General features: G+C 72.5%; 52 protein-coding genes (1 of these 52 cut by a window edge). 23 read left to right on the top strand and 29 right to left on the bottom strand.

Translation table 11 applies throughout. The features are described from left to right. Positions 1–32: 32 nt before the first annotated feature. Together AC5L3C_RS05770 and AC5L3C_RS05775 are read left to right on the top strand one after the other, a co-directional pair. Positions 33–854: a methyltransferase domain-containing protein gene (locus AC5L3C_RS05770; RefSeq protein ID WP_493647355.1), complete on the top strand. Its 822-nt coding sequence runs from the start codon at positions 33–35 to the stop codon at positions 852–854. 42 nt (positions 855–896) lie between these two features. After that, a complete protein-coding gene (locus AC5L3C_RS05775; RefSeq protein WP_493647357.1) occupies positions 897–1067 on the top strand; it encodes a hydrophobic protein in 171 nt (56 codons plus the stop codon). A 53-nt stretch (positions 1068–1120) separates the two neighbouring features. On the opposite strand, the gene AC5L3C_RS05780 is transcribed toward AC5L3C_RS05775, so the two are convergent. The 13 genes from AC5L3C_RS05780 to AC5L3C_RS05840 all read right to left on the bottom strand — a co-directional run bounded on the left by AC5L3C_RS05780 (position 1121) and on the right by AC5L3C_RS05840 (position 11208). After that, positions 1121–1453, bottom strand: coding sequence for a gas vesicle protein K (locus tag AC5L3C_RS05780; RefSeq protein WP_493647359.1), 333 nt, complete (start codon positions 1451–1453; stop codon positions 1121–1123). Next, the gene (locus tag AC5L3C_RS05785; protein WP_493647361.1) at positions 1450–1638 is read right to left on the bottom strand and encodes a gas vesicle protein; all 189 of its coding nucleotides are present in this window, start codon (positions 1636–1638) and stop codon (positions 1450–1452) included. The genes AC5L3C_RS05780 and AC5L3C_RS05785 overlap by 4 nt, the downstream gene beginning before the upstream one ends. Further along, the gene (locus AC5L3C_RS05790) at positions 1635–2432 is read right to left on the bottom strand and encodes a GvpL/GvpF family gas vesicle protein (RefSeq protein WP_493647362.1); all 798 of its coding nucleotides are present in this window, start codon (positions 2430–2432) and stop codon (positions 1635–1637) included. Before AC5L3C_RS05790 ends, AC5L3C_RS05785 begins: the two co-directional genes overlap by 4 nt. Beyond that, positions 2429–2764: a gas vesicle protein gene (locus AC5L3C_RS05795; RefSeq protein ID WP_030219759.1), complete on the bottom strand. Its 336-nt coding sequence runs from the start codon at positions 2762–2764 to the stop codon at positions 2429–2431. The genes AC5L3C_RS05790 and AC5L3C_RS05795 overlap by 4 nt, the downstream gene beginning before the upstream one ends. Next, positions 2761–3945 carry an SRPBCC family protein gene (locus tag AC5L3C_RS05800; RefSeq protein WP_493647364.1) on the bottom strand — a complete coding sequence of 395 codons (1185 nt, stop codon included), beginning with the start codon at positions 3943–3945 and terminating at the stop codon, positions 2761–2763. Before AC5L3C_RS05800 ends, AC5L3C_RS05795 begins: the two co-directional genes overlap by 4 nt. Next, a complete protein-coding gene (locus AC5L3C_RS05805) occupies positions 3942–4577 on the bottom strand; it encodes a DNA primase (protein WP_493647365.1) in 636 nt (211 codons plus the stop codon). Before AC5L3C_RS05805 ends, AC5L3C_RS05800 begins: the two co-directional genes overlap by 4 nt. Then, positions 4574–4840: a gas vesicle protein GvpG gene (locus tag AC5L3C_RS05810; protein WP_493647367.1), complete on the bottom strand. Its 267-nt coding sequence runs from the start codon at positions 4838–4840 to the stop codon at positions 4574–4576. The genes AC5L3C_RS05805 and AC5L3C_RS05810 overlap by 4 nt, the downstream gene beginning before the upstream one ends. A 4-nt stretch (positions 4841–4844) precedes the next feature. Then, positions 4845–5618, bottom strand: a complete 774-nt coding sequence (locus AC5L3C_RS05815; protein ID WP_493647368.1) for a GvpL/GvpF family gas vesicle protein — start codon at positions 5616–5618, stop codon at positions 4845–4847. Further along, complete coding sequence (locus AC5L3C_RS05820) at positions 5615–6052, bottom strand: gas vesicle structural protein GvpA (protein ID WP_493647369.1); 438 nt, start codon at positions 6050–6052, stop codon at positions 5615–5617. Before AC5L3C_RS05820 ends, AC5L3C_RS05815 begins: the two co-directional genes overlap by 4 nt. Positions 6053–6128: 76 nt before the next feature. Continuing rightward, a complete protein-coding gene (locus tag AC5L3C_RS05825; protein WP_493647370.1) occupies positions 6129–6518 on the bottom strand; it encodes a gas vesicle protein GvpO in 390 nt (129 codons plus the stop codon). 84 nt (positions 6519–6602) lie between these two features. Beyond that, positions 6603–7529, bottom strand: a complete 927-nt coding sequence (ligD, locus tag AC5L3C_RS05830; RefSeq protein ID WP_493647372.1) for a non-homologous end-joining DNA ligase — start codon at positions 7527–7529, stop codon at positions 6603–6605. Beyond that, positions 7526–9373 carry a transketolase gene (locus AC5L3C_RS05835; protein ID WP_493647373.1) on the bottom strand — a complete coding sequence of 616 codons (1848 nt, stop codon included), beginning with the start codon at positions 9371–9373 and terminating at the stop codon, positions 7526–7528. Before AC5L3C_RS05835 ends, ligD begins: the two co-directional genes overlap by 4 nt. After that, positions 9370–11208, bottom strand: a complete 1839-nt coding sequence (locus tag AC5L3C_RS05840) for an NAD(P)/FAD-dependent oxidoreductase (RefSeq protein ID WP_493647375.1) — start codon at positions 11206–11208, stop codon at positions 9370–9372. Before AC5L3C_RS05840 ends, AC5L3C_RS05835 begins: the two co-directional genes overlap by 4 nt. Positions 11209–11351: 143 nt before the next feature. Between AC5L3C_RS05840 and AC5L3C_RS05845 the strand changes: the two genes are divergently transcribed. Further along, positions 11352–12314 carry an LLM class F420-dependent oxidoreductase gene (locus AC5L3C_RS05845; protein WP_493647377.1) on the top strand — a complete coding sequence of 321 codons (963 nt, stop codon included), beginning with the start codon at positions 11352–11354 and terminating at the stop codon, positions 12312–12314. Between the two features lie 27 nt (positions 12315–12341). Then, complete coding sequence (locus tag AC5L3C_RS05850) at positions 12342–13433, top strand: enolase C-terminal domain-like protein (protein WP_493647378.1); 1092 nt, start codon at positions 12342–12344, stop codon at positions 13431–13433. Positions 13434–13626: 193 nt separating this feature from the next. On the opposite strand, the gene AC5L3C_RS05855 is transcribed toward AC5L3C_RS05850, so the two are convergent. Further along, on the bottom strand, positions 13627–14049 hold the full coding sequence (locus tag AC5L3C_RS05855) for a phage holin family protein (RefSeq protein WP_493647379.1): 423 nt from the start codon (positions 14047–14049) through the stop codon (positions 13627–13629). A gap of 119 nt (positions 14050–14168) precedes the next feature. Here AC5L3C_RS05855 and AC5L3C_RS05860 point away from each other — a divergent pair, with 119 nt between their 5' ends. Further along, on the top strand, positions 14169–14516 hold the full coding sequence (locus AC5L3C_RS05860) for a VOC family protein (protein WP_125502941.1): 348 nt from the start codon (positions 14169–14171) through the stop codon (positions 14514–14516). A 19-nt stretch (positions 14517–14535) separates the two neighbouring features. Here the strand turns inward: AC5L3C_RS05860 and AC5L3C_RS05865 are convergent, their stop codons facing one another. From AC5L3C_RS05865 to AC5L3C_RS05910, 10 genes are all read right to left on the bottom strand, one after another. Further along, positions 14536–16497 carry a DUF5107 domain-containing protein gene (locus AC5L3C_RS05865; protein WP_493647380.1) on the bottom strand — a complete coding sequence of 654 codons (1962 nt, stop codon included), beginning with the start codon at positions 16495–16497 and terminating at the stop codon, positions 14536–14538. 110 nt (positions 16498–16607) lie between these two features. After that, positions 16608–17159: a GNAT family N-acetyltransferase gene (locus tag AC5L3C_RS05870; RefSeq protein WP_493647381.1), complete on the bottom strand. Its 552-nt coding sequence runs from the start codon at positions 17157–17159 to the stop codon at positions 16608–16610. Between the two features lie 96 nt (positions 17160–17255). After that, entirely contained in the window at positions 17256–18188 is a 933-nt protein-coding gene (locus AC5L3C_RS05875; RefSeq protein ID WP_493647382.1) for a S66 peptidase family protein, read from the bottom strand. After that, positions 18185–20149, bottom strand: a complete 1965-nt coding sequence (locus tag AC5L3C_RS05880) for a S9 family peptidase (RefSeq protein WP_493647383.1) — start codon at positions 20147–20149, stop codon at positions 18185–18187. The genes AC5L3C_RS05875 and AC5L3C_RS05880 overlap by 4 nt, the downstream gene beginning before the upstream one ends. A gap of 4 nt (positions 20150–20153) precedes the next feature. Further along, positions 20154–21458, bottom strand: a complete 1305-nt coding sequence (locus tag AC5L3C_RS05885; protein ID WP_493647386.1) for a M20/M25/M40 family metallo-hydrolase — start codon at positions 21456–21458, stop codon at positions 20154–20156. Beyond that, entirely contained in the window at positions 21451–22284 is an 834-nt protein-coding gene (locus AC5L3C_RS05890; protein ID WP_493647388.1) for a M55 family metallopeptidase, read from the bottom strand. Before AC5L3C_RS05890 ends, AC5L3C_RS05885 begins: the two co-directional genes overlap by 8 nt. A gap of 114 nt (positions 22285–22398) precedes the next feature. Beyond that, entirely contained in the window at positions 22399–23124 is a 726-nt protein-coding gene (locus AC5L3C_RS05895) for a class I SAM-dependent methyltransferase (protein WP_493647390.1), read from the bottom strand. A gap of 148 nt (positions 23125–23272) precedes the next feature. Continuing rightward, complete coding sequence (locus AC5L3C_RS05900; RefSeq protein ID WP_493647392.1) at positions 23273–25753, bottom strand: ATP-binding SpoIIE family protein phosphatase; 2481 nt, start codon at positions 25751–25753, stop codon at positions 23273–23275. A 144-nt stretch (positions 25754–25897) separates the two neighbouring features. Next, positions 25898–28297: an MFS transporter gene (locus AC5L3C_RS05905; RefSeq protein ID WP_493647394.1), complete on the bottom strand. Its 2400-nt coding sequence runs from the start codon at positions 28295–28297 to the stop codon at positions 25898–25900. Between the two features lie 165 nt (positions 28298–28462). Further along, entirely contained in the window at positions 28463–28906 is a 444-nt protein-coding gene (locus AC5L3C_RS05910; protein ID WP_493653749.1) for an SRPBCC family protein, read from the bottom strand. Positions 28907–29066: 160 nt separating this feature from the next. Here AC5L3C_RS05910 and AC5L3C_RS05915 point away from each other — a divergent pair, with 160 nt between their 5' ends. From AC5L3C_RS05915 to AC5L3C_RS05925, 3 genes are all read left to right on the top strand, one after another. Continuing rightward, on the top strand, positions 29067–30104 hold the full coding sequence (locus AC5L3C_RS05915) for an Rv2578c family radical SAM protein (protein ID WP_493647396.1): 1038 nt from the start codon (positions 29067–29069) through the stop codon (positions 30102–30104). 135 nt (positions 30105–30239) lie between these two features. Beyond that, on the top strand, positions 30240–31820 hold the full coding sequence (locus tag AC5L3C_RS05920) for an alpha/beta hydrolase (RefSeq protein WP_493647398.1): 1581 nt from the start codon (positions 30240–30242) through the stop codon (positions 31818–31820). A gap of 56 nt (positions 31821–31876) precedes the next feature. Then, entirely contained in the window at positions 31877–32440 is a 564-nt protein-coding gene (locus AC5L3C_RS05925) for a GNAT family N-acetyltransferase (protein ID WP_493647400.1), read from the top strand. Between the two features lie 6 nt (positions 32441–32446). On the opposite strand, the gene AC5L3C_RS05930 is transcribed toward AC5L3C_RS05925, so the two are convergent. Continuing rightward, positions 32447–33052: an adenylosuccinate lyase gene (locus AC5L3C_RS05930; protein WP_493647402.1), complete on the bottom strand. Its 606-nt coding sequence runs from the start codon at positions 33050–33052 to the stop codon at positions 32447–32449. A gap of 385 nt (positions 33053–33437) precedes the next feature. Between AC5L3C_RS05930 and AC5L3C_RS05935 the strand changes: the two genes are divergently transcribed. From AC5L3C_RS05935 to pssA, 9 genes are all read left to right on the top strand, one after another. Beyond that, on the top strand, positions 33438–35243 hold the full coding sequence (locus AC5L3C_RS05935) for a 3-hydroxyacyl-CoA dehydrogenase family protein (protein ID WP_493647403.1): 1806 nt from the start codon (positions 33438–33440) through the stop codon (positions 35241–35243). Positions 35244–35406: 163 nt separating this feature from the next. Beyond that, the gene (locus tag AC5L3C_RS05940) at positions 35407–36216 is read left to right on the top strand and encodes a TetR family transcriptional regulator (RefSeq protein ID WP_493647405.1); all 810 of its coding nucleotides are present in this window, start codon (positions 35407–35409) and stop codon (positions 36214–36216) included. A gap of 397 nt (positions 36217–36613) precedes the next feature. Next, positions 36614–37951, top strand: a complete 1338-nt coding sequence (gene ccrA / locus AC5L3C_RS05945; protein WP_411573130.1) for a crotonyl-CoA carboxylase/reductase — start codon at positions 36614–36616, stop codon at positions 37949–37951. 12 nt (positions 37952–37963) lie between these two features. Continuing rightward, positions 37964–39991 (top strand): protein meaA, encoded by a 2028-nt coding sequence (locus AC5L3C_RS05950; protein WP_493647407.1) that lies wholly within the window; start codon positions 37964–37966, stop codon positions 39989–39991. Further along, positions 39988–41007, top strand: coding sequence for an HpcH/HpaI aldolase/citrate lyase family protein (locus AC5L3C_RS05955; protein ID WP_493647408.1), 1020 nt, complete (start codon positions 39988–39990; stop codon positions 41005–41007). Before AC5L3C_RS05950 ends, AC5L3C_RS05955 begins: the two co-directional genes overlap by 4 nt. A gap of 5 nt (positions 41008–41012) precedes the next feature. Next, on the top strand, positions 41013–41525 hold the full coding sequence (locus tag AC5L3C_RS05960; RefSeq protein ID WP_493647410.1) for a MaoC family dehydratase: 513 nt from the start codon (positions 41013–41015) through the stop codon (positions 41523–41525). Positions 41526–41528: 3 nt separating this feature from the next. Beyond that, a complete protein-coding gene (locus AC5L3C_RS05965) occupies positions 41529–42734 on the top strand; it encodes an acyl-CoA dehydrogenase family protein (protein WP_493647411.1) in 1206 nt (401 codons plus the stop codon). Positions 42735–42904: 170 nt separating this feature from the next. Continuing rightward, positions 42905–43561 (top strand): phosphatidylserine decarboxylase, encoded by a 657-nt coding sequence (locus AC5L3C_RS05970; RefSeq protein ID WP_125502983.1) that lies wholly within the window; start codon positions 42905–42907, stop codon positions 43559–43561. A gap of 22 nt (positions 43562–43583) precedes the next feature. Further along, on the top strand, positions 43584–44402 hold the full coding sequence (gene pssA / locus AC5L3C_RS05975; protein ID WP_125509950.1) for a CDP-diacylglycerol--serine O-phosphatidyltransferase: 819 nt from the start codon (positions 43584–43586) through the stop codon (positions 44400–44402). 303 nt (positions 44403–44705) lie between these two features. Here pssA and AC5L3C_RS05980 read toward each other — a convergent pair whose 3' ends face one another. Next, positions 44706–45824, bottom strand: coding sequence for a glycerate kinase (locus AC5L3C_RS05980; RefSeq protein WP_493653751.1), 1119 nt, complete (start codon positions 45822–45824; stop codon positions 44706–44708). Between the two features lie 207 nt (positions 45825–46031). Between AC5L3C_RS05980 and AC5L3C_RS05985 the strand changes: the two genes are divergently transcribed. The 4 genes from AC5L3C_RS05985 to AC5L3C_RS06000 all read left to right on the top strand — a co-directional run bounded on the left by AC5L3C_RS05985 (position 46032) and on the right by AC5L3C_RS06000 (position 49295). Beyond that, positions 46032–47105: an ADP-ribosylglycohydrolase family protein gene (locus AC5L3C_RS05985; protein WP_493653752.1), complete on the top strand. Its 1074-nt coding sequence runs from the start codon at positions 46032–46034 to the stop codon at positions 47103–47105. Between the two features lie 96 nt (positions 47106–47201). After that, positions 47202–47852, top strand: a complete 651-nt coding sequence (locus tag AC5L3C_RS05990; RefSeq protein WP_493647413.1) for an NADPH-dependent F420 reductase — start codon at positions 47202–47204, stop codon at positions 47850–47852. A 141-nt stretch (positions 47853–47993) separates the two neighbouring features. Further along, positions 47994–48497: an NUDIX domain-containing protein gene (locus AC5L3C_RS05995; protein WP_493647414.1), complete on the top strand. Its 504-nt coding sequence runs from the start codon at positions 47994–47996 to the stop codon at positions 48495–48497. A gap of 72 nt (positions 48498–48569) precedes the next feature. Beyond that, entirely contained in the window at positions 48570–49295 is a 726-nt protein-coding gene (locus tag AC5L3C_RS06000) for a Sir2 family NAD-dependent protein deacetylase (RefSeq protein WP_493647415.1), read from the top strand. 6 nt (positions 49296–49301) lie between these two features. Here the strand turns inward: AC5L3C_RS06000 and AC5L3C_RS06005 are convergent, their stop codons facing one another. The 3 genes from AC5L3C_RS06005 to AC5L3C_RS06015 all read right to left on the bottom strand — a co-directional run bounded on the left by AC5L3C_RS06005 (position 49302) and on the right by AC5L3C_RS06015 (position 55314). Next, on the bottom strand, positions 49302–49784 hold the full coding sequence (locus AC5L3C_RS06005; protein ID WP_493647416.1) for a methylated-DNA--[protein]-cysteine S-methyltransferase: 483 nt from the start codon (positions 49782–49784) through the stop codon (positions 49302–49304). A gap of 21 nt (positions 49785–49805) precedes the next feature. Further along, positions 49806–51275, bottom strand: a complete 1470-nt coding sequence (locus tag AC5L3C_RS06010; RefSeq protein WP_493653754.1) for an AlkA N-terminal domain-containing protein — start codon at positions 51273–51275, stop codon at positions 49806–49808. A gap of 142 nt (positions 51276–51417) precedes the next feature. Further along, positions 51418–55314, bottom strand: a complete 3897-nt coding sequence (locus tag AC5L3C_RS06015) for a glycoside hydrolase family 2 TIM barrel-domain containing protein (protein ID WP_493647418.1) — start codon at positions 55312–55314, stop codon at positions 51418–51420. 361 nt (positions 55315–55675) lie between these two features. Here AC5L3C_RS06015 and AC5L3C_RS06020 point away from each other — a divergent pair, with 361 nt between their 5' ends. Both AC5L3C_RS06020 and AC5L3C_RS06025 read left to right on the top strand, forming a co-directional pair. Beyond that, complete coding sequence (locus AC5L3C_RS06020) at positions 55676–56107, top strand: NfeD family protein (protein WP_493647419.1); 432 nt, start codon at positions 55676–55678, stop codon at positions 56105–56107. A 4-nt stretch (positions 56108–56111) separates the two neighbouring features. After that, a protein-coding gene (locus AC5L3C_RS06025; RefSeq protein ID WP_125502995.1) for an SPFH domain-containing protein crosses the window boundary here: on the top strand, positions 56112–56280 show its 5' end (the start). Its footprint extends 890 nt past the window's final position; 169 of the gene's 1059 nt are visible here — the first part of the coding sequence; it begins with the start codon at positions 56112–56114; its stop codon lies off the right edge, out of view.

Below are 56280 nucleotides of genomic sequence, written 5' to 3' on the forward strand. Positions count from 1 at the left end.
CCTGCCACGAGAGCGGAAGGGGTGGGTTCGGCATGCCGGAAGCGCGGGAGACCGCCGTCTATACCCATGGGCACCACGAATCGGTGCTGAGGTCGCACACCTGGCGGACCGCCGAGAACTCCGCGGCGTACCTCCTCGGGGCGCTGGAGCCCCACATGCGGATCCTGGACATCGGATGCGGGCCCGGCACGATCACCGCGGACCTCGCGGCGCTGGTACCCGACGGGCAGGTCACCGGGCTCGACCGGGAGCCGGCGATCCTGGAGCGGGCCCGCGCGGTCGCCGAGGGACGGGGACTGACGAACACCGCTTTCACGACGGGGGACGTGCACGCCCTGGACTTCCCGGACGACACCTTCAGCGTGGTGCACGCCCACCAGGTGCTCCAGCACGTGGGCGACCCGGTCCGGGCGCTGCGCGAGATGCGGCGGGTGACCGGGCCGGGCGGCTTCGTCGCCGTACGCGACTCGGACTACGCGGCGATGACCTGGTATCCCGGGTCGTCGGGCATGGACCGCTGGCTGGACCTGTACCGGCGGGTGGCCCGGGCCAACGGGGGTGAGCCGGACGCCGGGCGACGGCTGAAGTCCTGGGCGCTCGCGGCGGGGTTCACCGACATCACGGCGACCTCGGGCACCTGGACCTTCTCGACCGCCGACGAGCGGGCCTGGTGGAGCGGATTGTGGGCGGACCGCACCGTCGCCTCGGCCTACGCGGAGCGTGCCGTCGACGGGGGGCACGCCACCTGGGAGGAGTTGCGGGAGGTGTCCGCGGCATGGCGGGAATGGGGCGCGCGGGAGGACGGCTGGTTCAGCGTGCTGCACGGAGAAATTCTCTGCCGCAAGGAAGCCTGAATCGAGTTTTACGGGCAATCAGAAGGTCAGGAGGTTGACATTATGGTTCCCATTCTTCTCATTCTACTGCTGGCGCTGATCCTTTTCGGTGCCGGGTTTGCGGTAAAGGTTCTCTGGTGGATTGCCCTGGCGGTCCTCGTCGTATGGCTGCTGGGATTCTTCATGCGCGGCACCGCGGCGGGCGGGGGCAGGAGCCGCTGGTACCGGTGGTGAGGTGACGGCACGTCCCCGGGGCCCGGCCCCGGGGAACGCCGGCCCGGGAGGCGTCAGTCCCGGGGAAGCAGCGGTCCGAGCGGCCCGAGGTCCAGATTCAGGTCCTCGGGCCGCAGTCCGTACCGGTCCCGCAGTTCCGCCATCCGGTCCTCGAGCAGCATGAGGGTGAGCCCGACCCGCTCCTCCTGCTCCTCGGTCAGATCCCCCTCGTCGAACCGGCGCAACGCCTGGCGTTCCATGAGCTGGCGCAGCAGTTCCACGACGGTGAGCACCAGTTTGACCAGATCGCGTTCGACCGTGTCGGGCTCCAGGTCCAGCCGCCTGCGCCTGCTTCCGTGCGGCTCGACGTCCCGGTCGTCCCGGCCGTCGTCGGGGGCGGCCGTCACAGCGACTCCTCGAAGGGGGAGGGGACCTGCGCGTTGACCGAGCTGATGAGCGCGTTGAGGTCGACGCGGACCAGATCGACGTCCGCGATGCGCAGCGTGATGTCGCCGGTGATGACCACTCCCCCGGCCAGCAGCCGGTCGAGCAGATCCACCAAGGCTATTTCACGGCGTTCGACGACGGTCACGTTCCCTCCCTCCCGGGCGTTTCGCCCGCCTCGGCCGTTTCCTCACCGGCGAATGAATAGGCCGCCCAGGGGCCGGTGAGTTCGACGCGTATTCCGGGAACTCCGTCCTTGGTCCGGTCCACCCGCTCCACGAATTCCTCGGATTTCGCGCGCGGAACGAGATACGCGGCATTGAGCACATTGCGTCCTGAGGCACCGGAGAGCGCGGGATTCTGCGGTGCGTGCAGCCGTGCGTCCTCGGCACTCGCGGACAGGGTCTCGTGCAGCCGGGTCGCGAAGGACTCGGCGCGCTGCCACAGCTCGTCCTGCGACTTGGTCCGCATGCGCCGCTGCCGCAGGTAGTCCCGGCCGGACGCCGGCCTGGGCACGGGCGGGGCGGAGGGCTCGGGCGCCGGCTCCGCCTCGACGTACACCTTGACGCCCCACTCGACCCGGCCCTCCAGCCGGTCCAGGGTGCGCAGGAAGCCCTCCTCACGCGCCTGCATCATCGTCCGTACGCCGCTGTCGTCGCGGAACACGGTGGCGAGCCGCAGCGGCAGCGGGGTGGTGACGGTGGTGAGCGCGTCGATCACGCCCTGGTGGGCGCGGGCGACCGCGGTCAGCCAGTCGAGGTCCTCCAGATGCGTGCGCAGCGGCTCCTCGCCGAAGTCGGACTCGGGCACATGGCTGACCACGGCCACGAGGCCGTGGTGGGCCAGCAGCCGGGGCGGGTCGCCTCCGACGCCGGTCAGCTGTGCCTGGAGCGGCGTGCCGAAGGGCCGGCAGACCGCGTAGACGTACCGCAGTCCGGTCACGGGCTCTCCTCCTGTGCGCGGCGGGGCTCCAGCTCCTCCAGCCGGGCCAGCCGCTCGCGCAGCTCCGCGTTCTCCCTCGCCAGTTCGTCACGACGGGCGCGCGAGGACAGCGCCGGGTCGGACTCCCACCAGTCGATCCCCATCTCCTTCGCCTTGTCGACGGAGGCGACGACCAGCCGCAGCTTGATCGTGAGCAGCTCGATGTCGAGCAGGTTGATGCGGATGTCGCCCGCGATCACGACGCCCTTGTCCAGCACCCTTTCCAGGATGTCGGCGAGATTGGCGCCGCCGCCCTGGCCGTACGGCTCGGGGAGCCGGCTGGGGGTGGTCATCGGCGGCTCCGGCTGTCGGCGCGTTCGTCCTCGGCGGCGGGCTCATCGGCCTCGGCGCCGTCCTCGTCCTCGTAGGCGTCCTGGTCCTCGTCGTCCTCGTAATCGTCCTCCGGGTACTCGTCGTCCTCGGCGTCCTCGTCGTATTCGTCGTCGGGTTCTTCCTCGTCGTCGTACTCGTCGACGGGTTCGTCCTCGTCGTCGTACTCGTCCTCGGGTTCCTCGTCCTGTTCGTCCTGCTCGTCGTGCTCGCCGGCCGGGGCCTCGTCCTCCCCGGGCTCCTCGGACTCCGCTTCCTCCTCCTCGGCCACGGCGTCCTCGTGGCTGCGGACGACCTCGCCGTCGCGGATCTCGCCCCGCCAGCTGTCCTCGGCCTCGCCCTTGAGGGTGATGAAGCGGGCGAAGTTCTTCAGGTCCAGGCGGGCGCGGCGGCCCTGTGCGCGCCAGATGTTGCCGGTCTTCTCGAAGAAGCCCGACGGGTAGTACTCGATGACCAGCAGGACCCGGGTGAGGTTCTCGCCGAGGCGGTGGAAGGAGACGACGCCCTTCATCGTGCCCTTGGCGCCCTCCGAGGACCAGGAGATGCGGTCGTCGGGGATCTGTTCGTCGGTCGTCGCCTTCCAGCTGCGGCTGGACCACCAGATCTTCGCCTGCCAGTCGGACGTGGTGTCGTCCGACTTGTTGGCGCTCTTGACGCCCTTGGCGAAGGTGCTGAAGTCCTGGTACTGGGTCCACTGGTCGTAGGCCGTGCGCAGCGGGACGCCGACGTCGATGTGCTCGATGATGACGGTGGGCTTGTTGCCGGCGGAACGCTTGCGCTTGCCCTTGCCGCCGCCCAGGCCCTGCAGCGCGCCCTTCACCTTGTCCTTGGCACCCGAGGCACCCACTTCGACGGCGCTGCGCAACGGGCCCTTGCCCTCGGCCAGTTTGCGGCCGCCGTCGGCGGCGAGCTTGGCGAAGCCCGGGCTGTTGCCCTCGGCGATGTCGTTGAGCTTGTTCGTGGTCTCGCCGAGCTTGTGGCCGAGGCCGCTCAGCATCCGGGTGGCCTGCGCCGCGAGGTAGTCCTGCACCTCGGACTTGAGCCGGTCCGCGGCCTCGCTGTGGGCCACGCCGGCGAGGGGGTTCGTCGCCTTCTCCGCCCCGTCACGCGCGGCGGAGGTCGCCTTTCCGAGGGTCTCGGTCATCGCTCACCGCCTCCCTTCGACGTACGGGAGCGGCCGCCCCGGGACGCGGCCGCGGTCTTCTTGGCGGCCGTCTTCTTCGCGGGAGGCGTCCGCTTCGCGGCCTTCTTCGCGGGCGGGGCCTTCTTCGCCGGGGCCTTCTTCGCGGCGGCCTTCTTGGCCGGGCGCTCGGCGCGGCGCTGCTCGCCTTGCTCCTCCCGCGCGGCGTCGGCCTCGTCGTCCGGCTCGGGCTCGCGCTCCTGCTCCGGCTCCTGCTCCTGCTCCTGACGTGCGTCGTCGTCTGTGTCCTCGTCCGGCTGCTCCGCATCCTCCGACGCGCCGCCGGTCAGCTCGTCGCGCATCGCGGCGGTACGGCCGTGCAGCCGGTCGGCGAGCGAGCCGAGCTGCCGCTCCACCAGTGCGCCGGACGCGGCCTTGCCGACCCCGCGCAGATCGCCGCGCAGCTGGTCGCCGAGCTCCTTGAACTGCGGGTTGTCCCGCATCTGCTGCGAGACCAGTTCGGCGACCATGCGCGGGCTGAGGTTCAGCTTCCGGCCCGCCACGAGGCCACCGACGGCGACCGCCATCTTCAGCTTCTTCGTCCGTCCGAGGAGATATCCGGCCCCGATCGCGAGGCCCAGTCCCGTTCGATTCATCGTTGTGCCGTCCCGTCCCCAGTACCCGCGCCGGTGCGCGTTGCGGTCTCCAGTCGGTCCAAGAGCTCGTCCTCCTGACGGTCGAACTCCTCCTCGGTGATTTCTCCGGCCTCCAACTGCTCCTCGAGACGGCCCAGTTCCGCCCGGATGGTGGCGGGGTCGTAGTAGATGCGTTCCGCCTCCTGGAGCACCTGCCGGATGACCCACCCGCTGCCGCGCACCGGTGCGAACGGCAGCAGGAACACCTCCGAGATCAGGCCCATGTCGTCACCCCGCTCCGGTCCATGTCCCACCGGCCGCGGTGCCCGCCGGCTCGGCCGGGCCGGGCTCGACGAAGCTGTAGGGGGGCAGCGGGCCGTTCAGCCGCACTTCGAGGTGGGGCAGCTCCTTGCGGGCCCGCTCCACCGCGGCCAGGAACTCCTCCGCCGTCGCCCGGTTGACCAGGTAGGACACGTTGGCGAGCCAGCCCGTGGACTCGGGGCCCACGCTCACCGCGTCGGCGGCCGGTTCCAGAATGCGTTCCAGTGCGAGCGCGTCCTCGGCCTCCTTGCCCTTGACGGCGCTCGCGACCATCTCGCCGAGCTGGATCTTCTGTTCGTAACTTCCGCCGCCCGACTGCCGGTTGGCCTCCGCGAGGGCGCGGATCTCCGGGTTGCCCGCCATCACGTGGTGCAGTACCGCTTCCTCGACGTGGTTGGCCTTGATGTTGTACTCGACCCGGTCGTCCAGGGCCTGGAGCCGCTCCCGGTAGTGTGCGGCGCGCTCGTCGAGGACGGCGACCACGGCGTCGTCGTCCGGGGCGACGCTGCCGAACCGCATGGGGAGCACACAGCCGGCCGCGCCGGCCTCGCTGAGCACGTTCTGGTGCGCGAGCAGCTCCCGGCGCTTGGGCCGCAGCCCCTCGGGGGCGTCGCTGACCAGCGCCGCCAGTTCGCCCTCGCGCAGGACGCGCACCGGCAGCGGCGGGTCGCCCACGCCGCCCATGCCCTCGGGCAGGCCGGGGTGGGAGGCCGCCGTGATGCCGTAGATGTAGGTGCTCACTCCTGCTCCTCCTTCCGGCGCGCCGAGCTGCTGCTCTTACGGGCGCGCGGGCGCGACTGCGTCTCGCGCTCGGAATCGTCGTCGCGCGCCTGCTTGAAGGCCTCGGAGACGGTCTCGGCGGCGCCGGACAGCGCCCCCTTGGACTTGCCGCGGGCACCGGACTCGGTGACCTGACCGACGATGTCGGGCAGGCCGGGGTCCTTGCGGGGCCCGGCCTCCAGGTCGAGGCGGTTGCAGGCCTCGGCGAAGCGCAGGTAGGTGTCGACGCTGGCGACGACGACCCGCACGTCGATCTTGAGGATCTCGATGCCGACCAGGGACACGCGCACAAATGCGTCGATGACGAGCCCCCTGTCCAGAACAAGCTCAAGCACGTCGTAGAGGCCGCTGCTGCCGCCTCCGCCGCCGGACTGTTGTGCCGGTACGACTGTCATGCCGCCCGTTCCTCCTTCTTGTCGGTGGATGTGGTTCTGGACTTCGCGTCCAGGGGCGCGGGTCCGGTGGGGCGGCCTAGCGGCCGCCGGACCTGTGCGCGTCGGCACGTCCGCGTTCGTAGCGGCGGACACGCCGGTACCCGGTCAGCCGGCCCTCGGGGTCCAGCTCGACGTGGTAACTCGCCATCAGGCTCATCGTGTCGGGCACCCGCTCGAGTTCGAGAACCTCGACCTCGAGGGACCAGCCCTCCTCCGTCTGCTCGAAGGACGACACGGACTCGGCCTCCATACCGGTGAGCTCCGCGAGCTGGCCGCGCGCCTGGCGCAGCAGCTCGATCGGGCTCGGCCGGCGGGTGGTTCTGTTGTTCTTCGCGGGCTTGCTGGATTGCTGGGAGTCACGGGTCTCCTGGGACTCTTGTGCGTCCTGTGAACCCTGTGGCTCTTCGGTGTTCTTCGTGTTCGACATGGCCACCTCCCCCTCCGTGTGGCCGCAAGTCTGTTCGCCAAACCTCCGTACCCTCAGCGGGTGCGGTCCGGCCCCTCCCGGCGCTCAGCCCCGCAGCCCCGCCAGCCGGCGCCGCGCCGGGCCCAGCGCACGTCCACGGCGCAGCAGGTCACCCCAGGGATCGGTGCGGGCGTGACCCACGGCGTCGGCGACCGTCCAGCGGCGGGCGTTCAGGTCCGGGTCGTTCAGCTCGTCCCAGGAGACCGGCACGGCGACGGGGGCGCCGGGCTTGGCGCGGACGGAGTACGGGGCGACCGCGGTCTGCGCGTACGCGTTGCGCTGCACATCGAGGTAGAGCCGGCCGCCGCGGTCCTTCTTGCGCATGGCGGTGGTGAGCCGGTCGGGGTGGGCGTCGGCCAGGGCGTCGGCGACCTCACGGGCGAAGGCACGGGCGTCGTCGAAGTCGTGCTCGCCGTTCAGCGGCACGATGACATGCAGGCCGCGGGATCCCGTGGTCATGACGGCCGAGGGCAGGTTCAGCTCGTCCAGCAGCTCCCCCAGCAGCCGCGCCGCCTCGCGGACCGCCTCGAAGTCGTCGCCGGGCGGGTCGAGGTCGAAGACCAGCCGGTCCGGCCGGTTGATCCGGTCCGTGCGGGACAGCCACCGGTGCAAGGTGATGCTCGCCTGGTCGACGAGGTAGAGGAGGGTGGCGGTGTTGTCGCACACGGTGTGCGTGACGGTGCCGCCCTCCTTGGCGACCTCGGCCCGGGTGATCCACTCCGGGTAGCTGTCCGGGGTGTTCTTCTGCATGAACGTCAGGCCGTCGATGCCGTCCGGGCGCCGGTCCAGCATCAACGGGCGGCCCCGCAGGTGCGGCAGCATGTACGGCGCGACGGCGCGGTGGTAGTCGACGAGGTCGCTCTTGGTGTACTCGGGGGTGTCCCGGCCGCCGGGGAAGAGCACCTTGTCCGGGCGGCGGACCGTCACGGTGCGACGGCCGGCCCGGACGGTGCGCGACCCGTCGTCGCTCACGACACGATCGCCTCCCCCACCAGCAGCCGGCCGGCCGCGGCGATCGACTCGGCGTCGATGCCGGAGGCGTGCAGCTGCTCGTCCGGGGAGGCCGAGCCCGGCATGTTCCGTACGGCCAGCCGCACCAGGCGCGGTACCGGGCGTCCGTCGGCGAAGGCCTCCGCGACGGCGTCACCGAGCCCGCCCTCCGGGTGGTGGTCCTCCACGGTCACCAGGCAGCCGGTCTCCTCGGCGGCCGTGCGCAGGGTCGCGCGGTCCACCGGCTTCACCGAGTACAGGTCGATCACCCGCACGGCGATGCCCTCGGCGGCCAGCGCGTCCGCGGCGGCCAGCGCCTCGGGCACGGTGACGCCCGCGGCGACGAGGGTGAGCCGGTCGCTGCCGGAGGAGCGCAGCACCTTGCTGCCGCCGACCGGGAACTCCTCGTCGGGGCCGTAGATCACCGGGCTCCCGCCGCGCGAGGTGCGCAGATAGCGGATGCCGTCGAGGCCGGCCATGGCGGCGACCAGCCGGGCGGTCTGGTTGGCGTCGCACGGGTACAGCACGGTCGAGCCGTGCACCGCGCGCATCATCGCCAGGTCCTCCAGGCCCATCTGGCTGGGGCCGTCCTGGCCGATGGCGACGCCCGCGTGCGAGCCGACGAGGTTGATGCCGGAGCCGCTGATCGACGCCATGCGGATGAAGTCGTGGGCGCGGGTGAGGAAGGCGGCGAAGGTGGCGGCGTACGGCGTCCAGCCGCGCGCCGCCACGCCGACCGCCGCCGCGACCATCTGCTGTTCGGCGATGTAGCACTCGATGTAGCGCTCGGGGTGCTCCTTGGCGAAGAACTCCGCCCGGGTGGAGTCGCCGACCTCTCCGTCGAGGGCGACGATGTCGCCGCGGGCGGTGCCGAGGGCGGTCAGCGCCTCACCGAAGGCGTTGCGGGTGGCCACCTCCTCGCCCTTGTCCCAGCGGGGCAGGACCAGGTCCTCGCCGCGCCGGGCCGGCCGGGACCCGTCGGGGGACGGCCGGCGCACATGCAGGCGCAGGTCGCGCGGGCCGCCGAGTTCGGCGATGGCCTCCTCGGCCTCCGGCAGCGGCTTGCCGTGCTGACCCTCGCGGTCCTGGACGGAGGCGACGCCCTTGCCCTTGAGGGTGCGGGCGAGGATCGCGGTGGGGGTGCCCTTGGTGGACGCCGCCTCGCCGTACGCGCGGTCCACGGCGTCCACGTCGTGCCCGTCGACCTCGACGGTGTGCCAGCCGAAGGCCTGGAAGCGGCGGGCGTAGGCGTCGAGGTCGTGCCCGTGCCGGGTGGGTCCGCGCTGGCCGAGCCGGTTGACGTCCACGATCAGCGTGAGGTTGTCCAGGTGCTCGTACCCGGCGTGCTCGGCCGCCTCCCACACCGAGCCCTCGGCGAGCTCGCTGTCGCCGCACAGCACCCATACGCGGTAGTCGGCGCGGTCCAGCCGCTTCCCGGCCAGCGCGATGCCGACGCCCACGGGGAGGCCCTGGCCGAGCGAACCGGTGGCGGTCTCGACCCAGGGCAGCCGGCGGGGGGTGGGGTGCCCTTCGAGGCGGCTGCCGTCGTCGCGGAAGGTGAGCAGTTCCTCGTCGTCGATGGCGCCGGCCGCCTTGAACGTGGCGTACATCAGGGGGGAGGCGTGGCCCTTGGAGAGGATGAAACGGTCGTTGGCCGGGGCGTCCGGGTGCTCGAAGTCGTAGGCGAAGTGACGGGCGAAGAGGACGGCCACCAGGTCCGCCGCGGACATCGACGAGGTGGGGTGCCCGGAGCCCGCGGCGGCCGCGGCGCGGACGCTGTCCACGCGCAGCTGCTGTCCGAGCTCGACGAGTTCACCGGTGTTCATGAGTCTCCTTCGGTAAAGCGGTCGGTGCGCTTGACGGGTCCGGGCGCGACATCCGGCCCGGGCGGCGGCTGATCGGACGGCGGCGCGACGGCGGCGTCACCACCGGGTTCGCTCCGGGCGGCCTCGCGGCCGGTGCGGCGCTTCGCGGATCCCCCGGCCGGTTGGTTCCTCGCGGGCTCACCACCCGGTTGGTTCCTCGCGGGCTCACCACCCGGTTGGTTCCTCGCGGGCTCACCACCCGGTTGGTTCCTCGCGGGCTCACCGCCACCCTGGTTCTTCCCGGGCTCACCACCCGGACGGTTCCTCGCGAGCTCACCACCCGGTTGGTTCCTCGCGGGCTCACCACCCGGACGGTTCCTCCCGGGCTCACCACCCGGACGGTTCCTCGCGGGCTCACCGCCACCCTGGTTCTTCCCGGGCTCACCGCCGCCTCGGTGCTCCGCCTGTCCGCCGGACCGGCGCTTCGTGGGCTCGCTGCCCTGGCCGCTCTTCGCCGGCGCCCCGGCGTCCCCGTCCTCCGTCCGCCCCGGCCTGCCCGGCACCCGGGCCAGTTCCGGGGAGGCCGTGTCCAGGGGGACCGACCAGGAGCGTACGAGGCCCAGTTGGACGGCCTGGCGCGGCAGAACCGCGTCGAGCAGCCAGTCGGCGGCCACCCGGACCCGGTTGCCCGGCATCGCGGCGAGGTGGTAGCCGCGGGCGACCAGGCCCGCGAGCGGCCCGGAGAGGTTCACCCCGAGCGGGTTGGCGGCGGCCTTCACACCCCCCAGGTCCACCACGAACCCCATGTCCTTGTGGCGGTAGGCACGCCGCTCACCGTCACCGAACGACGCGGCGATGTTGTGGCCGCACACCTTGCCCTGGCGCCAGGCGTGCTGCGCGGTCATCGGGGTGTACGACCCCGGGTTCTCCAGATCGGGCACCGCCGCCGCGTCACCGCAGGCGAAGACCTCCGGGTGGCCCGGCACCTGAAGGTGCGGGTCGACCAGCAGCCGTCCGCGTTCCATCGGCAGCCCCAGCGACTCGGCCAGCGGGTCCGGCCGTACGCCCACGCACCACACCAGGGTGTTGGTGTCGACGAACTCGCCGTCGGTCAGCAGCACCCCCTCGTGCGTGGCCTCCTTGACGGAGGTGCCCATCCGTACGTCCACCCCCCGCTCGCGCAGCACCGTGTCGGCGGTGCGGGAGAGCCGCTCGTCCAGCTCGGGCAGCACCCGGTCGGCGATGTCCAGCAGGATCCAGCGCGGCCGCATCCCCGTCCGCATCGGGTGCCTGTCGACCTGCGCGTCGGTGAACAGCTGCCCGTGCGCGGCGACTTCGGTGCCGGTGTAGCCGGCACCGACCACGACGAAGGTGCACCGGGCGGCGCAGCTCTTGGCGTCGTCGGTGGACGCGGCGAGCTCCACCTGGCGCGTCACGTGGTCGCGCAGATACAGGGCCTCGGGCAGACCGCGGAAGCCGTGGGCGTGCTCGGCGACCCCGGGGATCGGCAGCAGCTTGTTGACGCTGCCGGCCGCGAGCACCAGCCGGTCGTAGGAGAGGGTGCCGTTCTCGCCCTCGGGTCCGGTGTAGTGCACCTGCCGCGCGTCGAGGTCGATGCGGTCGGACTCCCCCAGCACCAGCTTCACGTGCGGCAGCGTGCCGGAGAGGGAGATGGTGACCCGGCGCGGTTCCAGGATGCCCGCGGCGACCTGCGGCAGCAGCGGCAGGTAGAGGAAGTAGTCGGTCGGGTTGAGCAGGACGATCTCGGCGCGGCCCCGGGCCAACCGGGACAGGGTCTGGGCCGTGCGGTATCCGGCGAAGCCGGCACCGACGATCACTATGCGGGGTCGACTCACGGTTCGCCTCCGGCGCTGTCGCGTACGTCGGGAGATGTCCGCGTCCCCCCGGCCGGGTCCGCCAAACGTCCGGCCGGTTTCCGCCGGGGCCCGCGGGTACCCGGTCCGGGACCCGGACCGCCCATGTCGCGGAGGCACCCCCCATGCCCGAGTACGGCTATTTCCTCTCGTGCGAGCAGTACGCTCCCGCCGAGCTGATCGAGCAGGCGCGGATGGCCGAGCAGGCCGGGTTCGAGGCCCTGTGGATCTCGGACCACTACCACCCGTGGAACGACGAGCAGGGGCAGAGTCCCTTCGTGTGGTCGGTGATCGGCGCGCTGTCCGAGGCGGTGTCCCTGCCGGTGGGTACGGCGGTGACCTGCCCCACCGTGCGCACCCACCCGGCGGTGGTGGCGCAGGCGGCGGCCACGAGCGCGGTGATGTCACCCGGGGAGTTCCGGCTGGGCGTGGGCACCGGCGAGGCCCTGAACGAGCATGTCGTCGGGGACCACTGGCCGCCCGCCCATGTGCGCCTGGAGATGCTGGAGGAGGCGATCCAGGTGATGCGCCGGCTGTTCACCGGCGAGGAGGTCAACCACCACGGCACGCACTACACGGTGGAGAACGCCCGGCTGTACACCCTCCCGGACCAGCCCGTCCCGGTCGACATCTCGGGCTTCGGCCCGGCGGCGACCAAGCTGGCGGCCCGGGTCGGCGACGGCTACATCACGATGATGCCGGACGCCCCGATGGTGGAGCAGTACCGGAAGGGCGGAGGCGGCGGGAAGCCGGTCAGCGGCGGCACCAAGGTCTGCTACGGCACCGACCGCGACGCGTGTGTGCGCACCGTGCACCGGCTCTGGGCGAACGAGCAGCTGCCGGGCGAGCTCGGCCAGGTGCTGCCCTCGCCGAGGCACTTCGAGCAGGCGCAGACCCTGGTCACCGAGGACATGGTGCGCGAGAACCGGGTGTGCGGCGACGACGTGGACGAGCATGTCGCCGAGCTGCGGCAGTTCGCGGAGGCGGGCTTCGACCGGGTCTACGTCGGCCAGATCGGCCCCGACACGCGCGGCTTCTTCGACTTCTACCGCACCAAGGTGCTGCCGCAGCTGCAGCAGCCCGGCTGAGCGGACGAGGATGAGGACGGGCCGACGATGGAACTGCACCGCCCCGGTGTCTCCGTGTACACCGTGCCGACCGACGCTCCCGAGGCGGACGGAACGCTGTCCTGGGAATCGACGACGGTGGTGATCGCCGAGGTGTCGGCGGGGGACGCCACCGGCACCGGGTGGACGTACGGTCCGCCGGCGGTCGGCGACTTCCTGAGCGGGCAACTCGGGCCGCTCGTGGAGGGCATGAGCGCGCTGGACATCCCGGCCGCGCACGACGCCATGTGCCGCTCGGTGCGCGACATCGGCAGGCCGGGCATCGCGGCCTGTGCGATCTCGGCGCTGGACATCGCGTTGTGGGACCTCAAGGCGCGGCTGCTGGAGCTGCCGCTAGTGCGGCTGCTCGGGGCGCGCCGGGAGAGGGTGCCGGTGTACGGCAGCGGGGGTTTCACGACGTACCACGAGACACATCTGGCGGCACAGCTGAACGGGTGGGTGCACGGGCAGCAGATCCCGCGCGTGAAGATGAAGATCGGCGAGGGGTGGGGTCAGGAGGTGCCCCGCGATCTGCACCGGGTGCGGGCCGCCCGGCACGTCATCGGGGAGGAGGCCGATCTCTACGTGGACGCCAATGGCGCGTACTCCCGCAAGCAGGCGGTGCGGGTGGGGCACACCCTCGCCGAGTACGGCGTGGGCTGGTTCGAGGAGCCGGTGCCGGCGGACGACCTGAGCGGGCTGCGGCTGGTCCGTGACGCGCTGGTGAGCGACGTGACCGCCGGGGGGTACGGATTCGACCCGCCGTACTTCGCCCGCATGATCACGGCCGGGGCGGTGGACTGTCTCCAGGTGAACGCGACGCGCTGCGGCGGGATCACCGGCTTTCTGCACGCGGCGGCGCTGGCGGAGGCGCACGGTCTGGAGGTCTCCGCCCACGCCGCGCCGCACGCGCACGCGGCGGTGGCGGCCACGGTGCCGAATCTGCGCCACATCGAGTGGTTCCACGACCACGTCCGGGTCGAGGACATGATCTTCGACGGCGCCCTGGACCCCACCGGGGGCACGGTCCATCCCGTCGCGGGTCCCGGTCACGGCCTGACGCCGCGCACGCAGGACGTCGCCGAGTACCGGGTGGGGTGAGCACGCCGCGTACCGGGTGGGCTGAGCGCGCCGCGCAGCTCGAAGTCCGCGCCCCTGCGGTCCACCACGGGGGCGACGATGCGCACCGGGCCCTCATCCGCCGGTTCCAGCAGCGGCGCCCACCCCGCCCAGTCGCGCCCCAGGGAGCGGGCCGGGGGCCGGCCGGCCGCGGGGCGGTGCGGGACCGGGCCGCTCAGGTCCGACCGGTGTCGTCCGGCCGCAGCGGTGCGACGCCCGCGGTGGGCGGGGCGGACGGCTTCGGCGGGACCGGGGCGCCCCCTTCCGCCGCGGGCGCGGCGGCCTGCCCGGGGACCGGCCGCGGGGCGGTGGGCCGGGCCGCGGCGCGCAGGGCGAGGGCCAGCGCGGCCAGGATCACGGCCGTGATCAGCGCGGCGGCCCAGCCCGGCAGGGCCAGGGCCAGGGCGAGACCCACGGCCAGCGCGACGGCCGCGCCCGCGTACAGGGCGACGGCGCCGGACGCGGCGTAGAGGGCGGCCTTGCGGCGCTGTCCCCGCGCCTGTTCACGCAGTTCGTCGCGTACGGTCTCACGGGCCGCCCGCGCCAGTGCGTCGACGAGGTGCGTGTCCGGATGCTCCATGTGCTCCAAGCGCTGCATGGCGGCCGGGTACCCGGGGCCGGGGGCTGGTAACGCCCCCCGGCGCGGCGGGGGTTGCGGGGTGTGGAGATCGTCCGGGGCGCACCCTGTGCCCCGGCCGCCCCAACTAGGCTTCTTCCATGGAGATTCTGGGTGCCACACTGCGCGTCTGCGTCGACGACATCGAGACCGCCATCCCCTTCTACGAGCGGCTGGCGGGCGGCAGAGCCCTCCGCTTCGAGCGGGCGGGCGTCCAGGTCGCCGCGGTGGGCTGCTTCTTGCTGATGAGCGGTCCCGCGGCGGAACTGGACGTGCTGCGCAGGGTCGCGGCGACCATCGCGGTGCAGGACGTCGACGAGGCCCGTCAGGTGCTCGCGGAGATGGGCGCGGACATCATCGCAGGCCCGGTCCCCACGCCGGTGGGCCGCAACCTCATCGCTCGGCACCCGGACGGGGCGGTCTACGAGTACGCGGACCGCCGCTCCTGACGCCCTGCCTGCCGGCCGTTCAGGGTGTGGCCCGCATCCGGAAGTCGTAGCGCTCCGGCAGGGGTTCGTCGGTGAGGGCGCTCCACAGCCGCCCGACGGCCTCGTCCCCCTCGCGCAGGTCGGCGACCTCGAAGCCCGCGTCGAACACGGCGCGGGCCTCCTCGCGCCGGCCCTCGGCGAGCAGCAGCGCCGCCTCGACCAGCCGGAAGCGTCCGCGGGCCCGGGTCTGCGGCGCCAGGCGCCGCCACACCGACCGGGCATCCGCCGTGCGCCCCACGGCCAGCAGCGCCTCGATCGCCTCGCGGCCGAGCGCCGCGGTGACGGCCGTCCACGCGCCGCTCTCCCCTTCGCCGGCCCGGCGGCACAGGTCGTCGAAGGCCTGCGCGTAGCGGTCGGCGGCGCGCTCGGGGTGGCGGGCCTCCTGGTCGGCGACGGCGAGGCAGCGCAGCGCCGGCCACGTGGATGTCGCGTTGCTCAGGCCCCGCTCCCAGCTGCGCTCCGCCTGTGCCCGGTCGCCACCGTGCCACTGGGCGACGCCCAGGTGGTACTCGGTGAGGGGCGTGGCGGGGGCGGTCTCCAGCATGTCGCGCCAGTGCCGGGCGACCAGGGTGCCGCCGGGCGGCCGGTCGCCGTCCGGTTCGGGGAAGGAACCCGCGCGCAGCAGGTGCAGCCAGGGCTCCTGTTCCTCGCCCAGGGTGGACTCGTCGAAGGGCGTGCCGGGCAGCTTCCAGCCGGCGCGCAGCACTTCCAGCGCTCCCCAGCCGGAGCCGGTCGCGAGCCGCTCCCCGGGGTCGGCGTCGGCGTACTCCCGCCAGGCGGCGTACGCGGTGTCGACGCCGGCGCGCGGAAGGTCCGCCTCGAGCCGGGACTCCGCCTCGTCCAGTACGCCGTGCCACTCCCCCTCGGGCCGGGCGGTGAAGGGTCCGTACGCCTCCAGCCAGGACACCTCGCTCTCCGCCTCCAGCCGGACGTGTTCCAACTGGGTGCGGGCGAGGCCCGCCTGGATCTCGCAGTAGCCGCCGGTGCCGGGTTCGGTGAGCCAGCGCTGCCAGCTCCGCCCGCCGGGACCCCGGCCCCAGACGAACAGCTTGCGGCCGCGCAGCGTGTCGGTGGAGGTCTGCACGAGGCCGTGGCCGTCCGCGTCCAGGGCGGCGATCCAGCGCCGGCGGTCCTCGGGGACCTCGTAGAAGTAGTCGGCGGCGTAGGTGCTGTTCGGCGGGTAGGTGCGGTCGGTCCCGTCGTGCACCGGTACGGGGTTCCGGCGCAGGCGCCGCTCGTAGCCGAAGTGGTAGGCCTCGTCGGCCGGTGCGAGGACGCGGCACTCCTCGGGGACGGCGATGTTGGACCACCAGTACGTCGGTACCGGCGTGGCATGCGGATTGCGGATACGGACGCCGACGTACAGGAAGTCGGAGCCGTCCGGCAGCCACAGGTCGACCTGGAACGGCAGGTCGCGCAGCCGCTCCCACTCCCACAGGCGCAGCATCTCCCCACCGTCGGGGGCGGGGACGCGGGCGGCGTGCACGGGGGAGCAGGACAGGGTGGTGTGGCCGGTGGCGCCGATGTTCCACTCGATGCCGCCGGAGTACCAGGCGCCGTTGAGGGCGAAGTTGGCGGGCTGGAACACCGGGTTGCGGTAGAGGAGTTCACGGTCCGTGGGCTTGTGGACGAGGGAGGCGATCCGGCCGCCGAGGGCGGGCAGGACGGTGGCGCGCAGCCGGTCGTTCTCGATCACGAGGGCGTCGAGGGAGCGGGGCGCGCGCCGGCGGTCGTAGCCGTCACGGACGGGGACGGGCAGCAGACTGTGCAGGGGGGCGTAGCCGATCTGCCGCGCCATGTCGCGCGGCAGGCCCTCCTTGTCTCGGTCCTCGATACGGTGCATCTCGTCGAGGGGCCGCAGTGCGGGCAACGGATTGTCGGCCCCCAGGGCAGCGGCCGGCAGCGTCAGAACCTCATGTCGGATCATCGTCACGCTCCCCATGGAAACCCCCACGGCCCCGCGTGAACAGGGGGCGGATGCCCCGGGGGCGCGAGGAACCGCGCGACCAGCCACGACGCACCCGCGGCCGAAGCCGCCGGAACCGCCCCCGTTCAGCCGCCCGTCATCTCCCTGGTGATCGCCCACCGTTCGTGGTCCCGCCACGCCCCGTCGATGTAGAGCATCATCGGGGAGAACCCCTCCAGCCGGAACCCACAGGCACGCGCCAGCGCGATGGACGCCGCGTTGCCGGGCTGCACGTTGATCTCCAGCCGATGCAGCCGCATCGGACCGAACGCGTGCCGCACCACGAGGCGCAGAGCCTCCCGCATCAGCCCCCGCCCCGCCGCGTGCGCGAACGCGCCGTACCCCAGCGCCCCGCACTGGAAGCCGCCCTCGACGATGTTGTTGATGTTGATGAACCCGGCAAGGGCTCCGTCCGCCTCCTTCTCGCAGACCAGGAACCCCGCCTTGGTGGGATCCTCGATCAGCCGCCCCGCATAGGCGGCGTAGGCCGACGCGCTGTCCGGCGGGAACAGCCAGGGATGGTGCAGGTCCTTGCTCTCCCGCGCACGGGCGGTGAACTCGGCGCCGTCCGCGTGGCTGAAGTGGCGCAGCCCCACGCGGGGGCCTTCGGCGACATAGCGGGAAGCGGTGTGCGGCACCCTGCCACCCTACGACGGCCCGCCGGACCCGCGCGCGGGTACGGCCGCACCCTCACCGGTCCCCGGGGGCGGGCACCGGGCGGGACGGGCCTCGGCTCACTCCAGGGCCGGCTCGTCCAGCGTCAGCGTCCCCGCGTCCGCGTCCAGTTCGGCGGCGACCCCGAAGGGGACGGTGAGTGCGTCGTCGCAGTGCCCGAACCCGAACTGCTCGGCCACCGGCACGCCGAGTCCGCCGAGGCGGTCGGCGAGCAGCGCCCGCACCCCGTCGTACGGCTCGCACCGCGCCCAGGACCCGAGCAGCAGCCCGGCCACCCCGTCCAGCCAGCCGGCCCGCAGCAACTGGGTGAGGTAGCGGTCGAGCCGGTAGGTCTCCTCCCCCACGTCCTCCAGGCACAGCAGTCCGCCGCGCGCGGAGGGTCTGGCACGGGGGGTGCCGAGGTCGGAGGCGAGCAGGGAGAGACAGCCGCCGAGGGTGACGCCGCGCGCCCGGCCGGGGACCAGGACGGCGCCGTCCGAGCGGATGGTGCGGACGGTCTCGGGGGCGAAGAGGGTGGCGCGCAGGTGGTCCTGCGCCCGCGTGCTCTTCAGGAAGTCGACGCCCGCGGCCATCGGCCCGTGCAGGGTGACCAGTCCGAGCCGGACCGCGAACGCCTCGTGCAGCGCGGTGATGTCACTGAACCCGACGAACACCTTCGGCCCGGCCGCCCGCATCGCCTCCCAGTCGAGCGTGTCGACGATGCGCTGCACGCCGTATCCGCCCCGGGCGCAGATCACCGCGTCGACCGCCGGGTCGCACCACGCGGACTGCAGATCGGCGGCCCGGTCGGCGTCGCCGCCCGCCAGGTAGCCGAACGCGCCGTCCCGGTCCAGGACATGGGGTGCCGCCACCGGGTCGAGGTCCCAGTCGCGCAGCACGTCGAGCCCGGCGCGCAGCCGCTCCTCGGGCACCGGGCCGCTGGGCGCGACGACGGCCACCCGGGCGCCGGGGGCGAGCCGGGGCGGCCGCCGCAGCGGGGCGACCCGGCTCATTTGCTCAGCTCCAGCGGGGGAATGCCGGGCGGCCGCATCCCGAACACCTGGGCGTACAGGGACAGCTCCGCCTCCAGGGCGCGCACCATCGTCTCCGCCCGCCGGAAACCGTGTCCCTCGCCCTCGAACGTGAGATACGCGTGCGGCACGCCCCGGCCCGCCAGCCGGGCCAGGAACCGCTCGCACTGCACGGGCGGGCAGATCACGTCGTCCAGTCCCTGGAGCATGAGGAACGGCACGGAGAGGCGGTCGGCGTGTTCGACGGGCGAGCGCCGTACGTACCGCTCGGGGACCTCGGCGCGCGGTCCGATCAGGGTCTCCAGGTACTGGGACTCGAAGTCGTGGGTCTCCCCCGTCCCCCAGCCGGCGAGGTCGAGCACCGGGTAGATGATGGTGCCGCAGGCGTAGACGTCGGTGGTGGTGAGGGAGGCGGCGGTGGTCCAGCCGCCGGCGCTGCCGCCCCGGACGGCGAGCCGGTCGCGGTCGGCGGTTCCCTCGTCGGCGAGGGCCCGCGCGACGGCGGCGCAGTCCTCGACGTCGACCACGCCCCACTGGCCGCGCAGCCGGTTGCGGTACGCGCGCCCGTATCCGGTCGAGCCGCCGTAGTTGACCTCGGCGACGCCGATGCCGCGCGAGGTGAAGTAGGCGATCTCCAGGTCGAGCACGAGCGGGGCGCGGCCGGTGGGGCCGCCGTGCGCCCAGATCACGTACGGAGGACGCTCGTCCGCGGGTCCGGTGCACGCGGGGTGGTGCGGCGGGTACACCTGGGCGTGGATCTCGCGCCCGTCGGGGCCGGTGAACGTGCGGAGCTGCGGCTCGGGGTAGTAGGCGGGGTCCACGGCGTCGCGGTGCGGGGAACCGATCACCCGGGCCCGGCCCGTGCGGGTGTCCAGCTCCACCACCTCGTGGCCCCGCCGCGGTCCGGCGCCGATGGCGACGACCCGCTCGCCGTGGGCCGCCACCGAGGGGGCGAACTCGGTCCAGGGGCCCGCGGCGTCGACGACCTCACCGGTCTCCGGGTCGAGTATGCCGAGCCGGGGGGCGCCCCGGCCGTGCAGGACGGCGATCAGCCCGCCCTCCAGCGGGGCGAACCAGCGGTGGCCCAGCTTCCACAGCGGGCCGCCGAACTCCTCCTCGCGCGGGCAGAGCGCTTCCCCGTCCCGGTAGAGGTTCCACCAGCCGGTGCGGTCGCCGGTGTGCAGCAGCCGGCCGTCGTGGGTCCAGTCGGCCTGGGCGACGGACTCCTCGGGTCCGCCGGCCACCGTGCGGGCGCCGTGCAGGGTGCCGTCCGCGGCGACGTCGGCGAGGACCAGTTCGGTGCCGTCCCACGGCATGCGCGGATGGTCCCAGCCGAGCCAGGCCGCCCGCCGTCCGTCGGGCGAGAGCCGCGGCCCGGTGACGAACCGGTGCCGTCCGTCGCTCAGTTCCCGCACCGCGTCGCGGTCGTCGGCGGCGGAGCCGTCCAGCGGGACCGCGGCCAGGACGCGGCGCACGTCGCTGGGGCCCTCGCCGGTGAACTCCTCCAGGACGCACCACACCTCGCCGCGCTCCGGCAGCAGCACCGGATCGGCCCAGCGCAGCCCCTGCCCCACCGGCGACACGGGCGTGAGCGGGCGGTGCTCGCCGCCCAGGTCGTAGCGGTAGAGGCGCTGGTCGGCGAAGTTCACGAACACCACCAGCGGGGCGCCGTCGCGCACGGTGCCGGCCCAGGGCCGGCCGCCGTACTCGATGACCCGGGTCCGCACGTTCCACGGCGGCGGCAGCACCGGCTCCTCGGTGCCGTCGCCGTGCCTGCGCACGAGGGTGCGCCGGCCGGCCTCGGTGGGCCGGGGCTCGGTCCACCACACCTCGTCGCCGACGAAGTCCGCGAACTCGGGGCTGCCGTCGTGGGCCGCGGCGGTGGCCGCGTCGACGGGCGAGGGCCACTCGCCGTACGCCAGGGTCTGCACTGTCTCCCCCACTCGCTCAGGCCGTACGCAGGAACCGGTCGAGGACCCGGACACCGAAGTGGAGCGCCTCGACGGGAACGCGCTCGTCGACCCCGTGGAAGAGCGCCTGGTAGTCGAAGCCCTCCGGCAGCTTCAGCGGGGCGAAGCCGTAGCCGGTGATGCCGAGCCGGGAGAACTGCTTGGCGTCCGTGCCGCCGGACATGCAGTACGGCACGACGTGCCCCTCCGGGGCGAACTCCTCCACCGCGGCCCGCATCCGGGCGAACGTCGGCGAGTCCACCGGCGCCTGGAGGGCCACCTCGTGGTGCTCGAACTCCCAGTCGACGTCCGGCCCGGTGAGCCGGTCCATGGTCGCCCTGAACTCGTCGTCGGCGCCGTGGAGATACCGGCCGTCGACGCGCGCCACGGCCTCCCCGGGAATCACGTTGATCTTGTACCCGGCGTCCAGCATGGTCGGGTTGGCGCTGTTGCGGATCGTGGCCTCGACGAGCTTGCCCGCCGTGCCGAGCTTGTCCAGCAGGGCGTCCACCTCCGTCAGGTCCGCCTCGATGCCGTACACGGCGGCGAGTTCGGTGAGCGCGGCCCGCACCGTCGGGGTGAGCCGCAGCGGCCACTCGTGCTCACCGATCCGGGTGATGGCGGCGGCCAGGCGGGTCACCGCGTTCTCCCGGTTGACCTTGGAGCCGTGGCCTGCCCGGCCGCGCGCGGTGAGCTTCAGCCACGCGGTGCCGCGCTCGCCGGCCGCGATCGGGTAGAGCCGGCGCCCGGCACCGTCGTGGAAGGTGAACGCGCCGGACTCGCTGACGCCCTCGGTGCAGCCCTCGAAGAGGTGGGCGTGCCGGTCGGCGAGGAATCCGGAGCCGTCCTCGGCGCTGGCCTCCTCGTCGGCGGTGAAGGCGATGACGACGTCGCGGCGGGGCCGCACGCCCTGCCGGGCCCAGGCGCGCACCACGGCGAGGATCATCGCGTCCATGTTCTTCATGTCGACGGCGCCGCGCCCCCAGACGACGCCGTCGCGCACCTCCCCGGAGAACGGGTGCACGCTCCAGTCGGCCGCCTCGGCCGGTACGACGTCCAGGTGCCCGTGGACGAGGAGCGCGTCGGCCGACGGGTCGGTGCCCTCCAGCCGTGCCACGACGTTGGTCCGGCCCGGGGTGCGCTCCAGGAGGACCGGCTCCAGGCCGGCCTCGGCGAGCCGGGCGGCGGCGTACTCGGCGGCGGGCCGCTCCTGGCAGTCGCCCCCGCCCCTGTTGGTCGTGTCGATCCTGATCAGGTCGGATGTGAAGGTCACGACCTCGTCCAGGGCCCGCTCGTCAGCCATACTGCTCCTCCACCGCGGCCGAGGCGATCGTGGTGACCGCCTTGAAGGTGCGGATCCCGTCGTACATGGTCCCGCTCGTGTATGCCACCTTGCGCTCGCCGGTGCGGCGCACACCCGGGACGACGGTGGCGGCCATCGCCAGATGCTCGGCGTCGAACTCCACCGCCACGGTGAAGGGCCCGCCGTCGGCCGGCTCCCGGCGCACCGCCAGCGCGGCGGCGTCCTTGGCCGCGGCGCGGATGTCGGCGGCCGTCCGGGCCGGTGTGCGGCACACCGCCGCGTACCGGGACACATGGTCCTTGACGGCCACCTTGAGCGCCTCCGGCGCGTAGCCCAGGGCGTCCTCGCAGGCCACGTCGTCACCGGTGACCAGGACGACCGGCACGCCGTACTCGGCGACCACGTGCGCGTTGAGCAGGCCCTCACTGGCGCGCACGTCGTTCACCCAGACGCCGGTGATGGAGTTGGCGAGGTAGGTGTGCGCGAGGACGCCCTCCATGCCGGCGCCGGCGTGGTAGCCGACGAAGGCGATGCCGTCCACGTCGCCGTGCTGCACGCCCTCGACCATGGACAGCGCCTTGTGCCGGCCGGTGAGCATCTCGGCCCGCTCGTCCAGCTGCTCCAGGAGCAGGTTGCGCATGGTCCAGTGGGCCTCGTTGATCAGCACCTCGTCGGCGCCGCCGTCGAAGAAGCCCTGCACGGCCGCGTTGACGTCCGAGGTGAACATGGACCGGCACCGCTCCCACTGGGGAGTCCCCGGCAGCACGTCGGCCGGCCAGGTGACACCGGTGGCGCCCTCCATGTCGGCGCTGATGAGGATCTTCATGCGGGACACGCTACGTCGTCCCGCCGAATCCCGGCCAGCCTGTGGATAACTCCCACAGGTCCAGACCACTGGCGGGCCCTTCGGATGCCGCCCGGGCCCGCCGACCTGCGGATCCTATGCGGTGCGGCCCGTCACGAACCACTGGGACGGCAGTTCGATGCGGGTGCCGTCGGGGCCGTGCTCCGTGGTGGTCAGCGGCAGGGTGCCGCTCGCCAGCACGGTGAGCCCGGCCGCGACGAGGAACTCGGGCACCTCCGCGTCGGCGACCTCGCCGGGGGCTATGCCGTGCCGGAGGACCGGCGCGAGTTTGGGCGGCGGACCGCCGGGCCCGGCGGCGAATCTCCTCAGCGCAGCGCCCGCCGCCTCGGACGGCTCGACGAGGAAGGCACGGCCGCGCCCGCCCACGAGGGTGGCGATACCGTCCGCCAGCGCCTGCCGGTCGTCGGCCTCGCACTGGTGCAGGACACCGCGCACATACACGTTGGCGTCGCCGAGCTCCGCGTGCAGCGCCTGCGCCTCGGCCTTGTCCACCGCGTCCAGCTGACGGTACGCCGCCTGCCCGGCCGGGTCGGCGCGGCGGGCGTGGTCCAGGGCGGCCGCGGACAGGTCGGCGCCGACGACGTGGGGGAAGCGGTCGGCGAGAAAGCGGGTCTGGGTGCCGTTGCCGCAGCCGAGGTCAACCAGCGCGAGCCCCGGGTCGGACAGATGCGGTTCGAACAGGGCGAGATGGCGGGCCACGGTCAGGGCGGGCTCCGCGTCCCAGAACACCGCCCCCTCCTCGCCCGGTGCCTCACGCCAGAAGCCCTCCCAGGCCTCCCGGTACCGACTCGTCACGCTCATGACCCACTCCCCAGGGTGCGACACCGCCCGCCCCGTGTGACGGGCCAGTACGGTGTATCGCGCCCCGGGCGCACCGGCAAGCGCGCGAGCGCATTCCTTCACGGCTCGTTCGCTCCGCAACGCGCCCTCGTACCACCGGAGTCGACGGTCAGCGCGGTGAGCGGCGCGGCAGCGTCAGTTCGAACCAGACGGTCTTCCCGGACGCCGTCCGGCTCGTCCCCCACTCGCGGGCGAGGGTGCTGACCACGCGCAGCCCGCGCCCGGCCTCGTCCGTAGGCCGCGCGTTGAGCAGGGTCGGCAGCTCGTGGTCGTCGTCCTCCACCTCGCACAGCAGCGTGTCGCCGCGCACCAGCCGCAGGGCGAGGGGCCGCGCGTGGGAGTGCTGGACGGCGTTGGTGACGAGCTCGCTCACCATCAGCTCGGCGCTGTCGGCGAGCCCCGGCAGCCTCCAGCCGTGGAGCTGTTCCCTGACCGCCGCGCGGGCCCGGCCCACCTCGGACGGTTCGGGCGTGAGCCGCCATTCGGCGACGTCGTCGGGTTCGATGCCGCTCAGGCGGGCCATCAGCAGCGCCACGTCGTCCTTGCGGCCGCCCCGGCCCGCTTCTGAGAATGTCACAGCGAGGGCCCTGATGATGGTGTCGCAGGCGTCGTCCATGGAGGCGGCCGGGTGGGCGGCGGACTCGCACAGGGTCGCGAGCCCGACACCGATGTCCTCGCCGCGCACCTCGACCAGCCCGTCGGTGCACATCACCAGCCGGTCGCCGGGCTCCACACGCACCCGCACCGCCTCGAAGGGCACCCCGCCGACCCCTATGGGGGCGCCCGTGGGCAGGTCCAGCAGCTCGCTGCGCCCGTCCGCGGCGCGCACCAGCACCGGCGGGATGTGTCCGGCGTTGGCCAGGCACAGTTCGCTCGCGACGGGATCGTAGACGGCGTAGAGGCAGGTCGCCAGGTAGCTGTCGCCGAGCCGCTGCGCCAGGTCGTCGAGGTTGCGCAGCAGCTGCGCGGGCGGCAGGTCCAGGGCGGCCATGGTCTGCACGGCGGTGCGCAACTGGCCCATCATGGCGGCCGAGTTCAGTCCGTGCCCCATGACGTCGCCGACGACGAACGCGGTGCGGGCGCCGGGGAGTTTGACCGAGTCGAACCAGTCGCCGCCGATCCGGCCGAGCAGGGTGCCCGGCAGATAGCGGGTGGCGATGTCGCAGCCGGCCATGCGCGGCGGGATGTGCGGCAGCATGCTGTCCTGGAGCGTCTCGGCGACGTTCTCCTGGTACGTGTACATGCGTGCGTTGTCCAGCACGAGCCCCGCGCGGGCGGCGAGTTCGGCGCCGGTGACCCGGTCCATGTCGTTGAACAGCGGGCGCTCGGGATGGCGCAGCAGGATCATGAAGCCGAGGACGACCTGACGCGCCTTCAGCGGCACGACCAGCATGGAGCGGCCGGTGATCAGCGGCCGGATGTCGCGCTTGTCGAACTGGGAGGCGATGGCGTGGCCCATCTCCTCGGTGATGTGGGGCACGAGGACGGGTTCGCCGGTGGTCATGCATTGGAAGAACGGGGTGTGCGCCGGAAAGGGCATGGCCTCCCCGACGGGCACGACGTCGTCCCAGCGGCCGGGTTCGTCGGTGTGCTCCAGGGCGACCCGGTGCCACATCGTGGTGGTGTCCGGCACCCCCTCGTCGAACTCCTCGCCGGCGACGACCTGTTCACGCAGATAGGTGCCGGCCACGTCGGTGAAGCGGGGCACAACGGCCTTGCTGACCTCGACGATGGTGCGGGCGAGGTCCAGGGAGGTGCCGATGCGGGAGCTGACCTCGTTGAGGAACTCCAGGCGCTCGCGGACGGCGGCGTACTCGAGGTCCTCGCTCTCGTCCCGCAGGTCCTCGGGCACCGGCTGGCCGGCCGCCAGGGCCCGCGCGGCCCGCTCGCGGCGCTCCCGGCGCTCCACGCGCCGGGGCACGCCCCAGTCGGGGGTGACCGGCACCCGGTCGTTCTGGCTGAACTCCAGGATGGGGTAGCCCAGTTCGAGCACCTGGGCGACGATGCGCGCGCTGTCGTCCACGCTCATGCTGGGGAGGATCTCGGGCAGTCTGCGGGCGAGTTCCGCGGAGCCGGGGAAGTCGGTGTGCAGGGCGAAGCCGGGCGCGATCCGCTCGAACACCCCGGCCCCCTCCGCGCGCACCGCGTCCGCGTCGGCGGCCAGCACCAGCAGCCGCTCGGCCCCCGGTCCCACGAGCGGGTACGCCCACCACAGCACGTCGAGACGGTCCGTCCCGGACGCGGCCAGCCGGGCGCGGCCGGCCGCCGGGTAGGCCAGTCCGCCGCCGAGGGAGGCGCCGAGGCCGGGTCCCAGTCCGTCGTAGGGCGCGTACGCCCCGTACGGGGTCTCCTCGTCCCCCTCGGGCAGGGCCCCGGTCACCGGCAGCAGGTCGACGGCCGGGCGGCCGAGGGCCTCCTCCTTGGACAGGACGAAGAGGCGCCGCGCGCCCGTGCTCCAGTGCGAGACGAGTCCCTCGCGGTCGACGACGACCACGGCCAGCGGAATCCGGCCGATGCCGCCCCACTCGGCCGCCGTGCCGTCACCGGTTCGGCGATCGGGAGGTGCGTTCCGCTCGGTGCCACGGTCCATGGCCCAGGCCCTCTCTCCCCCGGCTGCGCAAGATCTGTACCGCCGTCACCACCGTACGGCCACGGTCGGTCGCGATGTGTGGCATTGCGGGAATTGCCCGCACGGTGGTGCACCGGCGTACGTCTTCCCGCGTGGGACGCCGTTTCAGTCCTCGTGACCGAGCTGGAGGTCGCGTTCCGTGCGCCCTCCGCCGGCGACTTGGAGCACCGTCGCGACGGGCGGGTATCCGGCGGCGATGACGGTGTACTCGCCGGAGGCCAGATCGACGAACCGGAAGGTGCCGTCGGGTCCGGTGGTGAGGGTGTCGACGACGTTGCCGGCGGCGTCCAGGAGGGTCACCCGGGCCTCCTCCACGGGCCGTCCGCCCCCGGCGCGCACCGTGCCGCGCAGTACGGCGCCGCCTGCCAGCTCGACGTCCTGGCGGGTCTCGCGGGCCGCCTGGACGGTGACGGGGAGGGCGGCCGGGCGGAAGGCGGGGGCACTGGCCGCGAGGGTGTATTCGCCGGCCACCAGCTCGCCGATGACGTATCCGCCCTCGCGGCCGCTGCGGGTACTGGCGACGACCTCCCCGTGCACGTTGGTGAGGGTGACGGCGGCGTCGCGGACCGGGGTGCCGTCGGCGGTGAGGACGCTGCCGGCGAGGCGGCCGGCGCCGCCGAGGACGACGTCGAGTTCGACCGGCCGTTCGCCGACGGTCACGGAGACCGCTTGCGGCTGGTGGCCGCCGGCGGCGGCGATGAGGACGTACGCCCCGGGGCCGGGCGTGGCCAGCGCGTACCGTCCGTCCTCGCCGCTGGCGCCGCGGCCGGTCTGCTGTCCGGTGACGTCGATGAGGGTGAGCGCCGCGCGGGGGACGGCGGTCCCGTCGGGGTGCTGCACGGTGCCGCAGACGGGGATGCCGCCGTGCGGGGCGCGGGCGTGCGGCACGCGCGCGTGGCGGTGCGGGGCGTCCGGGGCCGGGTCGGCGAGGGGGGTGTGGTGGGACACCAGTGGTTTCTCCTTGAGCAAGAAGGCGATGAGCAGGCCGAGGACGAGCACCGGCACGAGGTACAGGAAGATGCGCGGCATGGCGTCGGCGTAGGCCTGGACGTAGGCGTCGCGCAGTTCGGGCGGCAGCGCGTGCACGAGCTCCGGTGTGATCGAGTCGGCGTCCACCGGCGGGGCGCCCGCGTCCGCGGGGAGGCGCTCGTCGAGCGCGTCGGTGAGCCGCCCCGCGAAGAGGGTGCCGAAGACGGCGGCGCCGACGCTGCCGCCGATCTGCCGGAAGTAGTTGCTGGCGCTGGTCGCGGTGCCGAGGTCGGCGGGGCGCACGGAGTTCTGCACGGCGAGGATCAGCACCGGCATCACCATGCCGATGCCGGCGCCGAGCACGGCCATCCAGATGCTGTAGTGCAGCCGGGGCGTGCCGGTCTCCAGGCGGGAGAGCAGCCACATCCCGGCGACGGCCAGGGCGCTGCCGACGACGGGGTGGCGCCGGTAGCGGCCGGTGCGGCTGATCAGCTGGCCGGAGACGACCGAGGCGCCGACGATGCCGCCCATCATGGGCAGCATCAGCAGTCCGGACTCGGTGGCGGTGGCCCCCTCGACCATCTGAAGGTACGTCGGCAGATAGCTGGCGGCGCCGAACAGGGCGACGCCGGTCACCAGGCCGACCAGGCCGGTGACGACGAAGACGGAGTCCCGGAACAGCCGCAGCGGGATGAGGGGTTCGGCGGCGAAGCGCTCGGCGACGAGGAAGAGGACGGTGGCCGCGGCGGCGCCCGCGCCGAGGCCGAGCACGGGCCGGGAGTCCCAGGCGTACTCGGTGCCTCCCCAGCTGGTCAGCAGCACCGCGCAGGTGGAGGCGGCGGCGAGCAGCAGGGCGCCCAGGAGGTCGAAGCGGGTCCGGGCGGCCGGTTTGGGGAGCTTGAGCACCAGGGCGACGACAACCATGGTGACGAGGCCGAACGGCACGTTGACGTAGAAGCACCAGCGCCAGGAGAGGTGGTCGGTGAAGTAGCCGCCGAGCAGCGGTCCGGCCACGGACGCGAGGCCGAAGGCGGCGCCGATCAGCCCCATGAAGCGGCCGCGCTGCCGCGCGGGCACGATGTCCGCCATGATCGCCTGGACGCCGATCAGCAGTCCGCCCGCGCCGACGCCCTGCACCGCGCGGTAGGCGATCAGCTGGTCCATGGTCGTCGCGCGGCCGGCCAGCGCGGAGCCGACGACGAAGACGAGGATGGCGAACTGGAAGACGCCCTTGCGGCCCAGCTGGTCGCCGAGCTTGCCGTAGACGGGCAGTCCGACGGTGGCGGTGAGCAGATAGGCGGTGAAGGCCCAGGACACGCGGTCCAGGCCGTGCAGCTCGCCGACGATCTTCGGGAGCGCGGTGGCGACGATCATCTGCTCGAGGGCGGCGAGCAGCAGCGCGAGCATCAGCGCGACGAAGACGAGGCGGACCCGGCGCGGGCTCAGGGCCGGCTCGGCGGCCGGTGCCGGGGGCGGCGGACCGCCGGCCGGTGGCGCCGGGGCCGGCTCCTCCTGTGTCAGAGTGATCCCGCCCACGTGCCGCTCCCCTCGTCGCACCGCCGGTCAATTCCCGCGTAAAAGCGACAACTACGAGCAAGGGCGACGAGTTACGGCACAGAGGCGGTCCGCCGGCAGATCACCCGAACCGGTGAGGAGCCAACTCCCCACCGGCTCTCGGGTCTTGAGGAAGCCGCCCGGCGGCTACTTCTCCACCTCGGCGGCCAGCCTGGCCAGCAGGGCGTCGTAGATCCGGGCCAGACCCTTGGGGGCGAACGTCCGCTCGAAGAAGCCGCCGATGCCTCCGGCGCCGTTCCAGACGCTGGTCACGACGACCCGGGAGCGGCCCTCGCCGGCCGGGGTGACGCGCCACGTGGTGACCATGGAGGAGTTGCGGTCCTTCTCCACGAGTTCACCGTCGGACGGTTCGGCGACCTCCAGGAGGCAGTCGCGCACGCGCTTGCTGGTGGCCTGGAGCTTCCAGTGCACGAGGGTGCCCTCGCCGTCGCCGCCCTCGCGGACCTCGTACTCGCTGTACTGCTCGGGCAGCACCTTCCCGCGGGTGCCGCTGTAGTCGGCGATGGCATCGAACACCGTCTCCGCGTCCGCCGCGACGATCCGCTCCGTAGTGGCCTCGACCTGCGCCATCGCTTTCCTCCAGGGCATGGGTTCCTCGGGGTCGGGGCAAGCCAACCACCCTTCGCCCGGCCGCCCAAATCGGGGTTCCGGATCTGACCGAACATGTCACTCGCACGATCAAGGGAACACTTGTTCTATTCTGTGCCGCAGTACAGCCTTAGGAGGCGTCATGCGCTGGGAGAACCTCACCCCGGACTCCGAACACAGCCGGGCCGACGCCGCGCTGTTCGGCGCGGAAGCGGTGATCACCCGCACCTTCGACACGCCGGAGTTCCGTGGCATCACCTTCCACGAGATCCGGGCCCGCTCGATCGTCAACCGGGTGCCGGGGGCCTCCCGCATGCCCTTCGAATGGACGGTGAACCCCTACCGGGGCTGCTCACACGCGTGCGTCTACTGTTTCGCCCGCAAGACCCACAGCTACCTCGACCTCGACACCGGCCTCGGTTTCGACAGCCAGATCGTGGTGAAGACCAACGCGCCCGAACTGCTGCGCCGCCGGCTCTCCTCCCGCGGCTGGCAGGGCGAGCACATAGCCATGGGCACCAACGTCGACTGCTACCAGCGCGCGGAGGGCCGCTACCGGCTGATGCCGGGCATCCTGACCGCCCTGCGCGACCACGCCAACCCCTTCTCGATCCTCACCAAGGGCACGCTGATCCTGCGCGACCTCCCCCTGCTGCGGCAGGCCGCCGAGGTGACCGACGTCGGCATCTCGGTCTCGGTGGGCTTCACCGACGAGGCCCTGTGGCGCACCGTCGAGCCGGGTACGCCGGCCCCCGAGCGCCGGCTGGACGTGGTCCGCACGCTCGCCGGACACGGCATCGGCTGCGGCGTCCTCATGGCCCCCGTCATCCCGTTCCTCGGCGACCGGCCCGAACAGCTGCGGGCCACCGTGCGGGCCATCGCCGCCGCGGGCGCCACCTCCGTCACCCCTCTCGTACTGCACCTGCGCCCCGGCGCCCGCGAGTGGTTCATGTCCTGGCTCGCACGCCACCACCCGCACCTGGTCACCCGCTACGACCGGCTGTACGCGGAGGGCGCGTACGCGCCGAAGTGGTACCAGCGCCGCATCACCCGTCAGGTCCACGACCTCGCCCGCGAGTACGGCATCGGCCCCGCCGACGCAGACATGCCACGCCGCCTCCGCCCCACCGAGCCCGCCGGCCCCGCGTCGGCCGAGCCCACCCAACTGACCCTGCTCTGAGCGCGTTCGAGCGCATCCGACGGCCCAATTGGGTCAACAATCCACCGAACACGTTCATGGGCGACCTCATTTCGGGACGATGCCGCGAGGACCGTGAGCCCCGCGGTCCGCGCCACCTCCGTCCTGGGAGGACCCATGAGTAAACGCGCAGCCGTGCTGTGCGGTGTCGCCGTCGTCATGGCCGGAAGCCTCGCGGCCGTCCCCGCGGAGGCCGGCACGCCGCGCGCCGCGGAGGCCTTCCACGCCGCGGAACCCACGTGGAAGAAGTGCGGCACCGAGGACTACCCGACGCTCCAGTGCGCGTCGGTGAAGGTACCGCTCGACCACTCCGACCCCGCCGGGCGGACGATCACGCTCGCCCTCTCCCGCGTGCCGCACACCGCGAAGACGTACCAGGGCCCCCTGCTGGTGAACCCGGGCGGCCCCGGCGGCAGCGGGCTGAAGCTCGCGGGGTTCGTGGCGGCGGCGCTGCCGAAGAAGGTGGCCGCCCAGTACGACGTCATCGGTTTCGACCCGCGCGGGGTCGGCGCGAGCGAGCCGGCCCTGGACTGCGTGCCGGGCCACTTCGACGCCGTACGCCCCGACCCGGTCCCCACCTCGGCCGAGGTGGAGGAGGCCAACCTGCGGCGCGTGCGCTCCTTCGCCGAGGCCTGCGGCAGGAAGTACGGCGATCTGCTGCCGCACCTCACCACGGACGCCGCCGTGCGCGACATCGACGTGATCCGGCGGGCGCTCGGCGCGAAGAAGATCAACTACTTCGGCTACTCCTACGGCACCTACCTGGGCGCCGTCTACGCCAAGCTGTTCCCGCAGCGGGTGCGGCGGCTGGTCCTCGACTCGGTGGTCGACCCCACGCAGGTCTGGTACGACGCCAATCTGAACCAGGACCACGCCTTCAACGACCGGCACCGCGCCTTCATGAACTGGGTGGCCCGGCACGACACGGCGTACGGTCTCGGCACGGACCCGGAGAAGATCGAGGCCACCTGGTACGCGATGCGCGCGGCTCTGAAGAAGGACCCGGCCGGCGGCACGGTGGGCGCCGCCGAACTCGAGGACACGTACATCCCCGGCGGTTACTACAACGGCTACTGGCCCTATCTCGCGGAGGCGTTCTCGGCGTACGTGCGCGACAAAGACGCCGGGCCGCTGGCCGAGGCGTACGAGAACTTCGGGGCGAGCGACGCCAAGGCGGACAACGGCTACAGCGTGTACACGGCCATCGAGTGCCGGGACGCCTCCTGGCCCCGGGACTGGGGACAGTGGCGCAAGGACAACTGGGAGGCCTACGCGCGGGCGCCGTTCATGACCTGGAACAACGCCTGGTACAACGCGCCGTGCGCGTTCTGGCCGACCGAGTCGCTGCGTCCGGAGCGCGTGCGCAACAGCGAGCTGCCGCCGGCGCTGCTGTTCCAGGCGACGCACGACGCGGCGACCCCGTACCAGGGCGGCCTGACCATGCACCGGCTGCTGTCCGGCTCCAGCCTGGTGGTCGAGTCGGGCGGCGGCAACCACGGCATCACGCTGAGCGGGAACACCTGCCTGGACCGGCACCTGGCCGCCTATCTCACCGACGGGACCGTACCCCGCGGAGCACACGGCGAGGCCGACGCAATCTGCGCCGCGCTCCCCGGCCCCGAGCCGCTGACCTCGAAGGCGGCACCGCGCACGGCCCGCGGCTCGACCCTGCACGGCCTGCTCGGCACCCGCAGCTGACGGCCCGCCACCTCGCCGGGGGCCGGGCTGTCGTACCCATGGTCCATCATGAACGCATGAGCGACCTGACCGACGTCCCGGCCCCCCACGGTGTGAGCGCCTTCCCGGTGCGCCCGATGACCGTGGACGACTGCGCGCGGGTCGCCGGGATACGGGCCGGCGGGTGGCGGCACGCGTACCGGGGGCTCGTCCCGCAGCCGTATCTGGACCGGATGGACACCGGGGCCGACGCCGAGCGGCTTCGCGCGCGGCTGCTGGCGGGCGACGGCAGAAGGGGTGACCTGGTCGCCGAGGGCGAGGGCGGCGCCGTCGTCGGCTGGGCCGCGTTCGGGCCGTACCGGGACGGAGAAGTGCGCACCGACGACGCCGAGTTGTACGCGCTCTACCTGGACCCCGGACACATCGGCCGGGGCGTGGGGCGGACGCTGCTCGCCGAGGTCACCCGGCGCTGTGCCGCCGCCGGCCACCGGGACATGTACCTCTGGGTCCTCAAGGAGAACACCCGCGCCCGCCGGTTCTACGAGCGGGCGGGGTTCGGCGCGGACGGCGCGGAGGAGCCCTTCGAGGTGGACGGGGTGGCGGTGCCCGAGGTGCGGTACGCCAAGCGCCTCGCCGACTGACGGGACCTAGCGCTGTCCGGGGATCCGGGGGCGGCGGCCGCCCTGCCGGGGGATCCGGGCCAGGGCGTGCACCGCCGCCTCGGCCAGGACCGGGTGGGCGAGGGCTTCGTTCAGTACGGGTTCGGCGCGCGGGTCGCCGAGTTCGCCGAGCCCTTCGACGCAGGCGAGCGCGACCCGGCGGTAGGGGTCGTGGGGGCGCAGCCGGCGGCGCAGCGTGGTGATCAGGGCCGGTACCGCCTCGGGGGCGCGCAGTGCGGTGAGCAGCCGGACCGGGTGCAGGGCGTAGGCGACGCGGAGTTCGTTGGTGGCGAGCGCGGCGGCGGCGCGGGCGGTGCGCGGGTCGCCGAGGCGGGCGAGGGCGTGGGCGGCGGAGGCGCAGCGGGGCGGGTCGCGGTGGTTGAGGAGGAGCACGAGGGCTTCGAAGGCCCTGCGGTCCCCGGCGAGTCCCAGCCGGAACGCGGCCAGTTCCCGGGCCCACAGCGGCTGTCCGGGGGCGGTGAGGACGCCGGCCAGGGTGTCGAGGTCGTCGGTGCCCAGGAGACGGCCGTACGCCGCCGATCCCCCGGACTCAAGACGTAAGCGCTCCGTGAGCGATCGCAACTCTTCGTCCATGCGTGAGAGATTAGGGGGCGGGCGGGGCGCTCGGGACCTACATCACAAACCCGGGGGCTGGCGCGCTCGTTACCCGCCGGTTAAGCTCAGACGAGCGAGTTACCCACTCGCGACGCTCCTCACAGCGGTCTGGTGACGCGGCCGCTGCGCCGGGGGCACCTCCCACGCCTTCGCGGCAGTGGGGGAAGTCGGTTCGGTGCCCTCGTGTACCGCAGTACGGCTCGGCCCCGGGACAGGGCCGGTCGGATCCGCCGTCGCTTCGCCGACGGCACCGGGCGTGTGCGCTCGCAGCCCGGTCCACACCCGCATCCCGCACGCACCCGGTGCGCCCTGAGGCGCACCCGGGCGTGTCTTCCGTCGTCACCCTCATTCCTGGAGTCCCGCGATGGCCACTCCCCTGTCCGACACCCCTCTGTCCCCCCTGAAGACCGTCGCCGTGGTCGGCCTCGGCACGATGGGCACCGGCATCGCCGAGGTCCTGGCCGGCGCCGGCCGCGACGTCGTCGGCATCGACATCGGCGAGGACCGGACGGCCCGGTGCGTCGCCGCGCTCGAGGCGTCGACCGCCCGCGCCGTGGAGCGCGGCCGGCTGACCGAGCGGCAGCGCGCGGACCTGCTGGCCCGTGTCACCACCGCCACCGACCTGTCGGCCGCCGCCGACGCCGACCTGGTGATCGAGGTCGCCCCGGAGTCGTACGAGATCAAGCAGCAGATCTTCCGGGAACTCGACGGGATCGTGCGGCCGGAGACCATCCTGGCGACCGGTACCAACGCCCTGTCCGTCACCCGCCTCGCCGCCGACTCCGCCCGCCCCGAGCGGGTGCTGGGCATGCACTTCTTCAACCCGGCCCCGGCGATGAAGCTGGTGGAGATCGTCTCCAGTGTGCTGACCGCCCCAGCCGCCGTCACCGCGGTCACGAATCTCGCCCTGGACCTGGGCAAGGAGCCGGTGGCGGTCGGCGACCGGCCGGGGTTCGTCGCGGACGGACTGCTGTTCGGCTACCTCAACCAGGCCGCCGCGATGTACGAGGCGAACTACGCCTCCCGGGAGGACATCGACGCCGCGATGCGGCTGGGCTGCGGTCTGCCCATGGGCCCGCTGGCGCTGCTCGACCTGATCGGCATCGACACCGCCCGCACCGTCCTGGAGGCCATGTACGCCGAGTCCCGTGACCGGCTGCACGCGCCGGCCCCCGTCCTCAAGCAGCTCAGCGAGGCGGGGCTGACCGGCCGCAAGGCGGGGCGCGGCTTCTACACCTACGAGGCGCCGGGCAGCGCGACCGTCGTGGCCGACGCCCTCACCCCGCGCGAGGACGTCTTCGCCCCCGAGGGCCGCCCGGTGCGCGCGGTGGGCGTGGCGGGGTCGGGCACGATGGCCTCCGGCATCGCCGAGGTCTTCGCCAAGGCGGGGTACGACGTCGTCCTGGCCGCCCGCAGCGAGGAGAAGGCACTGGGTGCCAAGGCGCGGATCGGCAAGTCCCTGGCGCGCTCCGTCGACAAGGGCCGGATGTCCGCCGAGGCGGCCGCGCAGACGCTGGAGCGGATCCGCCCGACCGGCGGCTACGACGACTTCGCCGACGTCGATCTGGCGGTCGAGGCGGTCGCCGAGGACCTGGAGGTCAAGCGGCAGCTGTTCGCGACGCTGGACAAGGTCTGCAAGCCGGGGGCGGTGCTGGCCACCACCACGTCCTCCCTCCCGGTCGTCGCCTGCGCCCGCGCCACCACGCGCCCGCAGGACGTGATCGGCATGCACTTCTTCAACCCCGCGCCGGCCATGAAGCTGGTCGAGGTGGTGCGCACGGTGCTGACCGCCGACGACGTCCACGCCACCGTGCGGGAGGTCTGCGCGACCGTCCGCAAGCACGCCGTGGACTGCGGCGACCGGGCCGGGTTCATCGTGAACGCGCTGCTGTTCCCGTACCTCAACAACGCGGTCAAGATGGTTCAGGAGCACTACGCGACCCTGGACGACATCGACGCGGCGATGAAGCTGGGCGGCGGCTACCCGATGGGCCCGTTCGAGCTGCTGGACGTCGTGGGCCTCGATGTGTCACTGGCCATCGAGAAGGTGCTGCACCGCGAGTTCCGCGACCCCGGTCTCGCCCCGGCGCCGCTGCTGGAGCACCTGGTGGCCGCGGGCTGCCTCGGCCGCAAGACCGGCCGTGGCTTCCGCGAATATGCCAAGCGCTGAGCCGGCTCCCGGCGACCGGTTCCGGGGCGGCGCCCAGTGGGGCGGACTGCTCGACCCCGACCGGTTCGCGCCGCCCTCCCCGGGTGCCCCTCCCCCGCCCGCCGGGGGCGGGGGAACCCCCGGCCACGCGCATCGAGCTGCGCACATGCAGTACGTTCAGGGCATGTCCCAGCCCGCCAAGTCCGCACGTACGTCAGCCACGACCGAGCCGCCGGAGAGCGCCACAGGCTCGCGTGCCGCCGCCCAGCGGCTCAAAATGCGCCGGGAACTTGCGGCCGCCGCGATGGAGCTGTTCGCGACCAAGGGGTACGAGGCCACCACCGTCGACGAGATCGCGGCCGCCGCCGGGGTGGCCCGCCGTACCTTCTTCCGCCACTTCCGCTCCAAGGAAGAGGCGATCTTCCCCGACCACGACGACACGCTGGTCCGCGCGGAGGCGGTGCTCAACGCCGCGCCCGCGCACGAGCATCCGCTCGACACGGTGTGCCGCGGCATCAAAGAGGTCATGAGGATGTACGCGGCACGGCCGGAGATCTCGGTCGCCCGCTACAAGCTGACGCGCGAGGTGCCCACCCTGCGCGAGGCGGAGATCGCGTCGGTGGCCCGGTACGAGAGGCTCTTCACCCGCTATCTGCTCGGCCACTTCGACGAGCACGCGCACGACGACGTGGGCGACGACCCGCTGCTGGCGGAGGTCGCCGCGTCCGCCGTGGTCACCGCGCACAACCATGTGCTGCGGCGCTGGCTGCGGGCCGGCGGCCAGGGCGATGTGGAGGCCCAGCTGGACCACGCCTTCGCGATCGTCCGCAAGACCTTCGGCAGCGGCATCATGGCGGGCCGGCGCACCGCGCCGCCGAGCCGGCCGGCCGCCTCCGCGTCCACGCACGGCGAGGTCCTGGTGACGGTCGCCCACACGGACGCCTCGCTGGACGAGGTGATGCGGACCATCGAGCAGGCGCTGAAGGAGCGCTGAACGCCCTCCGGCGCGCGTCCGCCGCTGTGACGACGGCCACCCCACCGGGTGGCCGTTTTGCCATGTCAGAGGCGCTTTTCGCATGGCTTTCCGAGCCGATTCGATCGATCATCGCTCATCTGATGCGTAAAGATTTCACCTGAGCCCAGGTTCTGACACTCAGTGCCTTGCGAGCTGACACGGCGTGCCATACGTTGAAGAGGTCCGGGCGACGTCCCGGCGGGCCCACCGCCCGCACGTCCGGACGCCTGCGTCACAGGCAACCTCCCGCGCACACCCAGCGCTGCCGAAGCACCACCGCCGAACCGACGGCAACCCCCGACCCTCAGCAGCACACCGACGTAACCCTCAGCGCCCCTCCCTCAGGGCGCTCATCGCCGGAGGCAACACCGTGACCATCAAGGACATCCTGGCCGCGATCCAGTCGCCCGACTCCACGTCGGAGGACTTCGCCGCCCTGCCGCTCCCCGAGTCCTACCGCGCGGTCACCGTGCACAAGGACGAGACGGAGATGTTCGCGGGCCTTCACACCCGCGACAAGGACCCCCGCAAGTCGCTCCACCTCGACGACGTGCCGCTGCCCGAACTCGGCCCCGGCGAGGCCCTGGTGGCCGTCATGGCCTCCTCGGTCAACTACAACTCGGTGTGGACGTCGATCTTCGAGCCGCTGCCCACGTTCGGCTTCCTGGAGCGCTACGGCCGCACCAGCGAGCTGGCCCGGCGCCACGACCTGCCGTACCACATCATCGGCTCCGACCTCGCGGGCGTCGTGCTGCGCACCGGCCCCGGCGTCAACGCCTGGCGGCCCGGCGACGAGGTCGTCGCGCACTGCCTCTCCGTCGAGCTGGAGTCCTCCGACGGTCACAACGACACGATGCTCGACCCCGAGCAGCGCATCTGGGGCTTCGAGACCAACTTCGGCGGTCTCGCCGAGATCGCCCTGGTCAAGTCCAACCAGCTGATGCCCAAGCCGGACCACCTCAGCTGGGAGGAGGCCGCCGCCCCGGGCCTGGTCAACTCCACCGCCTACCGCCAGCTGGTCTCCCGCAACGGCGCCGCCATGAAGCAGGGCGACAACGTCCTGATCTGGGGCGCGAGCGGCGGACTCGGCTCCTACGCCACCCAGTTCGCGCTGGCCGGCGGCGCCCACCCGGTCTGTGTCGTCTCCAGCGAGCAGAAGGCGGACATCTGCCGCTCGATGGGGGCCGAGTCGATCATCGACCGCAGCGCCGAGGACTACCGGTTCTGGAAGGACGAGAACACCCAGGACCCCAAGGAGTGGAAGCGCTTCGGCAAGCGCATCCGCGAACTCACCGGCGGCGAGGACATCGACATCGTCTTCGAACACCCCGGCCGCGAGACCTTCGGCGCCTCGGTGTTCGTCACCCGCAAGGGCGGCACCATCACCACCTGCGCCTCCACCTCGGGCTACATGCACCAGTACGACAACCGCTACCTGTGGATGTCGCTGAAGCGCATCATCGGCTCGCACTTCGCCAACTACCGCGAGGCCTGGGAGGCCAACCGGCTCGTCTCCAAGGGGAAGATCCACCCGACCCTGTCGAAGGTGTACTCCCTCGAGGAGACCGGCCAGGCCGCCCACGACGTGCACCGCAATCTGCACCAGGGCAAGGTCGGCGTGCTGTGCATGGCCCCCGAGGAGGGCCTGGGCGTGCGCGACCACGCCAAGCGCGCGCAGCACATCGACGCCATCAACCGCTTCCGGAACATCTGAGGCAGGGCGGACATGACAGAGCGCCAGAAGGACCGGCCGTGGCTCATGCGCACCTACGCCGGGCACTCCACGGCCGAGGCGTCCAACGAGCTGTACCGGCGCAACCTCGCCAAGGGCCAGACGGGTCTGTCGGTCGCGTTCGACCTGCCGACCCAGACCGGCTACGACTCCGACCACATCCTCGCCCGCGGCGAGGTCGGCCGGGTCGGGGTGCCGGTGGCCCACCTCGGTGACATGCGCAGGCTGTTCCAGGACATCCCCCTGGAGCAGATGAACACCTCGATGACGATCAACGCCACCGCCATGTGGCTGCTGGCGCTCTACCAGGTCGTCGCGGAGGAGCAGGGCGCGGACATCACCAGGCTCCAGGGCACGACCCAGAACGACATCGTCAAGGAGTACCTGTCCCGGGGGACGCACGTCTTCCCGCCGGGGCCCTCGCTCCGTCTGACGACCGACATGATCGCGTACACGGTCTCCCACATCCCCAAGTGGAACCCGATCAACATCTGCAGCTACCACCTGCAGGAGGCCGGGGCCACACCGGTGCAGGAGATCGCGTACGCGATGTCCACCGCGATCGCCGTGCTGGACGCGGTGCGCGACAGCGGCCAGGTGCCGCAGGAGCGCATGGGTGACGTGGTCGGGCGCATCTCCTTCTTCGTGAACGCGGGCGTCCGGTTCATCGAGGAGATGTGCAAGATGCGCGCGTTCGGCCGCATCTGGGACCAGGTCACCCGCGAGCGGTACGGCATCGAGAACCCCAAGCACCGCCGCTTCCGCTACGGCGTCCAGGTCAACTCGCTGGGGCTGACCGAGGCGCAGCCGGAGAACAACGTCCAGCGGATCGTGCTGGAGATGCTGGCCGTCACCCTCTCCAAGGACGCCCGCGCGCGTGCCGTGCAGCTGCCGGCCTGGAACGAGGCGCTGGGCCTGCCCCGGCCCTGGGACCAGCAGTGGTCGCTGCGCATCCAGCAGGTCCTGGCGTACGAGAGCGATCTGCTGGAGTACGAGGACATCTTCGAGGGGTCGAAGGTGATCGAGGCGAAGGTGGAACAGCTCGTCGCGGACGCCCTCGCGGAGATGGAGCGGATCGAGGAGATGGGCGGCGCGATGGCCGCCGTCGAGTCCGGCTACCTCAAGTCCCAGCTGGTCTCCTCGCACGCGGCACGCCGGGCCCGGATCGAGTCCGGCGAGGAGAGGATCGTCGGCGTCAACGCCTTCGAGGGCACCGAGCCCAGCCCGCTCACCGCCGACCTGGACACCGCCATCCAGACCGTCGACCCGGCGGTGGAGGCCCGGGTCATCGCCTCGCTGCAGAACTGGCGCGACACCCGCTACCAGCCGCCCTTCAACCACCCGCGCCCCTGCAAGGCGCTGGAGAAGCTGAAGGAGGCCGCGCGCGGCACCGACAATTTGATGGACGCCACCCTGGAGTGCGCCCGCGCCGGCGTCACGACCGGCGAGTGGGCGGGGGCGCTGCGCGAGGTGTTCGGCGAGTTCCGGGCGCCGACCGGTGTCTCCTCCGCCCCGGTGGCGGTGCCCGCCGAGGAGGGCTCGGCACTGTCGGCGGTCCGCCGCAAGGTGGAACTGACGGCCAAGGACCTCGGCGTGGGCAAGCTGCGCTTCCTGGTCGGCAAGCCGGGCCTGGACGGTCACTCCAACGGCGCCGAGCAGATCGCCGTGCGGGCCCGCGACGCCGGGTTCGAGGTGCTCTACCAGGGCATCCGGCTCACCCCGGAACAGATCGTGGACGCCGCCCTCGCCGAGGACGTGCACGCGGTCGGCCTGTCCATCCTCTCCGGCTCGCACGCCCAGCTGGTGCCGGACGTACTCGAACGGCTCCGTGTGGCCGGTGCCACAGATATACCGGTGATCGCCGGTGGCATCATCCCCAGCGGTGACGCCGAACAGCTGCGGGCGGCCGGCGTGGCCGCGGTCTTCACCCCGAAGGACTTCGACATCACCGGAATCATCGGCCGCATCGTCGACGAGATCCGCAACGCGAACAAGCTCGACCCCCTGGAGGTCCCCGTATGACCACGGTCAACCGCCCGCCCGTCTCCCACCACCACCCTCAGGCGGCGTCCCTGCGGGACGGCACCTCCGGACTGCGCCCTCGGCGTTCCTGCCTGGCGGTACCCGGCTCGAACCCGCGCTTCCTGGAGAAGGCCCAGGGCCTCCCCGCGGACCAGGTCTTCCTGGACCTGGAGGACGCCTGCGCGCCGCTCGCCAAGCCCGAGGCGCGGCACACCATCGTCAAGTTCCTCAACGAGGGCGACTGGACCGGCAAGACCCGCGTCGTGCGCGTCAACGACTGGACGACCGAGTGGACGTACCGGGACGTCGTGACGGTGGTGGAGGGCGCCGGCCAGAACCTCGACTGCATCATGCTGCCGAAGGTCCAGAACGCCCAGCAGATCGTCGCCCTGGACCTGCTGCTGACGCAGATCGAGAAGACCATGGGCTTCGAGGTCGGCCGGATCGGCATCGAGGCGCAGATCGAGAACGCGCAGGGGCTGAACAACGTCAACGAGATCGCGCAGGCCTCCCCGCGCCTGGAGACCATCATCTTCGGCCCGGCCGACTTCATGGCGTCCATCAACATGAAGTCCCTCGTCGTGGGCGAGCAGCCGCCCGGCTACCCGGCGGACGCCTACCACTACATCCTGATGAAGATTCTGATGGCCGCCCGCGCCAACGACCTCCAGGCGATCGACGGCCCCTACCTGCAGATCCGCAACGTCGACGGCTACCGCGCGGTCGCGCAGCGCGCCGCCGCGCTCGGCTTCGACGGCAAGTGGGTGCTGCACCCGGGCCAGGTCGAGGCGTCCAACGAGATCTTCTCGCCCTCGCAGGAGGACTACGACCACGCCGAGCTGATCCTGGACGCGTACGAGTACTACACCTCCGAGGCGGGCGGCAAGAAGGGCTCGGCGATGCTCGGCGACGAGATGATCGACGAGGCGAGCCGCAAGATGGCCCTGGTCGTCGCGGGCAAGGGACGCGCCGCCGGTATGCGGCGCACCAGCAAGTTCGAGATCCCGGAGGCCTGAGGGTCATGCAGTTCGGACGCACCTACGAGGAGTTCGAGGTCGGGGCCACGTACAAGCACTGGCCGGGCAAGACGGTCACGGAGTACGACGACCACCTGTTCTGTCTCCTCACCATGAACCACCACCCGCTCCACATGGACACCAACTATGCGGAGAAGACGACGGACTTCGGCAGGAACGTCGTCGTCGGGAACTACATCTACTCGCTGCTGCTCGGCATGAGCGTGCCGGACATCTCCGGCAAGGCGATCGCCAACCTGGAGATCGAGTCGCTCAAGCACGTGGCGCCGACCTTCCACGGCGACACGGTCTACGGCCAGACGACCGTGCTCGACAAGTGGCCGTCGAAGTCGAAGAACGACCGCGGCATCGTCCACGTGGAGACCAAGGGCTACAAGCAGGACGGCACGCTGGTCTGCGTGTTCCGCCGCAAGGTGATGGTGCCCACCGAGACGTACATCAAGGAGCGCGGCGGCGAGCAGCCGGGCCGCCCCGAACTTGACGAACAGGGGAAGTAAGCGATGGCCCGTCTCGCCCGGACCGCCGGTCTGACCGACGTCCAGCAGGAGATCCTCTCCACCGTCCGCGACTTCGTGGACAAGGAGATCATCCCGGTCGCCACCGAGCTGGAGCACCGCGACGAGTATCCGCAGCAGATCGTCGACGGCCTCAAGGAGTTGGGCCTGTTCGGCCTGATGATCCCCGAGGAGTACGGCGGTCTGGGCGAGTCCCTGCTCACCTACGCGCTGTGCGTGGAGGAGATCGCCCGCGGCTGGATGTCGGTGTCCGGCATCATCAACACCCACTTCATTGTGGCGTACATGCTCAAGCAGCACGGCACGCAGGAGCAGAAGGACCACTTCCTGCCGAGGATGGCGGCCGGCGACATCCGCGGCGCCTTCTCGATGTCGGAGCCCGGCCTGGGTTCGGATGTCTCGGCGATCACGTCGAAGGCGGAGCAGGACGGCGAGGAGTACGTCCTGAACGGCCAGAAGATGTGGCTGACCAACGGCGGAACGTCGTCCCTGGTGGCCGTGCTGGTGCGAAGTGACGAAGGACACCCCGAGGGCACGGCGCCGCACAAGTCGATGACCACCTTCCTGGTGGAGAAGGAGCCGGGCTTCGGCGAGGTCCGCCCCGGGCTGACCATCCCCGGCAAGATCGACAAGATGGGCTACAAGGGCGTCGACACGACCGAGCTCATCATGGACGGCGTGCGGATTCCCGCGAACCGGGTGCTCGGCGGGGTCACCGGCCGAGGTTTTTACCAAATGATGGACGGGGTCGAGGTCGGCCGGGTCAACGTGGCGGCGCGTGGCTGCGGCGTCGCTCAGCGTGCCTTCGAGCTCGGTGTCCAGTACGCCCAGCAGCGTCACACTTTCGGCAAGCCGATCGCCCAGCACCAGGCCATTCAGTTCAAGCTGGCCGAGATGGGCACCAAGGTGGAGGCGGCGCATGCGATGATGGTGAACGCAGCACGCAAAAAGGACTCCGGCGAACGAAACGACCTTGAGGCAGGCATGGCGAAGTACCTCGCCTCCGAGTACTGCAAGGAGGTCGTGGAGGACGCCTTCCGGATCCACGGCGGCTACGGCTTCTCCAAGGAGTACGAGATCGAGCGCCTCTACCGCGAGGCCCCGATGCTGCTGATCGGCGAGGGCACGGCCGAGATCCAGAAAATGATCATCGGCCGCCGACTGCTCGAAGAGTATCGATTCCAGGGCTAGATGTCCGGATACGGGGTGTTTTCTTGGAGAAGAGGATCACACCCCGTATGCACTCTTCGGCCGTCGACTTGGTTGCCTGGCTTACCCAGTTGCCGCCAGGAGCCGCTACGATCGCCGGAAAGCCGCCGTCCCCCGCAGTTGCGCGGCATCATCCGCTACGAAGGTCATCCATGCCCCACAGCCAAACCTCTGCACCTCGCGACAGCCTCGCCGGCGTACGCCTCGCGCGCGGAGCCTCGCCGTGGCTCCTGCCGACCGTCGCCACCGCAGCCGTGAGTCTGCTCCGCGCCCGCCGCTCGGGCGCCGCCAAGGCCGTCGCCGTCCCCGCCACCGCGCTCGCGGCGGGGATGCTGTGGTTCTTCCGCGACCCCGAGCGCGAGATCGCCCCGGGCAGGGTCATCTCGCCCGCCGACGGTGTGGTGCAGAGCATCATGCCGTGGAAGGACGGGCGTACCCGCGTCGCGATCTTCATGAGCCCGCTCAACGTCCACGTGAACCGCGCCCCGCTGGCCGGCACGGTGACGTCGGTCGAGCACATCCCCGGTGGCTTCGTTCCCGCCTTCAACAAGGAGAGCGAGAACAACGAGCGCGTGGTGTGGCACTTCGACACCGAACTCGGCGACATCGAGATGGTCCAGATCGCCGGCGCCGTGGCCCGCCGCATCGTCCCGTACGTGCCGCAGGGCACCAAGGTCGAGCAGGGCGAGCGCATCGGTCTCATCCGCTTCGGCTCACGCGTCGACATCTACCTGCCGGAAGGCGTGGAGGTGGCCGTCGAGGTCGGTCAGAAGACCGTGGCTGGGGTGACTCGCATTGACCGTGGTTGATCCCGAGACACAGGCCGGCTGGGTGCCGGAGGCCGACGAGGCGGACGACGACGAGGAGATGCCCCTCTCACTCCGTCTGTCGATAGCGGACACCCTCACCCTGGGCAACGCCACCTGCGGCTTCATGGCGGTGTACTTCACCACCACCGGCATTCTGATCCCGCATCTCCAGGGCAGCCAGGAGACCGGCATGGCCCGCCACAGCGCGGCCACCGCCGTCATCCTGATGCTGTGCGCGGCGGTCTTCGACCTCTTCGACGGACTGGTCGCGCGCAAGCTGCGCTCCTCGCCGATGGGTGCGGAGCTGGACAACCTGTCCGACCTGACCAGCTTCGGGCTCGCCCCGGCGTACTTCGTCCTCGTCTACGGCATGGTCGCCGACGACGCGCACCAGAGAGTGGCGGCGGTGGGGGCGATCGTGGTGCTGCTCGCGGTGGTGCTGCGGCTTGCCCGGTTCTCCTGCGTCACCGTCAAGGACGGCACCTTCCAGGGCATGCCGTCACCGTTCGGCGCGCTGACGGTCGTCTCGATCGTGCTGCTGGAGCTGCCGTTCGTGGCGACGCTGCTGGCGATCCTGGGCACGGCGTGGCTGATGGTGAGCCGGGTCGAGTACCCGAAGCCGCGGGGGCGCCTCGCCGTGGCGATGCTGACGTGGATCGTGCTGTCGATGGGGCTGCTGGCAGCGTGGGCGTTCGACGCGCCGAGCGGGCAGCTGCTGCTCCAGACGGGGTGCGCGCTGCAGCTGGTCATGGGTGCGGTGATTCCGCTGTTCGCGACGGCTCGGCGGGTGAACAACTTCCGTGACAACCGGCGGGAGGCGCGGGCGGCGCAGGTTCCGTAACACCGGCCGTTGTCTGGGCCCCGGACCTCTGGGTTGGTCCGGGGCCCATTCATTTCTCCACCCCCGGGCGCGGACGCGGGTCCCTCCTGGGGGCTGCGCCCCCAGCCCCCCCGGCCTATGCCCACCCACCACCCGACACGGGCGTCGCAACCGGCCCCTCCGGGGCACCCCCAAGTCCGTCAGGGGTACCCCCAGCCCGTCCGGCGTTTGAGGACGAGGGCCGTTAGGGCCGAAAGGGGGGGTCCGGGGGCGTAGCCCCCGGGGTCGGGACGGGAAGGGGCGGCGGGGGCGCGGAAAGGGGTGTCAGGAGAGATAGTCGCGTGCGATGCGTTCCGCCGTGCGTTCCAGCAGCGGCCCCGCCTCCGCGACGCACGTCGCCACATCCGGCTCGAGATCCGTCAGCGCGTACGCCCGCCGGATCCCCGCCCGCCCCAGCACCTCCGGCGCCAGCGCCAGCCGCCCGCACACCGCGACGACGTCCCGGCCCGCCGCCCGCGCCGCCGCGGCGACCCCCGCCGGCGCCTTGCCGTGCAGCGTCTGCCGGTCCAGCGAGCCCTCACCGGTGATCACCAGATCCGCCCGCTCCAGCGCCGGCGCGAAGCCCAGCACGTCCAGCATCACCTCGATGCCCGGCCGGAACACCGCGCCCAGCAGCAGCGCGCCGTAGCCGATACCGCCCGCCGCCCCCGCCCCGGGCGACGCCGCGTACTGCGCGGCCTTCGGCCCGACCGCGCCCTCCAGCACCTTCGCGAAGTGCGCGAGCGCCGCGTCCAGCGTCTCGACGTCGGCCGGTGAGGCACCCTTCTGCTGCCCGTACACCGCGGGCGCGCCCTCGGGTCCGGTCAGCGGGTTGTCGACGTCGCTGGCGAGCACGAACTCCACCGACGCCGGCCCCGGGTCCAGCCCGGACAGATCGGCGGACGCCAGCTCCGCGAGCCCCGCGCCGCCCGGCGGCACCGGCTCCCCCGCGGCCGTCAGGAACCGCGCGCCCAGCGCCGACAGCATCCCCGCGCCACCGTCCGTGGTGGCACTGCCGCCCACCCCGAACACGAGGGTGCGCGCGCCCGCGTCCAGCGCGGCCCGCAGCAGCTCCCCGGAGCCGTACGTCGACGCGGTGAGCGGTGCGAGGACCCCGTCCGGCAGCCGCTGGAGTCCGCTCGCCTCGGCCATCTCCACCACGGCGGTGCCGTCGCGCAGCGCGTACGCCGCGGTCACCGGGTCCCCGAGCGGGCCGGTGACGCGCACCTCCCGCCGCTCGAACCCGGCCGCCACCGCCGCGGCGACGGTGCCGTCGCCGCCGTCGGCCACGGGCAGCGCCTCCACGGGCAGCCCCGGGACGACCCGGCGCAGCCCGGCCGTGACCCGCTCGGCGACCTCCACGGCCGTCAGCGACCCCTTGAACTTGTCCGCGGCGACGAGCACCCGCCGCGTCGTACGAGTGCCGCTTCCTGCAGCGTCCGCCACTTGCCTTCCCCTCGCTCTCCGGGCCTCACGCACGCGTCGAGGCCAGTCGCGCCGCTGCGACCTTAACCGGCGGGCACCGCCGCCGCCATGCCCCGCCCAGCCCGTGGAACGGCGCGGAACGGCGCGGAACCGCCCGGAATCGGGTACACCGGTCCCATGACCGCCATGACCGCCGTGGACACCGAGCAGGAGCTCGCCGACCGCATCCTCGGAGGCTGGCTGGGCCGGATCGCGGGCAACATGCTCGGCAAGCCGGTCGAGCAGGGCGAGGTGTGGACGCGTGACCGCATCGACCGCTACCTGAGGCGGGCGGACGCCCTCCCCCTCACCGACTACCTGCCCGAGCCGCCGACCGAGGGCGAGGGCCGCGACCTGCGCCCCGAATGGCGCTCCTGCGTCCGCGGCCGCGTCCACGGCAGCTGCCGGGACGACGACATCGACTACGCGGTCCTCGGCCTGCACCTGCTGGAGACCCACGGCTTCGCCTTCAGCACCGAGCAGGTCGGCGACCTGTGGCTGCTGCGGCTGCCGTACCTCCAGACGTTCACGGCGGAGCGGGCGGCGTACCGGAACCTGGCGAACGGTCTGCGGCCGCCGCTGGCGGCCACGTACGACAACCCGTACCAGGAGTGGATCGGCGCCCTGATCCGCGCCGACATCCACGGCTGGACCGCCCCGGGCGCCCCGCGCCGCGCCGCCGCGCAGGCCCGCAAGGACGCGGTGCTGTCCCACACCGGCAACGGCGTGTACGGGGCGATGTGGGCGGCGGCGCTGGTCTCGGCGGCGTTCACGGCGGCCACGGTGCGCGAGGCGGTGGACGAGGCGCTGACGGTGATCCCGGCGAGCAGCCGGCTCGCCCGGACCGTGCGCCGGGCGGCCGCCCTGCACGAGGCGGGGCTCGCCTGGGAGGACACCCTGACCACGCTGGCGGAGGAGACGGCGGGCCTCGGCTGGATCCACACGGTGCCGAACGCGGCCGTGCTCACCGCCGGGCTGCTGTACGGCGACGGCGACTTCACCCGCACCATCGCGCTGACCGTGCGCGGGGGCCTGGACACGGACTCCAACGGGGCGACGGCCGGCTCGGTGGCCGGTGTGCTGTGCGGCGCCGCGGCCGTCCCTGAGCAGTGGAAGGACCCGCTCCAGGACACGGTGCGCAGCGCCGTCTTCGGGTTCGACGGGGTGCGGATCAGCGAGCTGGCGCGGCGCACGCTGCGGCTGGCGCGGGCGGAGGTCTGAGGCGCGGCACCGGCGCCGGACCTAGGACCCACGAGGGAGGGCGTCCCTGCCCTCGGCCGGAGGCGGTGACGCGGGCCGCCGCCTAGCGTCGGTGCCATGAAGATCGGAATTCTCGGAACGGGAACAGTGGGCCGGACCCTGGCCACGGCCTGGGCGCACGCGGGACACGCGGTCGTACTCGGGTCCCGGCGGCCGGACGAGGCCGTCGCACGGGCGGACCTGTCCGCCGCGATCGCCGCGGGGGTGGGGGTGACGGACCCGGCCGCGGCGGTCACGGACGCGGACGTGGTGGTGAACGCGACGCCGGGCACCGTCTCGGTCTCCGCGCTCGCCGCGGCCGGCGCGGCGGCGCTGGAGGGGAAGGTGCTGCTCGACGTGGGGGTCGGCTTCGACGAGGAGGGCGGGCTGTCGCATCCGGGGCGGAGCCTGGGTGAGGAGATCCAGCGGACGTTCCCCGGGACGCGCGTGGTCAAGTCGCTCGTCACCGTCGACCGGGAACTGATGGTGGCGCCGGACTCCCTGGCGGGTCCGAGCACGCTCTTCCTCTCCGGTGAGGACGCGGACGCCAAGCACACGGTCACCGGGCTGCTGACCGACCTGGGCTGGCCGAAGGACTCCCTGCTCGACCTCGGGGGCATCACCACGGCGCGCGGACAGGAGCACTACGCGCTGTTGTTCATGGGCATCGCCGAGGCCATCGGCTCCTACGGCTTCGGGATCCGGGTGGTGCCGCCGGCCGGTTCCTGACGGGCCGCGCGGCCGGTTCCGTGCCCCCGGCGCGTGCGCCGCCGTGTGTCGGTCACGGGACCGGCGTGTGCCGCGGTGCGCCCCGTGAGCCGGCCGCCGTCCCCGGCGGGTCGGCCCGGCACCGCCGTTACCCTTCCCCGCATGACCACCACGCAGGACGCCCAGGACTTCGCCGCCTACCTCGCCTCCCTCCCCCGTGTCCTCGCCGGCGCCGCCGCCCTCTTCCGCGACGAGGAGGGCCGGGTGCTGCTCGTCGAGCCGAACTACCGGGAGGGGTGGGCGCTGCCCGGCGGCACGATCGAGTCGGACGACGGGGAGGGCCCGCGCGAGGGGGCGCGGCGCGAGACGGCCGAGGAGATCGGGCTGGACCGGGAGCCGGGACGGCTGCTGGCGGTGGACTGGGTGCAGGGGGAGGGCCGGCCGCCGGTGGTGGCGTATCTGTACGACGGCGGTGTGCTCGGCGCGGACGACCTCGCGGCGATCCGGTTGCAGGAGTCGGAGCTGCTGTCGTGGCGGCTCGTGCCGCGCGAGGACCTGACCGAGTACCTCCAGGGCTCCCTGGGGCGCCGGGTGCTGGCCGCGCTGGACGTCCTGGCGGACGGTTCCGGCACCGCCGAGCTGGAGGACGGGCGCCGGGTGCGCTGAGCCGGGCGGGGCCGTCCGTCCGCCGCGTAATCCGTTCGCCGGTCGGGCGCCCCGCGGCCTACGCTCGCCCCCATGACCAAGCCCCTCGTCGCGCTCCTCACGGGCGCCGGTATCAGCACGGACTCCGGCATCCCGGACTACCGCGGGCCGAACGGACTGTGGCGCCGCGATCCCGAGGCCGAGAAGCTCGTGACGTACGAGTACTACATGGGCGATGCGGAGATCCGCCGCCGGTCGTGGCGGATGCGGCGGGCCACGTTCGCGCTCGCCGCCGAGCCCAACGCCGCGCACCGCGCCGTGACCGGCCTGGAGCGGTCCGGGGTGCCGGTGCGGGTGATCACGCAGAACGTGGACGGGCTGCACCAGCTGGCCGGGATGCCGGACCGCAAGGTGCTCGAACTGCACGGCACGGTACGGAGCGTGGTGTGCACCGCGTGCGGGGCGCGGAGCGCGACGGTGGACGTGCTCGCCCGGGTCGAGGCCGGTGAGGACGACCCGCCGTGTCTCGACTGCGGCGGTGTGCTGAAGACGGCGACGGTGATGTTCGGTGAGCGGCTCAACCCCGAGGTGCTCGGCGAGGCGGCGGCGATCAGCGAGGCCTGTACGGTCTTCGTCGCCGTCGGGACCAGTCTTCAGGTCCATCCCGCCGCCGGACTGGCGGACGTGGCCGTCGACCACGGCGCCCGTCTGATCGTCGTCAACGCCGAGCCGACCCCGTACGACGACCGTGCGGACGAGGTGATCCGGGAGCCGATCGGCACCGCGCTGCCCGCGCTGCTGCGCCGGATCGCGGCCTGAGCCGCCTCAGAGGAGCGCGGCCCCCCGTTCGAAGTCGAGCAGGCGCCGCTTGCGGTCCAGGCCGCCGCCGTAGCCGGTGAGGCCGCCGCTCGCGCCGATCACCCGGTGGCAGGGGACGATGATGCCGACCGGGTTGCGGCCGTTGGCGAGACCGACGGCGCGGGAGGCCTTGGGATTGCCCAGGGCGTCGGCGAGTTCGCCGTAGGTGCGGGTCTCGCCGTAGGGGATGCGCGCCAGCTGCTCCCAGACGCGGCGCTGGAACGGGGTGCCGTGCAGGCGCAGTCGCACCGTGAACTCCTTCAGCTCGCCCGCGAAGTACGCCGTCAGCTGCTCCTCGGCTGCGGCGAAGGGGGTGTCGTCCGGTGCGCCGAAGGACTCCTCCGGCGGGCGGTGGCGCTGGCCGCTCATGTAGAGGCCGCACAGGAAGCCGTCGTCGGCGACGAGCGTCAGCGGGCCGTAGGGGCTGTCGATCACGGTGTGCTGCTTCATCGGCTGGATGTCCTTGGCTGCTCAGACCGGCAGGAAGTTGATCGGGTGGCTGTCCGTCGCCCAGAGGTACTGCACCGCGTACGCCCGCCAGGGCCGCCAGGCGGCCGCGCGTGGGGTGAGGGCCGCCGGGGTGGAGGGCAGGCCGAGGTCCCGGGCGGCGCGGCGGATGCCGAGGTCGGTGGGGAGGAACGCGTCGGGGTCGCCCAGGGCGCGCATGGCGATGACGTCCGCCGTCCAGGGGCCGAAGCCGGGGAGGGCGAGGAGCTGGGCGCGGGTCTCGGGCCAGTCGCTGCCGGCGCCGAGGCTCAGGTCGCCGTCGGCGAGCCGGCGGACCAGGGTGGTGAAGGTGGTGCGGCGGGTGCGGGGCATGGCGAGCATCCCGGGGTCGACGCCGGCCAGCGCCGCCGGGGACGGGAAGAGGTGGGTGAGGCCGCCTTCGGGGTCGTCCACGGGGGTGCCGTGCGCGGTGACCAGGCGGGCCGCGTGGGTGCGGGCGGCGGCCGTGGACACCTGCTGGCCGAGGACGGCCCGTACGGCGAACTCGGCCGGGTCGACCGTGCGCGGCACGCGGCGGCCGGGTGCCTTGTCGACCAGGGGCGCGAGCACCGGGTCGGTGCGCAGCTGGTCGTCGACGGCGACGGGGTCGGCGTCCAGGTCGAGCAGGCGGCGGCAGCGGCTGATGGCGACGGTGAGGTCGCGGGGGTCGCTGAGGGCGAGCCGGCAGGCGATGTGGTCGGGGCGCGGGGTCAGCGCCACGATGCCGTGCCCGTACGGCAGGCGCAGTGTCCGCCGGTAGGCTCCGTCCCGCCATTCCTCCACGCCGGGTACGGCGGTGGCGGCGAGGTGGCCGAAGAGGTTGTCGGGGTGGAGCGGGGCACGGAACGGCAGGCGCAGGCAGAGCACGCCCGGGGTGGTGCCGGCGGCGTCGTGCGGCGCCCGGGTGCGCAGGCCGCTCGGGGAGAGCGCGAAGACCTCGCGCACGGTGTCGTTGAAGGTGCGTACGGAGGAGAAGCCGGCGGCGAAGGCGATCTCCGCCATGGGCAGCCGTGTCGTCTCGATGAGCAGCCGCGCGGTTTGGGCGCGCTGGGCGCGGGCGAGGGCCAGGGGTCCTGCGCCCAGTTCGGCGAGGAGCTGGCGTTCGATCTGCCGGGTGCTGTAGCCGAGGCGGGCGGCGAGTCCGGGGACGCCTTCGCGGTCCACGACGCCGTCGGAGATCAGCCGCATGGCGCGGGCGGTGAGGTCGGCGCGGTGGTTCCACTCCGGTGAGCCGGGGCTGGTGTCGGGGCGGCAGCGTTTGCAGGCACGGAACCCGGCCTGCTGGCATGCGGCGGCGCTCGGGTGGAAGACCATGTTCTCGGGCTTGGGCGGGACCACCGGACAGCTGGGCCGGCAGTAGATGCCGGTGGTGCGGACGGCGGTGAAGAACCAGCCGTCGAACCGCGCGTCCTTCGACCGCACGGCGCGCACGCAGCGCTCGGTGTCGGTGTGCATCCCCTTCTGCATGTCTCAAGCATCGGGCACGTACGGGGCGGGGGTCTGGCGGGAATCCGACATCGACGTCACCTGTCCTGCGGCTGCCCGGATCGCTCGCCGTGCAGCCGCAGGACACCGGTCCCGGCCGGAGGGCCTCCCGTTACCGGGTCGCCGTGGGCCGGCGCGCGGCGGCCATGGCCCGGTCCACGTCGGTGAGCGGACGCAGCCGGTAGGTGTACGCGTAGTCCCGGTCGGCGAAGAGCTTGAACTCGTCGTGGGTGTGCGCGCCCCAGCTGTTGTCGCCTCCGACGCCCATCTGGCGGTGGTTGACCCGCAGCACGACCGCGTCCCGCGGGGTCAGCTGGTAGTCGTGCCGGACGCCGGACGACAGGTCCTCCGGGGTGAAGTGGGAGGCGTTGATCTCCAGGAGGGGTTCGCCGGACACCAGCAGACCGCGCCCGCCGCGGTCGGTCAGGGCCGCCCAGCGGACGTCTGTCTTGTTGCCGTTCTCCTGCGGGCGCAGGTACGGGGTCCACTGGTCGGCGACGGTGGAGGAGTAGCGGCCCACGTCGGTGCCGGTGTTGCGGTCCCAGTGGTTCTCCTCGGGGCCGCGGCCGTAGTAGTGCAGGCGGTCCAGGCGGCGCGGCAGGAACAGCAGCGTGCCCACCTCCGGAATGTACGGCAGGTCCGCGGCGCCCGGGTGGAGGGTGTTGTCGACCTTGATCTCGCCGTTGCCGAACACGGTGCAGGTCGTGGACCAGGTGGATTCCACCGTGGTGGGCAGGGTGCCGGTGACCTCGATCTCGACGGCGCGGTCGTCGAGCGTGCGCACGGTGACGCCGGTGACCTTCCGGCGGGCGCCCGCGTCGCGCCAGGTCGCGTTGCGCAGGTGCTGGCCGTTGCCCTTGTCGTTGTCGGTGGGTGCCCGCCAGAAGTTGGGCACGGGTCCGGAGGTGATGAGGCGGGTGCCGCGCGCCTCGTAGGAGGTGATGGTGCCGCTGACGCGGTCGATCGTGACGGAGAAGCCCCGGCCGGTGATGCGGATGTCCTCGTCGCGTTCCTCGTGGCGCAGCGCCGGGACGCGTGAGAGGGGGACGGGGGTCACGGCCGGGCTCGCGGCGTCGAGCGGGAGCTGGTGCCGGGCCACCTCGAAGCCGGCCTTCGCCCACTTCGTGGGCTCCGTGGTGGTGAAGGAGAGCTGGAGGAAGTACTCCGTGCCCGGTTCGGGGTCCCGGGGCAGGCGCACGGGCAGGCTGATGTCCTTGCCGGACTGCGGCGGTACGTCCAGCTGGTCCCGGGTGAGCCGGCCGCGCCGTACGACCTCGCCGTCCGCGACGAGTTCCCACCGGCCGTCGAACTCGCGCAGGGAGGTGAACAGGTACTCGTTGGTGAGGGTGACGTCGCCGGGGCCGCCGCCGGGGGTGCGGGCGGCGCCGATGGCCTGGTAGACGCGTTTGACCTCGGCGGCCTTGCCGGTGTGCCGGCGGTCGGCGGTGACGACGCCGTCGCCGGCGAAGGCGCCGTCGTTGGGGTTGTCGCCCCAGTCGCCGCCGTAGGCGAGGAACGTCTTCTCCCGCGGCCGCTTCGTCTCCGTGCGCACGGTGGCCGCGTCGAACCAGAACCGCACGCCGTCGTCGTCGGGGCCCCGGGTGTCGGAGGCCAGTTCGGCGGCGGTGAGGGGGCGGGCGTAGACGCGGGCGCGGCGGATGGTGCCGCTGAACTCCCGGATCTGGTTGTCGGCGTCGGAGGCGAGCGCGAGCGGCGTGGTGGTGCTGCCGGGCCGCCGGTCGGTGGTGCGGGTGGCCCGGACCGCGCCGTCGACGTACAGGGTCAGGGTGCCGGCGCCGGCGTCGAAGACGCCCGCGATGTGGTGCTCGCGTCCGGTCCAGCCGTCCGGCAGGTCCCAGTTGGCGGCGATCCACTGCCCGTCGGAGTGGATGAAGAACTCGAGCCTGCGGTCGGTCTGTTTCAGCGCGTACTGGGTGTCGCCCTTGGCGATGATCGGCTGGTGCTGTCCCGTGACGTCCTGGGTGATCCAGGCCTCCAGGGTCAGGGAACCGGTGAGGTCGAGGCCGTCGGCGCGTTCGAAGACGGTGATGCCGGACAGGCCCCGGTCGCGGTCGAGGCGGCCGCGGGTGGCGAGGATCTCGCCGCGCAGCCGGTCCGGTCCCGACTCGGTGAGCAGGGTGCGGGCGGGGACGGGCGCGTGGAGGGACTGGTCGGCGAAGTCCCAGATCCAGCCGCCCTGGAGGACGTCGTGACGGCGGATGATGTCCCAGTACTTCTTGAAGTTGCCGTTGGAGTTCCCCATCGCGTGCGAGTACTCGATCATGACGTACGGCCGGGTGTCGGCGGTGTCCCGGGCGCGCTGTTCGATGCGTGCGGGGCTCTCGTACATCCGGGAGCGGATGTCGCTGACGCCGGGCCGGTCGTCCCCCTCGTACTGGATGACGCGGGTGGGGTCGTAGGAGCGGATCCAGTCGTGCATGGCGGTGAAGGTGGAGCCGCCGCCGGCCTCGTTGCCGAGCGACCAGATGACCACCGAGGGGTGGTTCTTGTCCCGGTGGACCATGTTCTGGGCGCGGGCGACGCAGGCCGCCGTCCACTCGGGGTGGTCGCCCGGGTAGGAGGAGCGGATGCCGTGGGTCTCGAGGTTGGTCTCGTCGACGAGGTAGAGGCCGTATTCGTCGGCTAGTTCGTACCACAGCGGGTTGTTGGGGTAGTGCGAGGTGCGCACGGAGTTGATGTTCAGCCGTTTGATGAGGGTGATGTCCGCGATCAGGTCCTCGCGGGTGAGGGCGGTGCCGCGCTCCGGGTGCATCTCGTGGCGGTTGGTGCCGCGCAGGGAGACGGGCCGGCCGTTGACGCGCATCAGCCCGTCCTTGATCGCGAATTCGCGGAAGCCGACGCGGTGGGAGAGCGTCTCGATCACCTCGCCGGCCGGGTCGCGGAGCCTGAGGACGGCGGTGTAGAGGTTCGGCTGTTCGGCCGACCACAGCCGGGGCCGCCGCACCGCCTTCGCGGCCCGTACGGTGACGTCCTCCCCGGCGCCGGCGGTGCCGAGGTCGGCGGTCTGCTCCAGCGGCCGGGACCAGACGGCGTGCCCGCGCGCGTCGTAGAGCTGGGTTTCGACGGTGTACCGGCCGCTCGCGCCGTCGCCGTACGCCCGTACGCTCGCGGTGACCGCCAGCTCCGCGTCGGTGCAGGTGTCGTCGAGAGGGGTGTCCAGCTTGAAGTCGCGCAGGTGCACGGCCGGGGTGGAGTACAGGTGGACCGAGCGGAAGATGCCGCTCAGCCGGATCATGTCCTGGTCCTCCAGCCAGTCGCCGTCGGCGTAGCGGTACACCTCGACGGCGATCTGGTTGGTGCCCGGCTTGAGCAGGTCGGTGATGTCGTACTCGGAGGGCGTGCAGGAGTCCTCGTCGTAGCCGGCCAGTTCGCCGTTGATCCATACGTAGTGCGCGGACTTGACGCCCTCGAAGTGCAGGAAGGTGCGGCGGCCCTGCCAGTGGCGCGGAACGGTGAAGGTGCGCCGGTACTGCCCGACGGGGCTGTAGCGGGTCGGTGCGGCGGGCGGCTGGGGTTCCTCGCCGCGGCCGTTGGGGCCCCAGTACGGGTAGGTGATGTTCACATAGATCGGGAAGTCGTATCCGTGCAGCTGCCACACGGACGGGACCGGGATGGTGGCCCAGTCGCCGTCGTCGGTGTCGGTGCGGTGGAAGTCGGGGTCCCGGTCGTCGGGGCGGTCGGCGTAGGCGAACTTCCAGGTGCCGTCGAGGCTCAGCCGGTAGGGCGAGCGGGCGCGGTCCCCGGCGAGGGCCTGTCCCACGTTCGCGTAGGGCGTGAGCGTGGTGTGCGGCGGCTCGGTGCCGACCCGGAAGACACCGAAGTCGTTCCACTCGGGGGGCGGTGCGGCGGGTGCCTGCCGGCCGGCCGCGTGCGCGGCGCCGGGCGGGGCGGACAGGGCGAGGGCGCCGAGCGCGGCGGCGCCCGACTCCAGCAGGCGGCGGCGGCTGACGAGCGGCCGGCCGGTGGGGACTTCGTGGGGGTGCGGCATGACCGTGGCCTTCCTCGGTTCGACAGGGCGCTGCGCGGACTGAGGGCACGCGGATTCCCCCTCGGCGCCGCGACGCCTCGTCGTGACGGTGGCGTTGCGCCAGGGAAGAACCACAACGGGTGGTGACGGAGCGACTACTGAGCCAGCCACACCCTAGAACTCGAACACAATCGAATCAATGATGCCGTCGGACTCTGTGCAGTCCTGATGGTTCCGCCCCCGCGGTCCGCCATCTCGCGCACACCCCTCGGCACCCGGCCTACCCATGGGTAAAATGGGAGCAAAGGTGCCGGTTGTCATCCCTAACAGCCGGCACCGCGGTTCATGCCCTCGAACCCGTACCGGTGAGAAGAGGCGCGTCATGGACGCATGGCTGATCTGGCTGATCGTCGCGGCCGTCCTGGCAGTGGCGGAAATCTTCACCCTCACTGCCGCCCTGGGCATGCTGGGGGTGGCCGCGCTGGTCACCGCGGGAGCCGCGGCGGCCGGGCTGCCCGTGGGACTGCAGTTCCTGGTGTACGCGCTCGTCGCCGCCGGCACACTGCTGTTCGTACGTCCGCTCGCGCTGCACCACCTGCGCCCGGCCGAGACCACGCGCTTCGGCACGGACGCCCTGATCGGCAAGCCCGCCTATGTCCTGTCCGACGTGACGGGCACCGGCGGCCGGGTCCGTATCGACGGTGAGGAATGGACGGCCCGCAGCTACGACGAAACCCTCGTGATCGCCTCCGGAACGACCGTCGACGTCATCGAGATCAGCGGCGCCACCGCGCTCGTCTACCCCCGGGACTGAAGCCATGGACATCTCCGCCTCCCTGCTCGCCGGCCTGATCATCGCGCTCTTCGCGATCTTCACCGTCGTACGGGCTGTCCGCATCGTGCCGCAGGCACGCGCTCGCAACGTCGAGCGGCTCGGCCGCTACCACCGCACCCTCACCCCTGGGCTGAGCCTCGTCATCCCGTACA

The organism is Streptomyces speibonae (assembly GCF_984686075.1).

Coding starts and splice junctions, on each gene's coding strand:
- AC5L3C_RS05825 (WP_493647370.1), bottom strand. CDS start 6,518: ATGTCGAACACGAAGAACACCGAAGAGCCACAGGGTTCACAGGACGCA.
- AC5L3C_RS05900 (WP_493647392.1), bottom strand. CDS start 25,753: ATGGACCGTGGCACCGAGCGGAACGCACCTCCCGATCGCCGAACCGGT.
- AC5L3C_RS05810 (WP_493647367.1), bottom strand. CDS start 4,840: ATGGGCCTGATCTCGGAGGTGTTCCTGCTGCCGTTCGCACCGGTGCGC.
- AC5L3C_RS05965 (WP_493647411.1), top strand. CDS start 41,529: ATGGCCCGTCTCGCCCGGACCGCCGGTCTGACCGACGTCCAGCAGGAG.
- AC5L3C_RS06010 (WP_493653754.1), bottom strand. CDS start 51,275: ATGCACACCGACACCGAGCGCTGCGTGCGCGCCGTGCGGTCGAAGGAC.
- AC5L3C_RS05995 (WP_493647414.1), top strand. CDS start 47,994: ATGACCACCACGCAGGACGCCCAGGACTTCGCCGCCTACCTCGCCTCC.
- AC5L3C_RS05930 (WP_493647402.1), bottom strand. CDS start 33,052: ATGGACGAAGAGTTGCGATCGCTCACGGAGCGCTTACGTCTTGAGTCC.
- AC5L3C_RS05770 (WP_493647355.1), top strand. CDS start 33: ATGCCGGAAGCGCGGGAGACCGCCGTCTATACCCATGGGCACCACGAA.
- AC5L3C_RS06015 (WP_493647418.1), bottom strand. CDS start 55,314: ATGCCGCACCCCCACGAAGTCCCCACCGGCCGGCCGCTCGTCAGCCGC.
- AC5L3C_RS05855 (WP_493647379.1), bottom strand. CDS start 14,049: ATGCAGCGCTTGGAGCACATGGAGCATCCGGACACGCACCTCGTCGAC.
- AC5L3C_RS05820 (WP_493647369.1), bottom strand. CDS start 6,052: ATGACAGTCGTACCGGCACAACAGTCCGGCGGCGGAGGCGGCAGCAGC.
- AC5L3C_RS05935 (WP_493647403.1), top strand. CDS start 33,438: ATGGCCACTCCCCTGTCCGACACCCCTCTGTCCCCCCTGAAGACCGTC.
- AC5L3C_RS06000 (WP_493647415.1), top strand. CDS start 48,570: ATGACCAAGCCCCTCGTCGCGCTCCTCACGGGCGCCGGTATCAGCACG.
- AC5L3C_RS05845 (WP_493647377.1), top strand. CDS start 11,352: ATGCCCGAGTACGGCTATTTCCTCTCGTGCGAGCAGTACGCTCCCGCC.
- AC5L3C_RS05850 (WP_493647378.1), top strand. CDS start 12,342: ATGGAACTGCACCGCCCCGGTGTCTCCGTGTACACCGTGCCGACCGAC.
- AC5L3C_RS05990 (WP_493647413.1), top strand. CDS start 47,202: ATGAAGATCGGAATTCTCGGAACGGGAACAGTGGGCCGGACCCTGGCC.
- AC5L3C_RS05950 (WP_493647407.1), top strand. CDS start 37,964: ATGACAGAGCGCCAGAAGGACCGGCCGTGGCTCATGCGCACCTACGCC.
- AC5L3C_RS05890 (WP_493647388.1), bottom strand. CDS start 22,284: ATGAAGATCCTCATCAGCGCCGACATGGAGGGCGCCACCGGTGTCACC.
- AC5L3C_RS05920 (WP_493647398.1), top strand. CDS start 30,240: ATGAGTAAACGCGCAGCCGTGCTGTGCGGTGTCGCCGTCGTCATGGCC.
- AC5L3C_RS05875 (WP_493647382.1), bottom strand. CDS start 18,188: ATGAGCCGGGTCGCCCCGCTGCGGCGGCCGCCCCGGCTCGCCCCCGGC.
- AC5L3C_RS05795 (WP_030219759.1), bottom strand. CDS start 2,764: ATGACCACCCCCAGCCGGCTCCCCGAGCCGTACGGCCAGGGCGGCGGC.
- AC5L3C_RS05865 (WP_493647380.1), bottom strand. CDS start 16,497: ATGGGGAGCGTGACGATGATCCGACATGAGGTTCTGACGCTGCCGGCC.
- AC5L3C_RS05925 (WP_493647400.1), top strand. CDS start 31,877: ATGAGCGACCTGACCGACGTCCCGGCCCCCCACGGTGTGAGCGCCTTC.
- AC5L3C_RS05775 (WP_493647357.1), top strand. CDS start 897: ATGGTTCCCATTCTTCTCATTCTACTGCTGGCGCTGATCCTTTTCGGT.
- AC5L3C_RS05800 (WP_493647364.1), bottom strand. CDS start 3,945: ATGACCGAGACCCTCGGAAAGGCGACCTCCGCCGCGCGTGACGGGGCG.
- AC5L3C_RS05955 (WP_493647408.1), top strand. CDS start 39,988: ATGACCACGGTCAACCGCCCGCCCGTCTCCCACCACCACCCTCAGGCG.
- AC5L3C_RS06020 (WP_493647419.1), top strand. CDS start 55,676: ATGGACGCATGGCTGATCTGGCTGATCGTCGCGGCCGTCCTGGCAGTG.
- AC5L3C_RS05895 (WP_493647390.1), bottom strand. CDS start 23,124: ATGAGCGTGACGAGTCGGTACCGGGAGGCCTGGGAGGGCTTCTGGCGT.
- AC5L3C_RS06005 (WP_493647416.1), bottom strand. CDS start 49,784: ATGAAGCAGCACACCGTGATCGACAGCCCCTACGGCCCGCTGACGCTC.
- AC5L3C_RS05915 (WP_493647396.1), top strand. CDS start 29,067: ATGCGCTGGGAGAACCTCACCCCGGACTCCGAACACAGCCGGGCCGAC.
- AC5L3C_RS05910 (WP_493653749.1), bottom strand. CDS start 28,906: ATGGCGCAGGTCGAGGCCACTACGGAGCGGATCGTCGCGGCGGACGCG.
- AC5L3C_RS05860 (WP_125502941.1), top strand. CDS start 14,169: ATGGAGATTCTGGGTGCCACACTGCGCGTCTGCGTCGACGACATCGAG.
- AC5L3C_RS05805 (WP_493647365.1), bottom strand. CDS start 4,577: ATGAATCGAACGGGACTGGGCCTCGCGATCGGGGCCGGATATCTCCTC.
- AC5L3C_RS05940 (WP_493647405.1), top strand. CDS start 35,407: ATGTCCCAGCCCGCCAAGTCCGCACGTACGTCAGCCACGACCGAGCCG.
- AC5L3C_RS05835 (WP_493647373.1), bottom strand. CDS start 9,373: ATGAACACCGGTGAACTCGTCGAGCTCGGACAGCAGCTGCGCGTGGAC.
- AC5L3C_RS05885 (WP_493647386.1), bottom strand. CDS start 21,458: ATGGCTGACGAGCGGGCCCTGGACGAGGTCGTGACCTTCACATCCGAC.
- AC5L3C_RS05985 (WP_493653752.1), top strand. CDS start 46,032: ATGACCGCCGTGGACACCGAGCAGGAGCTCGCCGACCGCATCCTCGGA.
- AC5L3C_RS05960 (WP_493647410.1), top strand. CDS start 41,013: ATGCAGTTCGGACGCACCTACGAGGAGTTCGAGGTCGGGGCCACGTAC.
- AC5L3C_RS05970 (WP_125502983.1), top strand. CDS start 42,905: ATGCCCCACAGCCAAACCTCTGCACCTCGCGACAGCCTCGCCGGCGTA.